Annotated in this window: 52 protein-coding genes (1 of these 52 running past the window's edge); 27 read left to right on the top strand and 25 right to left on the bottom strand. The window is 73.0% G+C overall.

The window, feature by feature from the left end; genetic code table 11:
- A protein-coding gene (locus tag ACFO4E_RS18285) for an ABC transporter ATP-binding protein (RefSeq protein WP_378576406.1) crosses the window boundary here: on the bottom strand, positions 1–66 show its 5' portion. The gene continues 819 nt to the left of window position 1, outside the view; only the first 66 of its 885 coding nucleotides appear in the window; it begins with the start codon at positions 64–66; its stop codon lies beyond the left edge, outside the window.
- Between the two features lie 247 nt (positions 67–313).
- On the opposite strand from ACFO4E_RS18285, the gene ACFO4E_RS18280 reads away from it, so the two are divergent.
- Together ACFO4E_RS18280 and ACFO4E_RS18275 are read left to right on the top strand one after the other, a co-directional pair.
- Positions 314–1435 (top strand): sensor histidine kinase, encoded by a 1122-nt coding sequence (locus tag ACFO4E_RS18280; protein WP_378576404.1) that lies wholly within the window; start codon positions 314–316, stop codon positions 1433–1435.
- Positions 1436–1454: 19 nt separating this feature from the next.
- Positions 1455–2057, top strand: coding sequence for a response regulator transcription factor (locus ACFO4E_RS18275; protein WP_378576402.1), 603 nt, complete (start codon positions 1455–1457; stop codon positions 2055–2057).
- A gap of 57 nt (positions 2058–2114) precedes the next feature.
- On the opposite strand, the gene ACFO4E_RS18270 is transcribed toward ACFO4E_RS18275, so the two are convergent.
- Positions 2115–3191, bottom strand: coding sequence for a GntR family transcriptional regulator (locus tag ACFO4E_RS18270; protein ID WP_378576400.1), 1077 nt, complete (start codon positions 3189–3191; stop codon positions 2115–2117).
- A 124-nt stretch (positions 3192–3315) separates the two neighbouring features.
- Between ACFO4E_RS18270 and ACFO4E_RS18265 the strand changes: the two genes are divergently transcribed.
- Both ACFO4E_RS18265 and ACFO4E_RS18260 read left to right on the top strand, forming a co-directional pair.
- Entirely contained in the window at positions 3316–3933 is a 618-nt protein-coding gene (locus ACFO4E_RS18265) for a GNAT family N-acetyltransferase (RefSeq protein ID WP_378576398.1), read from the top strand.
- Between the two features lie 56 nt (positions 3934–3989).
- Positions 3990–4892, top strand: coding sequence for an alpha/beta hydrolase (locus tag ACFO4E_RS18260; RefSeq protein ID WP_378576396.1), 903 nt, complete (start codon positions 3990–3992; stop codon positions 4890–4892).
- A gap of 207 nt (positions 4893–5099) precedes the next feature.
- Here ACFO4E_RS18260 and ACFO4E_RS18255 read toward each other — a convergent pair whose 3' ends face one another.
- Both ACFO4E_RS18255 and ACFO4E_RS18250 read right to left on the bottom strand, forming a co-directional pair.
- Complete coding sequence (locus tag ACFO4E_RS18255; protein ID WP_378576394.1) at positions 5100–5597, bottom strand: SMI1/KNR4 family protein; 498 nt, start codon at positions 5595–5597, stop codon at positions 5100–5102.
- A 119-nt stretch (positions 5598–5716) separates the two neighbouring features.
- Complete coding sequence (locus ACFO4E_RS18250; RefSeq protein ID WP_378576392.1) at positions 5717–6667, bottom strand: DUF1177 domain-containing protein; 951 nt, start codon at positions 6665–6667, stop codon at positions 5717–5719.
- Between the two features lie 240 nt (positions 6668–6907).
- On the opposite strand from ACFO4E_RS18250, the gene ACFO4E_RS18245 reads away from it, so the two are divergent.
- The gene (locus ACFO4E_RS18245) at positions 6908–8110 is read left to right on the top strand and encodes an IS110 family RNA-guided transposase (protein WP_378576390.1); all 1203 of its coding nucleotides are present in this window, start codon (positions 6908–6910) and stop codon (positions 8108–8110) included.
- A gap of 74 nt (positions 8111–8184) precedes the next feature.
- Here the strand turns inward: ACFO4E_RS18245 and ACFO4E_RS18240 are convergent, their stop codons facing one another.
- From ACFO4E_RS18240 to ACFO4E_RS18230, 3 genes are read right to left on the bottom strand one after another with little or no spacing between them, the layout of a single operon-like run.
- Positions 8185–8826 (bottom strand): aspartate/glutamate racemase family protein, encoded by a 642-nt coding sequence (locus ACFO4E_RS18240; RefSeq protein WP_378576388.1) that lies wholly within the window; start codon positions 8824–8826, stop codon positions 8185–8187.
- A complete protein-coding gene (locus ACFO4E_RS18235; RefSeq protein WP_378576386.1) occupies positions 8823–9530 on the bottom strand; it encodes an AroM family protein in 708 nt (235 codons plus the stop codon). The genes ACFO4E_RS18240 and ACFO4E_RS18235 overlap by 4 nt, the downstream gene beginning before the upstream one ends.
- Positions 9531–9549: 19 nt before the next feature.
- Positions 9550–11199, bottom strand: coding sequence for an OPT/YSL family transporter (locus tag ACFO4E_RS18230; protein ID WP_378576385.1), 1650 nt, complete (start codon positions 11197–11199; stop codon positions 9550–9552).
- Between the two features lie 215 nt (positions 11200–11414).
- Between ACFO4E_RS18230 and ACFO4E_RS18225 the strand changes: the two genes are divergently transcribed.
- Positions 11415–12266, top strand: a complete 852-nt coding sequence (locus ACFO4E_RS18225) for an IclR family transcriptional regulator (protein WP_378576383.1) — start codon at positions 11415–11417, stop codon at positions 12264–12266.
- 7 nt (positions 12267–12273) lie between these two features.
- On the top strand, positions 12274–13035 hold the full coding sequence (gene pepE, locus ACFO4E_RS18220; RefSeq protein WP_378576382.1) for a dipeptidase PepE: 762 nt from the start codon (positions 12274–12276) through the stop codon (positions 13033–13035).
- On the opposite strand, the gene ACFO4E_RS18215 is transcribed toward pepE, so the two are convergent.
- A complete protein-coding gene (locus ACFO4E_RS18215; protein WP_378576380.1) occupies positions 13028–14509 on the bottom strand; it encodes an MFS transporter in 1482 nt (493 codons plus the stop codon). The two genes, pepE and ACFO4E_RS18215, sit on opposite strands and share 8 nt — an antisense overlap.
- A 130-nt stretch (positions 14510–14639) precedes the next feature.
- Between ACFO4E_RS18215 and ACFO4E_RS18210 the strand changes: the two genes are divergently transcribed.
- From ACFO4E_RS18210 to ACFO4E_RS18185, 6 genes are all read left to right on the top strand, one after another.
- Positions 14640–15875 carry a cytochrome P450 gene (locus ACFO4E_RS18210; protein WP_378576378.1) on the top strand — a complete coding sequence of 412 codons (1236 nt, stop codon included), beginning with the start codon at positions 14640–14642 and terminating at the stop codon, positions 15873–15875.
- Positions 15872–16594, top strand: a complete 723-nt coding sequence (locus ACFO4E_RS18205; protein ID WP_378576376.1) for a TetR/AcrR family transcriptional regulator — start codon at positions 15872–15874, stop codon at positions 16592–16594. The genes ACFO4E_RS18210 and ACFO4E_RS18205 overlap by 4 nt, the downstream gene beginning before the upstream one ends.
- A complete protein-coding gene (locus tag ACFO4E_RS18200) occupies positions 16591–16791 on the top strand; it encodes a ferredoxin (protein ID WP_378576375.1) in 201 nt (66 codons plus the stop codon). The genes ACFO4E_RS18205 and ACFO4E_RS18200 overlap by 4 nt, the downstream gene beginning before the upstream one ends.
- Entirely contained in the window at positions 16788–18017 is a 1230-nt protein-coding gene (locus tag ACFO4E_RS18195) for an NAD(P)/FAD-dependent oxidoreductase (RefSeq protein WP_378576373.1), read from the top strand. The genes ACFO4E_RS18200 and ACFO4E_RS18195 overlap by 4 nt, the downstream gene beginning before the upstream one ends.
- A gap of 82 nt (positions 18018–18099) precedes the next feature.
- Positions 18100–19311, top strand: a complete 1212-nt coding sequence (locus ACFO4E_RS18190; RefSeq protein ID WP_417618514.1) for a cytochrome P450 — start codon at positions 18100–18102, stop codon at positions 19309–19311.
- A 59-nt stretch (positions 19312–19370) separates the two neighbouring features.
- Complete coding sequence (locus ACFO4E_RS18185; protein ID WP_378576371.1) at positions 19371–19565, top strand: ferredoxin; 195 nt, start codon at positions 19371–19373, stop codon at positions 19563–19565.
- A 148-nt stretch (positions 19566–19713) separates the two neighbouring features.
- Here ACFO4E_RS18185 and ACFO4E_RS18180 read toward each other — a convergent pair whose 3' ends face one another.
- The gene (locus ACFO4E_RS18180; RefSeq protein WP_378576369.1) at positions 19714–21036 is read right to left on the bottom strand and encodes a sensor histidine kinase; all 1323 of its coding nucleotides are present in this window, start codon (positions 21034–21036) and stop codon (positions 19714–19716) included.
- Between the two features lie 76 nt (positions 21037–21112).
- Positions 21113–21769, bottom strand: a complete 657-nt coding sequence (locus tag ACFO4E_RS18175; RefSeq protein ID WP_378576367.1) for a response regulator transcription factor — start codon at positions 21767–21769, stop codon at positions 21113–21115.
- Positions 21770–22050: 281 nt separating this feature from the next.
- Between ACFO4E_RS18175 and ACFO4E_RS18170 the strand changes: the two genes are divergently transcribed.
- From ACFO4E_RS18170 to ACFO4E_RS18150, 5 genes are all read left to right on the top strand, one after another.
- Positions 22051–22554, top strand: coding sequence for a hypothetical protein (locus ACFO4E_RS18170; protein WP_378576365.1), 504 nt, complete (start codon positions 22051–22053; stop codon positions 22552–22554).
- Positions 22551–23690 carry an efflux RND transporter periplasmic adaptor subunit gene (locus tag ACFO4E_RS18165; protein WP_378576364.1) on the top strand — a complete coding sequence of 380 codons (1140 nt, stop codon included), beginning with the start codon at positions 22551–22553 and terminating at the stop codon, positions 23688–23690. The genes ACFO4E_RS18170 and ACFO4E_RS18165 overlap by 4 nt, the downstream gene beginning before the upstream one ends.
- Complete coding sequence (locus ACFO4E_RS18160; RefSeq protein WP_378576362.1) at positions 23687–23974, top strand: hypothetical protein; 288 nt, start codon at positions 23687–23689, stop codon at positions 23972–23974. Before ACFO4E_RS18165 ends, ACFO4E_RS18160 begins: the two co-directional genes overlap by 4 nt.
- Entirely contained in the window at positions 23971–24738 is a 768-nt protein-coding gene (locus ACFO4E_RS18155; RefSeq protein ID WP_378576360.1) for an ABC transporter ATP-binding protein, read from the top strand. Before ACFO4E_RS18160 ends, ACFO4E_RS18155 begins: the two co-directional genes overlap by 4 nt.
- 113 nt (positions 24739–24851) lie before the next feature.
- Positions 24852–26027, top strand: coding sequence for an ABC transporter permease (locus ACFO4E_RS18150; RefSeq protein WP_378576358.1), 1176 nt, complete (start codon positions 24852–24854; stop codon positions 26025–26027).
- 190 nt (positions 26028–26217) lie between these two features.
- Here ACFO4E_RS18150 and ACFO4E_RS18145 read toward each other — a convergent pair whose 3' ends face one another.
- On the bottom strand, positions 26218–27432 hold the full coding sequence (locus tag ACFO4E_RS18145) for a styrene monooxygenase/indole monooxygenase family protein (protein WP_378576356.1): 1215 nt from the start codon (positions 27430–27432) through the stop codon (positions 26218–26220).
- 305 nt (positions 27433–27737) lie between these two features.
- Positions 27738–28034: a hypothetical protein gene (locus ACFO4E_RS18140; RefSeq protein ID WP_378576355.1), complete on the bottom strand. Its 297-nt coding sequence runs from the start codon at positions 28032–28034 to the stop codon at positions 27738–27740.
- 331 nt (positions 28035–28365) lie between these two features.
- Between ACFO4E_RS18140 and ACFO4E_RS18135 the strand changes: the two genes are divergently transcribed.
- Entirely contained in the window at positions 28366–28728 is a 363-nt protein-coding gene (locus ACFO4E_RS18135; protein ID WP_378576353.1) for an effector-associated constant component EACC1, read from the top strand.
- On the top strand, positions 28725–30719 hold the full coding sequence (locus ACFO4E_RS18130; RefSeq protein ID WP_378576351.1) for a caspase, EACC1-associated type: 1995 nt from the start codon (positions 28725–28727) through the stop codon (positions 30717–30719). The genes ACFO4E_RS18135 and ACFO4E_RS18130 overlap by 4 nt, the downstream gene beginning before the upstream one ends.
- Before the next feature lie 24 nt (positions 30720–30743).
- Here ACFO4E_RS18130 and ACFO4E_RS18125 read toward each other — a convergent pair whose 3' ends face one another.
- From ACFO4E_RS18125 to ACFO4E_RS18110, 4 genes are all read right to left on the bottom strand, one after another.
- Entirely contained in the window at positions 30744–31700 is a 957-nt protein-coding gene (locus ACFO4E_RS18125; RefSeq protein WP_378576349.1) for a carbohydrate ABC transporter permease, read from the bottom strand.
- Positions 31697–32827 carry a carbohydrate ABC transporter permease gene (locus tag ACFO4E_RS18120; protein WP_378576348.1) on the bottom strand — a complete coding sequence of 377 codons (1131 nt, stop codon included), beginning with the start codon at positions 32825–32827 and terminating at the stop codon, positions 31697–31699. Before ACFO4E_RS18120 ends, ACFO4E_RS18125 begins: the two co-directional genes overlap by 4 nt.
- Before the next feature lie 188 nt (positions 32828–33015).
- Positions 33016–34254, bottom strand: coding sequence for an extracellular solute-binding protein (locus ACFO4E_RS18115; protein ID WP_378576346.1), 1239 nt, complete (start codon positions 34252–34254; stop codon positions 33016–33018).
- On the bottom strand, positions 34251–35321 hold the full coding sequence (locus tag ACFO4E_RS18110; protein ID WP_378576344.1) for a LacI family DNA-binding transcriptional regulator: 1071 nt from the start codon (positions 35319–35321) through the stop codon (positions 34251–34253). The genes ACFO4E_RS18115 and ACFO4E_RS18110 overlap by 4 nt, the downstream gene beginning before the upstream one ends.
- Positions 35322–35473: 152 nt before the next feature.
- Between ACFO4E_RS18110 and ACFO4E_RS18105 the strand changes: the two genes are divergently transcribed.
- Both ACFO4E_RS18105 and ACFO4E_RS18100 read left to right on the top strand, forming a co-directional pair.
- Positions 35474–37603 carry an amylo-alpha-1,6-glucosidase gene (locus ACFO4E_RS18105; RefSeq protein ID WP_378576343.1) on the top strand — a complete coding sequence of 710 codons (2130 nt, stop codon included), beginning with the start codon at positions 35474–35476 and terminating at the stop codon, positions 37601–37603.
- A gap of 211 nt (positions 37604–37814) precedes the next feature.
- On the top strand, positions 37815–38576 hold the full coding sequence (locus ACFO4E_RS18100; protein ID WP_378576341.1) for a MerR family transcriptional regulator: 762 nt from the start codon (positions 37815–37817) through the stop codon (positions 38574–38576).
- Between the two features lie 36 nt (positions 38577–38612).
- Here the strand turns inward: ACFO4E_RS18100 and ACFO4E_RS18095 are convergent, their stop codons facing one another.
- On the bottom strand, positions 38613–39161 hold the full coding sequence (locus ACFO4E_RS18095; RefSeq protein WP_378576339.1) for an Lrp/AsnC family transcriptional regulator: 549 nt from the start codon (positions 39159–39161) through the stop codon (positions 38613–38615).
- A 114-nt stretch (positions 39162–39275) separates the two neighbouring features.
- On the opposite strand from ACFO4E_RS18095, the gene ACFO4E_RS18090 reads away from it, so the two are divergent.
- A complete protein-coding gene (locus ACFO4E_RS18090; RefSeq protein WP_378576337.1) occupies positions 39276–39746 on the top strand; it encodes an SRPBCC family protein in 471 nt (156 codons plus the stop codon).
- A gap of 278 nt (positions 39747–40024) precedes the next feature.
- Complete coding sequence (locus ACFO4E_RS18085; protein WP_378576335.1) at positions 40025–41197, top strand: ADP-ribosylglycohydrolase family protein; 1173 nt, start codon at positions 40025–40027, stop codon at positions 41195–41197.
- Positions 41198–41221: 24 nt separating this feature from the next.
- Here the strand turns inward: ACFO4E_RS18085 and ACFO4E_RS18080 are convergent, their stop codons facing one another.
- A complete protein-coding gene (locus tag ACFO4E_RS18080; protein ID WP_378576333.1) occupies positions 41222–41680 on the bottom strand; it encodes a MarR family winged helix-turn-helix transcriptional regulator in 459 nt (152 codons plus the stop codon).
- A gap of 159 nt (positions 41681–41839) precedes the next feature.
- On the opposite strand from ACFO4E_RS18080, the gene ACFO4E_RS18075 reads away from it, so the two are divergent.
- Positions 41840–43039, top strand: a complete 1200-nt coding sequence (locus tag ACFO4E_RS18075; protein ID WP_378576331.1) for an MFS transporter — start codon at positions 41840–41842, stop codon at positions 43037–43039.
- Positions 43040–43061: 22 nt separating this feature from the next.
- On the opposite strand, the gene ACFO4E_RS18070 is transcribed toward ACFO4E_RS18075, so the two are convergent.
- From ACFO4E_RS18070 to ACFO4E_RS18055, 4 genes are read right to left on the bottom strand one after another with little or no spacing between them, the layout of a single operon-like run.
- Positions 43062–43340, bottom strand: coding sequence for an acyl carrier protein (locus ACFO4E_RS18070; RefSeq protein ID WP_378576329.1), 279 nt, complete (start codon positions 43338–43340; stop codon positions 43062–43064).
- The gene (locus tag ACFO4E_RS18065) at positions 43337–45076 is read right to left on the bottom strand and encodes a fatty acyl-AMP ligase (RefSeq protein ID WP_378576327.1); all 1740 of its coding nucleotides are present in this window, start codon (positions 45074–45076) and stop codon (positions 43337–43339) included. Before ACFO4E_RS18065 ends, ACFO4E_RS18070 begins: the two co-directional genes overlap by 4 nt.
- Positions 45077–45087: 11 nt before the next feature.
- The gene (locus ACFO4E_RS18060) at positions 45088–45591 is read right to left on the bottom strand and encodes a hypothetical protein (protein WP_378576325.1); all 504 of its coding nucleotides are present in this window, start codon (positions 45589–45591) and stop codon (positions 45088–45090) included.
- Positions 45588–46481 (bottom strand): hypothetical protein, encoded by an 894-nt coding sequence (locus ACFO4E_RS18055; protein ID WP_378576323.1) that lies wholly within the window; start codon positions 46479–46481, stop codon positions 45588–45590. The genes ACFO4E_RS18060 and ACFO4E_RS18055 overlap by 4 nt, the downstream gene beginning before the upstream one ends.
- Positions 46482–47619: 1138 nt before the next feature.
- On the opposite strand from ACFO4E_RS18055, the gene ACFO4E_RS18050 reads away from it, so the two are divergent.
- Entirely contained in the window at positions 47620–50457 is a 2838-nt protein-coding gene (locus tag ACFO4E_RS18050) for a helix-turn-helix transcriptional regulator (RefSeq protein ID WP_378576321.1), read from the top strand.
- Positions 50458–50469: 12 nt separating this feature from the next.
- On the opposite strand, the gene ACFO4E_RS18045 is transcribed toward ACFO4E_RS18050, so the two are convergent.
- On the bottom strand, positions 50470–51312 hold the full coding sequence (locus tag ACFO4E_RS18045; RefSeq protein WP_378576319.1) for a class I SAM-dependent methyltransferase: 843 nt from the start codon (positions 51310–51312) through the stop codon (positions 50470–50472).
- A 231-nt stretch (positions 51313–51543) separates the two neighbouring features.
- Positions 51544–53109 carry an MFS transporter gene (locus ACFO4E_RS18040; RefSeq protein WP_378576317.1) on the bottom strand — a complete coding sequence of 522 codons (1566 nt, stop codon included), beginning with the start codon at positions 53107–53109 and terminating at the stop codon, positions 51544–51546.
- Positions 53110–53373: 264 nt separating this feature from the next.
- Here ACFO4E_RS18040 and ACFO4E_RS18035 point away from each other — a divergent pair, with 264 nt between their 5' ends.
- A complete protein-coding gene (locus ACFO4E_RS18035) occupies positions 53374–54333 on the top strand; it encodes a TetR/AcrR family transcriptional regulator C-terminal domain-containing protein (protein WP_378576315.1) in 960 nt (319 codons plus the stop codon).
- A 54-nt stretch (positions 54334–54387) separates the two neighbouring features.
- Here ACFO4E_RS18035 and ACFO4E_RS18030 read toward each other — a convergent pair.
- A partial coding sequence (locus ACFO4E_RS18030; RefSeq protein ID WP_378576313.1) for a thioesterase domain-containing protein occupies positions 54388–55835 on the bottom strand: 1448 nt, incomplete at its 5' end.

Genomic DNA, 55835 nt, shown 5'->3' with positions numbered 1-55835 from the left:
CACGGCGTGGAAGTCGCCGTAGGTGAGGTTCAGACGTTCGACGTCGATGACCGGTGTGGAGGACATGCCCCCATTCCAGCCGCCGGCGCGCGCGTCCGGCAGTGGGGCCACGTCACCACTCGACCGTGACGTTCCTGCGGGTAGGGGCATGACGCGGTGTCACTGGTGGCACCGCGGAGCAGGCACAATACTGGGGCGGACTCCTTTGCCCGATCTCCCAGAGCCTGTCCGCACACCCGGTCCCCGCGTACGCCGCCGACCGTCGACACGGCCGCCTCCCCTGCCGGTGCGGCCGACCCGGAAAGGGGCCCGCATGACGTCCGAGAACGCCGAGGCGACACCGGGGCAATTGCGCGTGGTCAACCGCGGCATCGTGCACGCGTCGATCACCGCCGTGGGGTCGCTCCTGGTGGTCAACGATGCCCACAACTGGTGGCAGGGCGTCATCCTGGCCCTGGGTGTGGTGGCGGCGCTGGTGGCGGTCTCGTGGTGGGCGACCGAACGCTTCTGGCACGCCATCCTGCCGTGCCTGGTGGTCACCGCGGCCGTGTGGGTGGCCGGCGTGCTGGTGGCGAGCAGCCCGACCGCGGTCTTCGGCTACGCCGTCGTGGTCACCGTCATCCACTACCAGTCGCCGCGCCACCGGACGGCGGCGATCCTGGGCACGGCCGCCCTCGTCGCGGCGGTGGTCGCGGCCAAGCTCGTGGTGTCGGACGACGGCGTCCTCGAGGTGCTGCGCCAGTACGTCATCGTCTCCGGGGGCAACGCCGTGGCGGCGGTCGTGTTCACCTCGCTCTACAAGGTGGTCTCCGGCCTCACCACGGAGCTGGAGGAGTCGCGGGAGCGCGAAGCGGAGCTGGCCGTCGCCCAGGAGCGCATCCGCTTCGCCAGCGACCTGCACGACATCCAGGGGCACACGCTGCACGTGGTGAAGCTGAAGATCACGCTGGCCGAGAAGCTGCTGCGCAGCGACATCGGGCGCGTGGAGGAGGAGCTGCGGGAGGTGCGCGACCTCGTCGGCGACACCATCACCCAGACCAGGGAACTCGCCTACGCACAGCGGCGGCTCAACCTGTCCGCGGAGCTGGAGAACGCCAAGAACCTCTTCAGGGCCGCGGGCATCCGGGTGCGCGTCGTCCGCGAGGCCGAGGTCGACTCCCGCGCGGGCGAGCTGCTCGGCCAGGTCCTGCGCGAGACCACGACCAACATCCTGCGGCACGCCGAAGCCGAGCAGGTGCGGATCACCCTCTCCGAATCGGGCATCTCCATCGTCAACGACGGCGCGCGCGGTGATGCGCTGCCCGATCTCCGAGGGCTCTCCACCCTCAGGGAACGTGTGGCGGGCGAGGGGGGCGAACTGACGGTGGAGCAGGAGGACGGGCGGTTCCTGACGGCCGCGGCGTTCCCGCGCCTGGGCTCCGACACCAGCATCTGACAACGCGGAAGGACGACCGATGACCACCGTGGTGCTCGCCGACGACGAGGTCCTGCTCCGCAAGGCGCTGGCCGCGCTGCTCCCCCTCGAAGGGGAGATCACCGTGCTCGCCGAAGCCGAGGACGGCGCGGCGGCCACCGAGGCCACGCTGCGCCACCGGCCCGACGTGCTCGTCATCGACCTGGAGATGCCCGGCGTGGACGGGCTCGGCGCCGTCACGGCGATCCGCAAGGAGCTGCCGCAGCAGGTGATCCTCATGCTGACCCGCCACGCCCGGCCCGGGGTGCTCCGCAAGGCCCTGAAACTCGGGGTCCAGGGCTTCGTCAGCAAGTCGGCGGAGCCGGCGCACATCGCCTCGGTCGTCGCGGCCCTGCACGCGGGCAAGCGGTGGATCGACCCGGACGTCTCCGCGCTCGCCGTCATCGACGACTGCCCGCTCACCGACCGCGAGATCGACGTGCTGCGCGCGACCGGCGGCGGGTACTCCGTCGCCGACATCGCCGGCCAGCTCCACCTGGCGGAGGGCACGGTACGCAACTACCTCTCCAACGCGATGCAGAAGACCCAGACCCGCACCCGCCACGAGGCGGCGCGCTACGCGCGCGAACACGACTGGCTGTAGGGGCGGGCGGCCACCGCGATCTCCGCGCCCGCGGTCGGCCGCTCCGGCGGGACGCCCTCAGGAGCCGGGGCCGGACCGGCGGTCCAGGAGGGCGGCGAAGCCGTCGAGGTGGCGGGCCAGGGTGTAGTCGAAGAGGCCGTCCAGGTCCGCCACCGTCTCCGCGGGGACCGTCGCCAGCAGGGGGAACCGTCCGCCGTCGAGGAGGGCGGCGGTCCGCTCCCGCTGGGCGAGCAGCCAGCGGTCGAGCGGCACACCGGTCTCCTGCTCGGCTTCGGCCTCGTCCGCCATGGACAGGGCGACGGAGACGACCAGCCCGTGCAGCGCGAGCGCCTCCCGGACCCGGGTGGACATGGGCAGGCCGAGCCCGTCGAGGGCGCGCAGGGTCCACTCGGTGTGCTCCGCCAGGTTGGGCACGAGCAACGGGCGGGTGAACGAGATGGCCCTGGGCAGCCAGAGGTGCCGTCGGCACAGCTCCCACTGCCGGCGGGAGATCAGTTCGAGCTTGGCCCGCCACCCCTCCGGCCCCGGGGTGGGCGGCGCCGCCTCGCCGAACGCCTCGTCGACCATCTGCGTCACGAGTTCGTCCTTGTTCGCCACGTGCCGGTACAGCGACATCGGGCCGGCGCCGAGTTCGGCCGCGAGCCGGCGCATGGACACGGCGTCGAGCCCTTCGACGTCGGCGATCGCGATGGCGGTCCGCAGGACCTGCCGCCGGTTCAGCGCCTGCTTGGCGGTGCCGGCCTGCCGTGTGCGGGGTGCCGCGGGCGGCGCCAAGGGGCCGATCCGGCTCCGGCCGGTCGCGCGGGCGTCGGCGGCCTGGCCGGGGCCGGCCCGGCGGGAGCCGGACGGGCCGGGGGCGGCCGGGCCGGAGCCGGACGGGGCCTCGCCGGCCGGGCCGGTCGCGCGGGCGCTGACGACCGTTCCCGAGCCGACCTTCGCCTCGACCAGGCCCTCGTCACGGAGGGCCGCCACGACCTTGGTCGCGGTCGCCACCGCGACCCCCCAGCGCTGGGCGATCTGCCGGACGGACGGCATCCGGTCGCCGGGGCGCAGGCCGCCGCTCAGGATGCGGGCGCGGATCTCCGCGACGATCCGCAGGTAGGGCGGATCGGGTCGCTGCGTCGACGGCGGCATGGGGGTCTCCGATCTCCCGGTACGGCCACGTACCCTAGTGTACTAGTTCACTTCTGCACGCACCCTAGTACACTTATTCTCCGCATTTAGCGTTTAAGACGCGCTTTTTGAGTACTCTGTACGCATGACAACGAATACACCGTACGCGCTCCTTCGGGCGGCGGGCGGCGCCGACGAGCAGGCCGTGGTGGACGTCCTCATCGAGGCGTTCGCCGACGACCCCCTCGTCCACTGGCTCTTCCGCGAGGCGGGCGAGCGCGGACGCCTCCAGTCGCACTTCTACCGCTCCCTGATCACCCATCCCGCCGGCGAGGCGTACCTGGCCGGCCGCCGCGAGGGCGCGTCGGTCTGGCTGACGCTGGCCGCGGGCCAGGCGCCGCCCGAGGATCCCCCGGACGCACCAGGCGCGGAGCCGGACCCCGATCCGGTCTTCGGTGCAAGCGGCGCGCGCCTTCGGGACCTGGGCCGAGTGCTGGCCCGGCGGCACCCCGGCCGCGAAGCGCACCTCTACCTCCCGTGCATGGGGGTGGTCGGCGGCCGGCAGGGCGCCGGGATCGGCTCGGCGATGCTGCGGCACCGCCTGGAGCGCGCCGACGCCGACGGGCTCGCCGCCTACCTGGAGGCGAGCTCGCCCCGGAGCCGCGCCTTCTACACGCGCCACGGCTTCGAGGACCTCGGCGAACCGGTCCGCCTGGCCGACGGCCCGCCCCTCTGGCCGATGTGGCGCCGGCCGCGCGGTTGAGCACTCCCCCACCCCGCAGGACACCACCCCACAGGACGATGAGAAGGACGACGCCGATGACGACGAACCATGAAGCACCGACCCCCGCCGCCGGCCACGACGGCGACCGCCGACCGCCCACCCTGGTCTTCGTGCACGGCACGAACTCCTCGTCGTACTCGTGGTCGGGGCTGATCAACGAGCTCGCGCTGCGCGGGCACCGCGGCGTGGCCGTCGACCTGCCGGGCCACGGCGACGAAGGGTTCTTCCCCCGGGCCTACCAGGCGCCGCAGGACCTCGAAGCGCTCGCCGCCGAGCCGTCCCCGCTCGCCGGGACGACCCTCGACGACTACGTCGAGCGCGTCGTATCGGTGGTGCGCCGCGCCCACCGCCGCGGGCCCGTGATCCTGGTGGGTGCCAGCCAGGGGGGCGTCACCGTGAGCCGGGTCGGCAACGCGGTGCCCGACCTGCTCTCCCGGGTCGTCTACGTCGCGGCGTTCTGCTGCGTGGACCTGCCGAACATGAGCGCCTACTTCGCGGCGCCGGAGAACGCCGGCAGCCTGGTCGGCAATGTGACCGCGGCGCAGGTCGGCGACCCCGCGGTCCTGGGGGTCAACCGGATCAACTGGCGCTCGGCCGACCCGGCGGTGATCACGGGCATCAAGGAGTGCCTCGCCGGCGACTTCCCCGACGACCGGGCGACCTGGCTGCTCAACATGCTGGAGCCGGACGAGCCCGCGGGCATCCCCGTGAGCGAGGCCCGGGGCGAGGCGGAGACCTGGGGCCGGATCCCCCGGACCTACGTGCGCTTCACCCGCGACCGGCTGATCCCGCCGGCGCTGCAGGACCGGTTCATCAGCGAGGCCGACCGCCTCACCCCGGACAACCCGACCGACGTGCGCAGCGTCGAGGCGCCCCATGTCGGGCCGTTCTTCCGGCCCGAGATCGTGGAGATCTTCGCGGAGCTCGCCGGCCGCTGACCGGCCGCACGGTGGACCGGCCGGACGCGGCGGCGGCCGCCGCGTCCGGCCCCCTCCCGCGTCGCGGCACGGGGGCGGCCGCCGGTTCCGGGAATGAGCGGACCCCTCGCACGTCCTATGTCGACCGACATAGGTCACCGATCGGTACGTCCACCGGACGCGTGGCGCGGGCGGGGGGCGCGGCGGGTGAAGGGCTCGGTCCCGCGGCTACCCGTAGTTGTCGTGCCACAGGTCGGAGAACGAACCGGCCTTGTCGAAATCCCCGTACTTGGGCTTGAACACGTAGGCGGCCCACTCCCCGTCGGCGTCGACCTCGCGCGGGTCCAGCAGCCACAGGTCCTCGCCGTCGTTGACCGTCAGCGCCGCCGCCAAGAGCGGCCCGTACTCCTCGTCGTCCTCGTAGAGGTCCGCCAGGTACGGGTGGAGGTCGGCCGCCCACTGGATCTCCTGTGCCGGGAGGGCGCGCCCGCACCAGTTACCGAGTTCGTCCCAGCCGTTGGTGGTGGTCAGGAAGGCGCGGTAGCTGGGCGGCAGCGGCGTGCGCGGCTCCAGGCGGCGCTCGGCCTCATCGACCTGCTCGTGGGTGGCGGGCTCGTGGCCGCACCCTTCGCAGGTGACCGCGGCGAAGTCGACGCCCAGGAACTCGCGCCACTGGTCAGGGGTTGTCAGCCGCGGACGGAGCGGCCCGACGCGGTCCTCGTTCACGAGAGGGCCTTTCCGTTGGTGGAGGGGGCGCCAGGCTAGCCCCGACCACCGACAGGCCCGTCCGCCGACCGGGCGCGCCGTCCGCCGCGTGTCCGGGCGCGGACCCGCCCGGCCCGGAGTCAGGACGCGGGCGCCGCCGCCGCGCCGCGCAGGCGCGACATGCTCCCGTAGAGCTCCTTCAGGCGCCCGGCCTCGGCCGGGTCGGTGAAGGCCGCGATCCCGCGGCCGTAGTCCTTGGCCGTCTCGATCACGAAGCGCACCGCGGACTCCACGGTGTGCAGGTCGGTGGCGCCCGTGGCCGACCCGGCCACCGCGGCCTCGGTGACGATGGCGACGCCGACGACCGGCGCGGCGGTGGCCGTGGACGGCTGGAGGATCGAGTTCACGTGGTAGACGCCGTTGCCGTACGGGGTGATGTCCTGCATGGTCAGCGGCATGACGACCGGTGGCAGGCCGGTGGTGCGCGCCAGGATGTCCAGCAGCGCGTCGGGAACGCGCAGGATCCAGCCGTCGGCCACCGCGGGGGTGATCGCGATGCCGCGGTGGTTGCAGATGCGGTTCCCCTTCGTGGTGTCGACGGAGAGGATCGCGTCCATGGCCGGCAGGACCTCGTGCGCGTTGCTGACGTCCTGGTCGACCACCGAGCCCATGAACGGGACGGGGTCGTGGGGCTGGGTGGGCGCGTCGGGGTCGATGTGGGTGGCGACCACGACGTCGCCATCGAGCACGTCACCTCTCCGGCGCATGTCGAGGATCTTCGCCCCCGCGGCGACCGCGGTCAGGGCGCCGTCGCCGTCGCTGACGAACCCGATCTGCTCCGGCCGGGCCCCGAGCCCGCCGAGGCGGCCGAGGATGCCGAGCGTGGGGGCGTCGCCGCCGCGCGTCGCGCCGTTCGAACCGGGAACGGTCAGGCGGACGAAGTCGGTCGCGCCCCCGTTGCCGGTGACCGTCTCGACCACGACCTCGCCGTCGGCCGCGCCGTGCGCGCGCCAGTGGTCGGCCACGGCCGCTCCACTGGCCGCGGGGGTGTCGAGCAGGTCGAAGGCGCTGATGACATGGCTCCAGGACATGGTTCCTTACCTTTCTTCATGGGGTTCGTTCCTGACCGTCTGTAGGGTCGGGAGGACCCCAGGGACGCCAGGTATGGCTTGCATGGTTCAGCCGCAGTCAAGGCTTCGGAGGATTGGCCGCCCGGCGTCCCGCGACGACCCGGCCGCTGATTGGGATGCGCGAACAGATCGCTGTGTAAGGACACGACGGCGCGGTCGTCTGCTGGGACCCCCACACGAACTGCGATGACGGAGGAGCCGATGCCCCAGCTCTGGGCCGGTGTGGACGCGGGCAAGACCCACCACCACTGCACGGTGATCGACACCGACGGCCAACGGCTGCTGTCGAAGAAGACCGCCAACGACGAGGCCGAACTCCTCGGCCTCATCGCGGAGGTCACCGCCCTGGACGAAGACGTCCTGTGGGCGATCGACCTCAACAGCGGCGGCGGAGCCCTGCTCATCACCCTGCTGCTCGACCACGGCCAGCAACTCGTCCACATCCCCGGGCGCACCGTCCACCACGCCTCCGGCTCCTACCGCGGCGACGGCAAGACCGACGCCAAGGACGCCTTCGTCATCGCCGACCAGGCCCGCATGCGCCGCGACCTGCACCCCCTGGCCGCCTTCGACGAGATCGCCCCCGACCTGCGCATTTTCACCGCCCGGCGCACCGACCTGGGAGCCGACCGCACCCGGGCCATCAACCGGCTCCGCGACCAACTGCTGGGCTACTTCCCCGCCCTGGAACGCGCCTTCGACTACAGCGCCTCCAAGGCCGCCCTGGTCCTGCTGACCGGCTACCAGACCCCCGCCGGACTGCGGAAGACCGGCCAAGCCCGCCTGGAGACGTGGCTGCGCGCCCGCAAGGCCCGCAATGCCACCCGCGTGGCCCAGACCGCCATCGAAGCAGCCCAGGCCCAGCACACCACCGTGCGGGGCGAGAAGACCGCCGCCGCGGTGGTCGAGCGCCTGGCCGAGGAGGTGATCGCCCTCGATGCCGAACTCGCCGAGACCAACGCGGCCATCGAGGCCCGGTTTCGCGAGCACGAACACGCCGCGGTGATCACCGGCCTGCCCGGCATCGGCACCCTGCTCGGGGCGGAGTTCATCGCCGCCACCGGCGGCGACATGGCCGCCTTCGCCGGCCCGGACCGGCTGGCCGGCGTCGCCGGCCTGGCCCCGGTCCCCCGCGACTCGGGCAGGATCAGCGGCAACCTGCACCGCCCCCGGCGCTACAGTCGTCGGCTGATGCGGGTGTTCTACATGTCTTCCCTGGTCAGCGTCCGTTGCTGCCCGGCCTCGAGGGCGTTCTACGAACGCAAGCGGGCCGAGGGCAAGCGGCATACCCAGGCGGTGATCGCGCCGGCCCGACGCCGGGTCAACGTGCTGTGGGCGATGCTTCGCGACGGGCGACCCTACGTGGCGGCACCTCCCATGAGGCTGACCGTGGCGGCGGCCTGAGGATCTCACGATCCGTCACCGCCCCGGCTTGACAACTTCATTGGGAATCCTCCAGTCGGGACGGGTGGGTGGTCTCAGCCGCGGGCCGCGGCCGCGGCTGCCGCGCCGCCGGCGCGGACGGCGTCGACGATGGGCACGTCGACGCGGGTTCGGAGCAGGGCGGCCAGCCCGATGGTCGTCATTCCGGTGCAGGCGAACATGATGGTGTCGGCGCCCGATGCGATGAGCCGTTCGGCCGCGCGGACCGAGGCGGCCTGCCCGCTCTCGGTGCGCAGGTGGTGGGTCTGGGTGACCCCGTCGGGCACGATGGCGGCGACGCGGTGTCCGCCCAGCACCGAGGTGACCGACAGCGGGGTCTCGGCGGTGAGGTCGAGGACCCCGACCCGGTCGCCGAGTTCCAGGGCGCGGGCCGCCGCGGCCGATCCGGCGCCGATCACCGGGATCCGGACGCGGCCGCGGGCCGGGTCCAGTCCGGGGTCGGCGGCGCAGCTGATCAGCAGCGCGTCGACGGCGTCGTCGCGCTCCATCCGGACGGCGAGGTCGGCGACCTTCTCCGCCGCCGCCGCGAAGCTCGGCGCGTCGTGGACGCCCCGGGGCTGATCGGGGATGCAGCGCGACACGGTGGCCACGCCCTGCTCGGCCTCGATCACGCGGCCGTGGGAGTTCAGGTAGTCGTCGTCGGTGGTGGTGACGACGCGGATGACGCCGATCCTCATGCGGCGCCCTCCGTCCAGGCGCGGCTGGAGTCCAGGGCCTCCGCGGCGATCCTGGCGGAGACGGAGCGGGCCAGGACGACGGGCAGCCCCGTGGCGGCGGCGGCCCGCGCCCGCATCTGCTCGGTGTAGCCGATGCAGTCGAGGGCGAGGACGCCGGCGCCCCGGGCGGCGAGCCCGCGTGCGGCGTCGGCGAGTTCGCCGGGCGTCCCCGTATACGGGGAGCAGACGCCGGTGAGGACCCGCGCGCCGGCGGACAGGTACCGGGAGAACTTGCGGACCGTGTCCTGCCGCTGCTCCTCCAGCGGGCAGATGACGCCGACTGTCCCGGCGTCGCCGGAGAGCGCGGCGGCGCCCAGGGCGATCATGCGGTCCGGGACGAACAGCGGCTTGGTGTGCTCCAGAGCGGGGAAGCCGCCGGTGCAGCCCAGCAGGACCGCGTCGACCTCGGGCTCCAGCCCGGCGATGACCCCGGGCAGGCGGGTCAGCACGAAGGACTCCCCGATCACGACGGACGAGCCGTCGGCGAGCCGGGTCGTGAGCGCGTGGTCCCCGGCCGCGGGCGGGTGCGCGGCGATCTCGTCGGCGGTGAGCCCGTCGAGCACGCCGCGCTCGACGATGTCGACGCCGGGCAGCAGGGCGGCGACCTCGGGGGTGAGGTCCGGGCGCGGTGCCTGGCCGATGGTGATGATGCCGAGCCGTGTCATCAGTGCCTCTCTCCCGGGATCAGCGGCCGAAGATGGTGCCGACGGAGTAGATCGAGTCGCCGGCGATGAGCCCCGCGCCGACGAGCCCGGTCTCCTGTTCGCCCTGCGCACCCCGGTAGCGCCGCCACAGGATGCGGACCGCGAGGGCGGCGAGGACGAGCCAGCCGGCGTTGGGGGTGGCGATGAGCAGGCCGGTGGCCAGGAGGACCCCCATCTGGCGCCCGGCGCCGCCGAGCAGCTGGATCACGGCCCCGGGGATCGCCCACAGGACGAGCTGGACGAGCACGGCGGGATCGGTGAGCCCGGCCTTGATCGTGTCGGCGTAGACGACGGCGGTGGGCGGGATGCTGCCGCCCTCGAACAGGCCGCGCCACAGGAGCGCGACCATGCCGATGGCGACGGCGAAGCCGATCATGGACGACAGCAGCTGCTGCCGGCGGCCGTCGAGTTCGAACGCGGTGTAGGGGCGGCGGTCGCGGCGCAGGATCCAGCCGGCCTTGAAGTCGTAGCCCATGTCGGCGAACGCCGGGCCGGTGGCGGCGCAGTAGCCGACCAGGAGGGCGAGCGGGATCGCGGGGATGCCGAGCGCCAGCCCGATGATGAGGAAGATCAGGGTGACGGCGAAGGCGGGGAACCATCCGGCGTGCATGGCCGCCAGGCCCACGATGAGCTCGTGGACGAGGGCGGCGACCCCGGCGAAGAGGACGAAGCCGACGACGCCCCACCAGGGCAGGTCCGCCCACACCCCGCCGGTGATCGCGAGGACGACCGCGCCGAGGACGAAGAAGGCGTAGCCCGATCCGAGGACCTTGCCCAACTGGCTCCTCGAGACGGTGTAGGCGAGCGAGGGGTCGTCCTGGGCCGCGACCGCGCGGGCGGCTTCGCGCTCGGCCTCCCGCTTGCTCTGGCGCCCGGCGAGGATGACGACGATCTGGGCGAGGGCGACCAGGCCCGCGCCGATCATGACGCCGTGCGGCACGTAGTGCTCGCTGAGGTCGATGTCGAACAGGGCCGGCGCGTACTGCGAGACCAGCAGGCCGATGCCGAACATCAGCAGCGACCAGATGTTGCCGATCATCGCGACGCCCGCAGCGGACATCGGCAGGCCGAGGAACGACGCCCCGACCCCCACGACCCCGCCGCCGACCAGGAGGGCGGCCTGGCGTCCGCCGCGGTCGCCGGCCTTGATGGTCTCGGCGGCGGCGACGCCGGGCGGCCACGCGGCGTCGGCGGGCAGGAACCGGGAGCCGAACGCCTTGTAGAGGACGAGCGCGTCGATCACCAGGCCGATGGACGCGCCCACCAGCATGGGCCACACGAGCTCGGGCCGGCCGAACAGGTACGGGATCGCGATCGGGGTGAGCAGGGCGTTGGCCGCGGCGAACGTCGCGCCGGAGATCGACGTCTGGATGAGGTTCTGGCGGTTGGTGTCCCGCATCGAGCGGAGCCCGAGGAACCCGGCCCTGCCGATGAGCATGGCGATGACGGCGCCGATGACGCTGGTGTTCGGGGAGACCCCGAGCGTCGTGATCATGTGGATGCCGATGGCGGCACCGAGGATGCTCACGAGGACGGTGACGGCGACGACGACGGGTTCGAGCGCTCTCGGGTGGCGCGCGGCCCCGGGGTCGCGTTCCGCGGACGCGGAACCGGTGGCGGGTGTTTCCATGGTCAACCTCAGGGGACGGGCCGCGTCCACGGGGACGGAGCGATCCTGTGGGAGCGCGCCGGGAAACACCAGGTCACAGGCTTCCTACGGCACAGTGACAGGCTGCCTCCCCATTCGGCCCGGCGGCAAATGTTTCCCACTATCTGGGAGTTAAAATCATGTTTCGGGAGCCGGGACCGTCATATGAACACTCGGGTGCGTCGTAGGGTGAGCGCATGACAGTCGGCCCCACCGGCGAGCGCGGTCCCCTTCAGACCGTCGACCGAGCGCTCGACATCCTGCTCAGCTTCGACGAGTTCCGCTCCAGTTGGGGGGTGCTCGAACTCGCCGAGGAGTTCGGCCTGTCCAAGTCGACGGCGCAGCGGCTGCTCGCGTCCCTGGCCGGGAAGGGGTTCCTGCGCGCCGACCCCGACACCCGGCGCTACAGCATCGGCCCCGCCGTCTGGCGGACGGCCGCGCTCTGGGAGCGGTCCGGCGGCCTCTCGGCGCTGGCCGAGCCGATGCTCGCCGACCTCGCGCGCGGGACCGGCCGCACGGCCCTGTTCTGCGTGCCCGACGGTGTGCACGTGCGCTGCATCGCCGCCGTCAGCGGCAGGGAGGGGCCGCGGCGGTCCCACCCGTTCATCGACGAGCTCTACCCGGCGCACGCCGGGGCGACGTCGCGCGCGTACTTCGCCTTCCTCGAACCCGCGGACCGCCGCTCGCTCCTCATCGGGCGACCCTCGGCCCGGTTCTCCGAGCTCACCCGGGTCGACGAGGCGGGGGTGGAGGCGCTCTTCGACGAGACGGTCACGGCCGGGTACGCCCTGTCGCAGGGCGAGTACGACTCCTCGTCGCGGGCGCTCGCCGCCCCGGTGTTCGGCGGCGTGCGGCCCGTGGGGTCGCTCACCCTGGTCGAGAACAAGCTGTCCGCGCACGGCGACGAACTACTCGACCACCTCCCCGAGCTCCTGGCGGCGGCCGACGAGCTCACCGGGCTCCTGTCGAACCGCCGCCCCGAACCCCCGAGGCGCGACTGGCGGCGGGGGCACGGCGCCCGCTCCCCGCGCCTTCAGCCCGACTCCTAGGAGGACCATGCCCGAGCTGCTGCTCTTCTCGAACTCGGTCAACCACGGCCGCGGCTTCCTCGACCACGGCTGGGAGGCGGTGGCGGAGTTCCTCGACGGGCGCGACGAGGTCACCTTCGTCCCGTTCGCGGGCGGCGACCGGCCGGCCTACACCCGGCGGGTGGCCGACGCGTTCGCCACGCAGGGGCTGCGCGTGCGCGGGCTCCCCGCAACAGACGAGGCGCACGCGGTCCTGGCCGACTCCCAGGCGGTGTTCGTCGGCGGCGGCAACACCTTCCGCCTGGTCGACACCTTGCAGCGGCTGGACCTGATGACCGCGCTGCGCGGGGCGGTCGGAGCGGGCCTGCGCTACATGGGCTCCAGCGCCGGGACCAACATCGCGGCGCCGACCCTGCGCACGACCAACGACATGCCCATTGTCGAGCCGCCCTCGTTCGACACGCTGGGGCTGCTCCCGTTCCAGATCAACCCGCACTACCTGGACGCCGACCCCGCTTCGACGCACCAGGGGGAGACGCGGGAGACCCGGCTCGGCGAGTTCCTGGAGGTCGACGACGTGGACGTCCTCGGCCTGCGCGAGGGGACCTACCTGCGTGTCAGCGGGGGCGGCGACGGCCCCGCCCCGCACGCGCGCATCGGCGGCTCGGCGGTCCAGCCCGGTGCGCCGGGCCCGGCCGTCGTCTTCCGCCGCGGCGTGCGCCCGTTCGAGGTGTCCGGCGACGTGACCGGCCTCTTCTCCGGCAGGGACGGCATCGGCCCCGCTACCTGACGCCCGCGCCGCCGGGCACCGCGTTCGCCGGTGCCCGATGTCCCAGGGCGGGGTCCGGTGCGGACGGGCGCAGGCCCGGGAGGAAGAACGCGAACACTAGGGCGACGAGGGCCGCGCCCGCGCCGATCGCCATGATCACCCGGAAGCCGTCCACGGAGGGGACCGCGACGGACCCGAGCGTGACGGTCATCTGGGCCAGGACGACCCCCGCCACCGCGCTGGAGACCGAGGTGCCGATGGAGCGCATCAGCGTGTTGAGGCTGTTGGCGGCGGCGGTCTCCGACACCGGCACGGCCGCCATCACCAGCGCGGGCATGGCGCCGTAGGCGAGGCCGATGCCGGCCCCGATCACGCTGGAGACGATGACGAGCTGCCAGACGGCGGACATCAGCGCGACGCCCAAGCCGTAGCCCGCGGCGACGACCACGGCGCCGAGCATCAGGGTGACCTTGGGCCCCCTGGCCTTCGAGATGCGCGCGGACACCGGTGCCATGGCCATCATCACCAGGCCCGACGGCGCCATCACCAGGCCCACGACCATCATCGTCTGCCCGAGGCCGTAGCCGGTGGCCACCGGCAGCTGGAGCAGCTGCGGCAGGACCAGGGACATCGCGAACATCGCGAACCCGAACACGGCCGACGCCAGGTTGGTGAAGAGCACTTGGCGGCGGGCGGTGGTGCGCAGGTCCACCAGCGGCCGCGCGGTCCGCAGCTCCCACCATCCCCACAGCGCCAGGACCGCGGCCGCCGCTGCGAACAGGCCGAGGGTGAGAGCGCTGGTCCAGCCCCAGTCGGCGCCCTTGGAGATCCCCAGCAGCAGGCAGATCAGCCCGGCCGACAGCCCCGCCGCCCCCACCAGGTCGAAGCGCCCTCCCGTGCGCACCGCGGACTCCGGCACCAGGGCCAGCACGAGCACGGTGACGACGGCGCCGAGGACCGCGGCGGTCCAGAACAGGACGTGCCAGTCGGTCTGCTCGGCGAGGAAGGCGGCGGCGGGCAGGCCGAGTGCGCCGCCCACGCCCAGGGAGGCGCTCATCAGCGCGGTCGCCGAGCCGAGCCGGTCGGCCGGCAGTTCGTCGCGCATGATGCTGATCCCCAGGGGGATGACGCCGGCGGCCAGGCCCTGGAGCACCCGCCCGATGAGCATGGGCACGAGGGTGTTGCTGAGGCCCCCGATGGCCGAGCCCACGACGAGCAGCACCAGGCTGACCACGAGCATGCGCCGCTTGCCGTACATGTCCCCCAGCCGCCCCACCACCGGCGTGGCGACGGCGGCGGCGAGCAGTGTGGCGGTGATCACCCAGGAGGCGTCGGCCGTCGAGGTGCCCAGGAGCTCGGGCAGCCGCGGGACCAGCGGGATCACCAGGGTCTGCATCAGCGAGACGGTGATGCCGCCGAAGGCCAGGACCGGCACGAGCGCGTTGGCCCGCGGCGGCCGGGACGCCTTGTCGGATAAGGCGTGAGCGGTGGGCATGGGAGGGGCCTTTCGTCTCGACGTGCGCGGCACTGCCGCTTATCCGGATTTTATTTAAGTCAGTCGCTTGACTTACATTATGCGATCGGGTTGGCTGACCACGAATCGCACACCGATCAAAGGACGCCGCATGGTGGATCAGATGGTGGGTCAGGGTGACAGCGGGCCGGCGTTGAGCTACCCCATCCCCAGCGAGGCGGCGCTGGAGCCGCCGGCGGAATGGGAGCGGCTGCGGCGGCAGTGCCCCGTGGCGCGGGTGAGGCTCCCCAGCGGGGACGAGGCGTCGCTGGTCACGCGCTACGAGGACGTCAAGAAGGTCCTGGCCGATCCGCGGTTCGGCCGGCGGCTGGACGCCGACGGAGCCGCCCGGCTCTCCGACACCGAGTCCGGCGGTCTGTTCAACAGCGACATGGCGTCCTCGCTCCCCGAATCCGGTGAGGCCCACCTGAAGTGGCGGCGGATGGTGGGCAAGTGGTTCACCGCCAAGCGCATGTCCGCCCTGCGCCCCGGGATCGAGGCGATGGCCGAGCGGCTCATCGACGACATGGTGGCCAACGGCCACCCCGCGGACCTCACGGCGAACCTGGGCTTCCCACTGCCGGTGTGGGTCATCTGCGACATGCTCGGGGTCCCCGAGTCCGACCGCGACGAGTTCTCCTTCTGGTCCGACACCCTGCTCAACCTGACCAGGTACTCCGAGGCCGAGATCGGCGCGGCCCAGGCCGAGTTCGCGGCGTACATGACGGCCCACATCACCGCCAAGCGCGCGCGACCGGGTGACGACCTGCTCAGCGAGCTCATCGTCGCCACCGACTCCGCGGGCGAGCGGATGCCCGACGCCGCGCTGATCGCCACCGGCATGGGGCTGCTGGTCGCCGGGCACGAGACCACCTCGAACATGATCGGGAAGATGGCCGCGATGCTGCTGTCCGACCGGCGGCGCTGGGAGCGCCTGCTGGCGGACCCGTCGCTGGTCCGCACGGCCGTGGAGGAGGCGCTGCGGTTCGACGCCAACGGCGGCTTCGGGCTGCCGCGCTACATCACCAAGGACGTCGAGATCGGCGGCACGGTCGTCGCGAACGGCACCACCGTGATCTGCAACATGGCGGCGGCCAACCGCGACGAGAGCGCCTTCGACGGCGCCGGCGGCATGGTTCTGGACCGCAGCCCCAACCCCCACCTGGCCTTCGGCTCCGGCGCCCACTCCTGCCTCGGGCAGGCGCTGGCCCGCACCGAGCTCCAGGCCGTGCTCGACGTCCTGCTGCGCCGGCTGCCCACCCTCGAACTCGCGGTCGACGCAACGGACCTCCGCCGCCGCGAGGGCCTGGTCGTCGGCGGCCTCGACGAGGTCCCGGTGCGGTGGTGACCACCACCGGGAAGAGCGCGCGCGCCGAGCGGGCCGAGGAGACCCGGGAGGCGATCCTGTCGGCCGCCGAACGGCTGTTCGCCGAGCACGGCGTGCGCGCGGTGTCCAACCGCCAGGTGAGCGAGGCGGCGGGGCAGGGCAACAACTTCGCCGTCGGCTACCACTTCGGCGGCAAGGAGGAGCTGGTGCGGGCCATCGCGCGCAAGCACTCCCTGCACACCGAACGGCTGCGCGAGCGCATGGTGGCCGAGCTCGGCGGCTCCGACGATCTGCGGGACTGGGTCGCCTGCCTGGTGCGCCCGGTCACCCGGCACCTGGCCGCCACGGGCAGCCCCACGTGGTTCGCGCGGTTCGGCGCCCAGGTGATGGCCGACCCCGGTCTCGCCTCGATCATGGTCGACGAGGCCCTCAGCGTCCCGTCGCTACAGCGGATCGTCGGCGAGCTCGACCGGTGCCTGCCCGAGATGCCGGCGGAGGTCCGCAGCGAGCGCAACGACATGACCTCGTTCCTGATCATGACCACGTGTGCCCGGCGGGAGCGCGCCCTCGCCAACGGCACCCCCACGCACCGGCCCACCTGGGACGACGCGGCGACCGGGCTGATCGACGCGATCACCGGCCTGTGGCTGGCGCCGGTCACGCCCGTACAGGCGACCCGAGAGCCACCGGGGCCCGTCGCGGCCCCGTCCGATGAGCGGCCCGAGGAGGACCAGCGGTGAAGGTCAGTGTGGACGAGGACAAGTGCTGCGGCGCCGGCCAGTGCGTGCTGCTCGCTCCCGCGGTGTTCGACCAGCGCGACGAGGACGGCATCGTGGTCCTGCTCGACGCGCTGCCGGACGAGGCGGAGCACGCGGCGGTCCGCGAGGCGGCCGACGTGTGCCCCGCCGCCGCGATCGCGCTGGACGAGAACGCATGACGGCCCCGTCGGGCGTCCTCGTGGTCGGCGCCTCCGCTGCCGGGCTGGCCACGGCCGAGGCGCTGCGCCGCAAGGGCTACGAGGGGGCGCTGACCCTGCTCGGCGCCGAATCACACCCGCCCTATGACCGGCCGCCGCTGTCCAAACAGGTGCTCTCGGGCGCCTGGGAACCCGAGCGGACCCGGCTGCGGCCGCAGGAGCTCTTGGACCGCCTCGACGCCGAGTTCATCCTCGGCGACCCGGCCACCGGCCTGGACGCGGCGGAGCGCACCGTCCGCACCGCGTCCGGCCGCGAGCTGCGGGCCGACGCCGTCGTCGTGGCCACCGGGCTGCGGCCCCGCACGCTTCCGGGGCAGGACGGCCTGGCCGGCGTGCACGTGCTGCGCACACTCGACGACGCGGCGGCCCTGCGCCGGGACCTGTTGGCGTCCGAACGGGTCGTGGTCGTCGGCGACGGCGTTCTCGGCGCCGAGGCCGCCGCCACCGCGCGGCAGATGGGCCTGGCGGTCACCCTGGCCGGCCCTCAGCCGGCCCCGCTGGCCCTCCAGTTCGGCCCCCTGGCCTCGGAGCTGCTCGCCGGGCTGCACACCGAGCGCGGGGTCGCCCTGCGGCTCGGCGCCGCGGTCAGCGGGCCCACCGAGCGCGACGGGCGGGTCGCCGGCGTGCGCCTGGACACCGGGGAGGTGCTGCCCGCCGACACGGTGGTGGTCGCGCTCGGCGCCGCGCCCGCCACGGACTGGCTCGCGGGCAGCGGCCTGCGGGTCGACAACGGGCTGGTGTGCGACTCCCGCTGCCGGGCGGCGGAGGGGGTCTACGCGGTGGGCGACGTGGCCCGCTGGCACCACGAGCGGCTCGGCACACTGATCCGGCTGGAGAACCGCACCAACGCCACCGAGCAGGCCGCCGCCGTCGCGGGCGCCGTCCTCGGCGACGACCGGCCCTACGCCCCCGTGCCCTACTTCTGGACCGACCAGTTCGACGCCAAGATCCACGTCCACGGCGTGCTGTCCGCCGACGCCGAGGCCACGGTCGTGGACGGCGACGTCGCCGACCGGCGCTTCGTCGCCCTCTACCGCCGCGCCGGCGCGGTCACCGGGGTCCTGGGCTGGAACATGCCCAAGCAGGCCCGGATGCTGCGCCAGCGGCTCGCCGACGCGTTCTGGGACCCCGCCGAACCGGACCGGGCGCCGGCGCCCGCGTCCACCGGCTCCCCTGCGGGCCGGTGACCCCGCAGTCCACCGTAGGAGCTCCGCCGCCGCGCGGCCGGCCGCGCGCAGCGGGGCGCACATCCGATGCTGGAGGAAGACCATGACCACCATGTCCGACCCCGTCGCCGAGATTCCGGAGTTCCCGATGGAGCGGGCCGCGGGATGCCCGTTCGATCCGCCGCCGACCCTGCGGGCCCGGCAGGAGGAGGGGCCGCTCTCCCGGGTCCGGCTCTGGGACGGCAGCACGCCGTGGGTGGTGACCCGTTACGCCGAACAGCGGGCGCTGCTGGCCGACCCGCGGGTCAGCGCCGACATCAGCCGGCCCGGGTACCCGAGTTCGGCCCCCGTCCACGGCGGGAAGATCGGCTTCATCCTGATGGACGACCCGGAGCACGCGCGGCTGCGCCGGATGGTGACCGCGCCCTTCACGATCAAGCGCGTGGAGGCGATGCGCCCGGCCGTGCAGAAGATCGTCGACGACCTGATCGACGCCATGCTGGCCGGCCCCAAGCCGGTGGACCTGATGCAGGCGTTCGCCCTGCCGGTGCCCTCGCTCGTGATCTGCGAACTGCTCGGCGTGCCCTACGACGACCACGACTTCTTCCAGGAGAACAGCAAGCGGCTCATCAGCCGCGAGGCGGCGCCGGAGGAGCGTGCGGCCGCGCACGGCCGCCTCAGCGCGTACCTCGACGGCCTCATGGGCGAGAAGCTCGCCGCCCCCGGCGCGGACCTGCTGTCCGGCCTGGCCGGCCGGGTCACGGCCGGGGAGCTGGAGCGCGAGGAGGCCGCGTCCATGGGGGTGCTGCTCCTGCTGGCGGGGCACGAGACCACCGCGAACATGATCGCGCTGGGCACCCTGGCCCTGCTCGACAACCCCGGCCAGCTGGCCGCCCTGCGCGCATCGGACGATCCGAAACTGGTGGCCGGGGCCGTCGAGGAACTCCTGCGCTACCTGAACATCACGCACAACGGGCGGCGCCGGGTGGCGCTGGAGGACATCGAGATCGGTGGCCTGACCATCCGCGCCGGCGAGGGCGTGATCATGGCCAACGACATCGGCAACCGCGACCCCGAGGTCTTCCCCGAGCCCGACCGGCTGGACATCCACCGCGACGCCCGCCGCCACGTGGCGTTCGGCTTCGGGGTCCACCAGTGCCTGGGCCAGCCGCTGGCCCGGATGGAGTTGCAGGTCGTCTACAGCACGCTCTACCGGCGCATCCCCACCCTGCGGGCGGCCGCGGCGCTGGAGGAGCTGCCGTTCAAGCACGACGGGTCGGTGTACGGGGTCCACGAACTCCCCGTGACCTGGTGACCTGGTGACCTGCGCCGGCGCGGAGCGCGGCCGGCGGTGACGACGACAAGGGGGATCCCATGAAGGTGACCATCGAACAGGACAAATGCGTCGCCTCCGGGCAGTGCGTGACGGCCGCCATGGAGGTGTTCGACCAGCGGGACGAGGACGGCATCGTGGTGCTGCTGAACGCGGAGCCGCCCGCGGACCAGGCCGAGGACGTCCGGCAGGCCGCGGCCGTGTGCCCGGCGCTGGCCATCGCCGTGGAGGAGTGACGGCGGCGGACCGGTAGCGGGCGGTGGAACCGGGTTCCCGCAGGAGCGGGGACCCGGTGTGTCCGCCGCACCGCCCCGGGTCGCCCGGCGCGCGGACGCCCGGTCGGCGGCCGTCGAACCTGCCGGGGCCGGGCGGCCCGCGACCCGGTCACCCCTCCGCGGGCGACCCGTCCGCCCCCGCCGCGGCGGGCACGCGCTGCGCGCGCGGGCCGGCCGCGGGCAGGCGGACGGTGACCTCCAGGCCGCCGCCCTCGCGCGGGGCGGCCGTCACCTCGCCGCCGTGCGCGGTCACCACCGAACGGACGATCGACAGGCCCAGGCCGCTCCCGCCGCCCGCCCGGTGGGTGCGGGCGTAGCCGCCCCGGTGGAACGGCTCGAAGAGCACATCGGCGTCGGCGACCTCCGGCCCGGTGTTCGCCACCCGCAGCACGGCGCCCCCGTCGTACGGGGCCGCCCCGATGGTGACCTCGCCATCCGCGCGGTTGTAGCGGATCGCGTTGTCGACCAGGTTGCGCACCAGGTGCTCCAGCAGCACCGGGTCGCCCCGCACCTCGACCGCCTCCGTCTCGGGTCGCAGCGTGACGCCCGCGGCCGACGCGTCCGCGGTGAGCAGCCGCACCACCCGGCCGACGGCATCCGGCAGGTCGACCGGCTCGGTCTCGTCGATGCCGCGGTCGGAGCGGGCGAGCAGCAGCAGCCCGGCGATCAGCCGCTCGCTGCGCTCCACCGAATCGAGCACCCGGTTCAGCGCGGGCTTCAGGTCCTCGGGCACCCGGCCCTGCTCCAAGGGCACCTCCACCGCCGCGCGCTGCACCGCAAGGGGGGTACGCAGCTCATGGGACGCGTTGGCGACGAACCGGCGCTGGCTCTCGAACGCCGCTTGCAGCCGTTCCAGCATGCCGTCGAAGGTGTCGCCGAGATCCCGGAACTCGTCCGCCGGGCCGGTCAGGGCGAGCCGGCTGTCGAGATCGTGTTCGGACAGCCTCCGCGCGGTCTCGGTGACCTTGTGCAGCCTGCGCAGCGGACGCCCGACGATCAGCCACCCGGCCCCCGCCGCCAGCACCGTGATGGCCGCGAGGGCCAGCGCCGAGCGCAGGAGGAGATCGGAGAGCACGCCCTCCTGGTAGGCGTCGACCGACGTCGCGAGGTCGAGCGTCTCGGATTCCGCCGCGCCGCCGGTCTCCCCGCCCTCAAGGGGCTGCGCCGGGCCTGCGGTCTCCCCACCATTGGAGGGGCCCGTGGCCGGGGCCGAGGGGGGGACAACGGGGGCCGGGGCCGTCGGGCTCCAGTCCGTCGCCTCCGGTTCCGGCTGAGCGGGCGCGATCGCGTCGCTCGTGAGGATCATGGCGCGGCTCACGAGGCTCGACGAGACGATCGAATAGTTGAGGCCCACCAGGAGCGCACCGCCGATGAGGAACGCGGCGGTGTAGATGAGGGTGAGCTTCGCACGCACGGTGACGCGCGCCCACACGGGAGGCGTGTCCGGCGCGTCCGGGGCGCCGGGCGCCGGTTCCGGACGCGGGCCGGGGGTCGAGGGGGCGGGCACGTCAGATCCGGTACCCGTGGCCGGCGACGGTCTCGATCACCGGGGGAGCGCCGAGTTTGCGGCGCAGGCCGTGCACGGCCACCTTCAGCACCCCGCTGAACGGATCGAGGTTGGCGTCCCACACCTTCTCGATCAGCCGCGTCGCGGACACCGGGGCGCCGTCGGCCCGCAGGAGCTCCTCCAGGATGCCCAGCTCCTTCGGCGACAGGGCGACCGGCCGCCCGTCGCGCGCCGCCGTACGCCGGTGGGTGTCGACCTCGAGGCCCCTGCGCCGCAGCACCGGGGGCGCGGCGGGCCGGGCGCGCCGGCCGAGCGCGCGGACCCGCGCCACCAGCTCGCGGTAGGCGAAGGGCTTGGCGAGGTAGTCGTCGGCGCCCAGGACCAGCCCGTCCACGCGGTCGTCGAGGCCGCCGGCCGCCGTGAGCATCAGGACCCGGGCATCGACGCCGGCGTCGGCCACCACCCGGCGGCACACCTCGTCGCCGTGCACGAGCGGCAGGTCGCGGTCCAGGACGATCACGTCGTAGCCGTGGACGGACGCCATCTCCAGCCCGGAGTCGCCGTCGAGGGCGATGTCCACGGCCATCCCCTCACCGCGCAGCCCCTCGGCGACCGTCTCCGCCAGGGACGGTTCGTCCTCGACGACCAGTACCCGCATCGGTTCTCCCCGCATAAGTCCGTCGACCGCCCCCGCGCCGGGGCGGGATCGCACCGCACGGGCCCGCCGGCCGCGGCCCCGCGTGCTCGTCCGCCCAGGAATAGTCCCACGGCGGTTAGGGCGCGGTTAGCACCCGCCTACCCCCGCTGAGCGCCGCCGGAGGAAGCCGTCCCCGCTAACCGGCGGCTAACCCGGGGTCCGGTGACATTGCTGCCGTCGCCCGGAGGCTCGGCGCCACCGGGACGACGAGATGGCGAGCCGACGGAACGGATGGGACGAACATGAAGGCGATCACCGCGTACGCCGCCGCAACGGTCTTTGCGGGACTGCTGCTGACCGGGTGCGGCGCAACGGGCGGGTCCGAGGAGGGGTCCGGCGGGTCGGCCGGCGGGGTGACCGGCGCGAGCTCGGCCGACCGGGAAGAGGCGCTGCTGGAGTACACGGAGTGCATGCGCGACAACGGCGTGGACATGCCCGACCCCGACCCCGATGGCGGGGCGCTTGAGGCGCTCGAGATGAACGAGACCACCGAGGCCGCGCTGGAGGAGTGCGAGGACCTCATGCCCGTCAACCCGGACGCTCCCTCCGAGGAGGAGCAGCACGAGCGGGCCCTCGCACTCGCGGAATGCATGCGGGAGAACGGGATCGACGTCCCGGACCCCCAGCCCGGCCAGGGGCTGCAGCTGACCCAGGGCGACGGGTCCGATGAGCAGCGCGAGGCCTCGGCGGAGTGCATCGAGACCCACCTGCAGATCGACCCGTCCGAAGGGCCGGCGGGCCAGTGAGCGACGACCGCTCCGCGCCCGTCCCGCCGCCGTCGGAGGGTGACGCCGGTCCGCGCCCGCGCCGCCGGGGGGCGCCCATCGCCGTGTCCGCCGGCGCGGCCCTCGCGGTGCTCGCCGTCGCCGCGGGCGCGGTCCTGTGGGTCCGGCCCTGGGAGGACCCGGGCCCACAGATCCCGGACGCCGGCCCCACCGCCGAGGTGGAGCGCACCACTCTGGTCCAGAGCGAGACCCTGGAGGGCACGCTCGGGTTCGCGGGGAACGCGACCGTCTTCTCTCTCGGCGAGGGGGTGGTCACGTCGCTGCCCTCGACGGGCGCGACGCTGGAGCCCGGGGATCACCTCTACGAGGTCGACGGGGAGCCCACTGTCCTGCTGCGGGGCGACACCCCCGCCTACCGCCTGCTCGAACCCGGGATCACCGGAGAGGACGTCCGCCAGTTCGAGCAGGCACTGGCCGAACTGGGCTACGGCGGGTTCACCGTCGACAACGAGTACACGGCCCTCACCGCCGAGGCGGTGCGGCGGTGGCAGGACGACACGGCCGGAATGGAGGTGACGGGCACGGTCGATCCGGCACACGTGTGGTTCGCGCCGGGCAGCGTGCGCGTCGCGGGGCGCGAGCTGTCGGTGGGTGAACGGGCCGGCGTCGCCGCGCCCGTCCTCACCACCAGCTCCGACGATCACGTCGTCCGGGTCGATCTGGAGGTCACCGACCGGGACCTGGTGGACGAGGGCGACGAGGTCACGGTGTCCCTCCCCGAAGGCGGCACCGCGACGGGCGAGGTGTCCTCCATCGGATCGGTCGCCGAGGCGGGCGAGGAGTCCGAGGACCCCGGCGGCCAGGAGGGCGACCCGACCGTCGAGGTCGTCGTCACCTTCACCGGCGAGGAACCCGAGGACCTGCTGGACCAGGCGCCCGTGGACGTCCAGGTGGAGAGCGACGCGAAGGAGGACGTCCTCGCGGTCCCGGTGGGCGCCCTCATCGCGCTGCCCGGCAGCGGCCACGGAGTCACCGCGGTGAACGACAAGGGCGCGATGCGCGACATCCCGGTCGAGACGGGCTGGTTCGCCGACGGAATGGTCGAGATCAGCGGAGACGGCATCGACGAGGGCCTGAAGGTGGTGGTGCCCAAATGAGGCGGACGATCAAGGCCGGAGCAGTGTCCCGGAGCGCCGGGTGCGGGCCCGCGGACCGGACCGCCGAGAGCGTCGCCGCGTCCGGCGGCGCGGCGCCGAAGGCTCCGCGGAACCGGGCCGCCCGCATACCGATGGGCATCCTCATCGCGCTGACCTTGGGCGACTTCGGGGACGGCGAGACCGCGCCGCGCGACGGCCGGGACGAGACGGACCGGTTCGCCGGCGGAGAGTTCGAGATCGGCGGCGGCATCGACGAGGGCCTGAAGGCGGTGGGGGGCACATGACCGGGGTGATCGAGACGGCCGCGCCCGCGCCGGCCGGCCGGGGGAAGGGGGCGGCCGGCGCGGCGACCGCCCCGGTCGCGGAACTCACCGGGGTCTCCCGGAGCTACCCGGGCGGGGTCCGCGCCCTCGACGGGGTGGACCTGCGGATCGGCGCCGGCGAACTGGTCGCCATCGTCGGACCGTCGGGATCGGGCAAGTCCACGCTGCTCAACCTGCTGGGGACGCTCGACCGCGCGACCGCCGGGACCGTCCGGCTGTTCGGGCACGACATGGACGCGCTCGGCGACGACGGCACCTCGGCCCTGCGCGCGCAGCGCATCGGGTTCGTCTTCCAGCAGTTCCACCTCGCACCCAATGTCACCGCCGTGGACAACGTCGCCGACGGCCTGCTCTACGCGGGGGTCCCGGCACGCCGGCGCCGGGAGCGGGCGGAGGCCGCGCTGGCCCGCGTGGGCCTGGCCGACCGGTGCCACCACCGGCCGCACGAGCTCTCCGGCGGACAGAAGCAGCGTGTGGCGATCGCCCGCGCCGTGGTGGGGGAACCGGAGCTGGTGCTGGCCGACGAGCCCACCGGCGCGCTCGACACCGCCTCGGGGGCGGCGGTGCTGGACCTGCTGCGCGATCTCAACGCGGGGGGCGCGACCGTCGTGATCATCACGCACGACCGCGACCTGGCGGCGGGCCTGCCGCGGCGCGTCGAGGTGCGCGACGGCCGCATCGTGACCGGCGCGGGCGACGGCTCCTGGGCGGGGGCCGCGCGATGACCGGGCACGGTGACGGCGGCCGTCGCGCGCGGGGGCGCCGGTTCCGGCGCCGTCCGCGCGCCCGGGCCGGCGGAGGAGGCCCGCCCGGGCCGCCTCCGCCGGTGCCCGCGCGGATGGCCGTGCCCGATGTCCTGCGCACCGGTGCGGGCGGCCTGCGCGCCCGCCCCACGCGGGTGGTGCTGTCGGCCCTGGGGATCGCCATCGGGATCGCCGCGATGATCGCGGTGGTCGGGATCTCCGCGTCGAGCCGGGCCGAGTTCGACGCCCGGCTCGAGCACCTGGGCACCAACCTCATCACCGCGGCCCCCGGAGAGGACTTCTTCGGGGGGCAGGCCGAGCTGCCGCCGGAGGCGCCGGACCGGGCGGAGCGCATCGACGGCGTGCAGGATGTCACGCAGGTCGCGCAGGTGAAGGACGTGAACGTGTACCGCAGCGACCTGATCCCCGAGGCGGAATCGGGCGGGATCGGGGTCTATGCCGCCGATCTGGGGCTGGTGGACGTGCTGCGCGCGCAGGTGCGGCTCGGCGAATGGCTGAACGGGTCGACGGCCGAGTACCCGGCGGTCGTCCTGGGGCACACCGCCGCAGAACAGCTCGGGATCAACCGCATCGGACCGGACACGCGGGTGCTCGTCGGAGACGAGTACTACAGCGTGGTGGGCGTGCTCGACCCCGTGACGCTGGCCCCCGAGCTCGACTCCGGTGTGCTGCTGGGCTGGGAGGCCGCCGCCGACCGTCTCGGCATGAACGGCCACCCCACGACGCTGTACGTCCGCGCCGACCCCGACCGCGTGGACGAGGTGCGCGAGCTGCTCGCCCCGTCCGCCAACCCCGAAGCCCCGAACGAGGTATCGGTGTCCCTGCCCTCGGACGCGCTGGAGGCGCAGCAGGCCGCGGACCAGGCGTTCAACGGGCTGCTCATCGGGCTGGGCGGGGTCGCGCTCCTCGTCGGCGGGATCGGGGTCGCCAACACCATGGTCATCGCCGTGCTGGAGCGCCGGGGCGAGATCGGGCTGCGCCGGGCCCTGGGCGCCACCCGCGGCCGGATCCGCACCCAGTTCCTGGTGGAGGCGATGGCGCTGTCGGCGCTCGGCGGAGCGGCGGGCACCGCTCTGGGTGCGGCGGCGACCGCCGCCTACGCGCTCTCGCGCGGCTGGCCGGTGGCGGTGCCGTGGTGGGCCGCCGTCGGCGGGATCGTCGCGACGGTCCTCATCGGAGCGGTGGCGGGCCTGGTCCCCGCGCTGCGCGCCGCCGCCCAGTCGCCCACCGCGGCGCTGAGCGGCGGCTGAGCCCGGGGGACCGGGGACCGGAGGGGGACCGGTTGCGGTCCCCTCGTGGCCGGCCACAGGTGTGGCCGGCCACGAGGGGCCGCGTGCACCCGGGGCTGATGGGCGCGCGGAGGTGCCGTGCCGTCGGGGCTCTCCCGGTGGACCGGCCGGGAAACGGTCCCGGACCGGCGGGGGTCGGCCCCGGGTTCGCCTACACCCCGTCCAGGTAGGCGCGGGCGGTCTCCTCTGTGGAGAGCCACGACGCGAAGTCCGCCGGATCCTCGAACCCGCGGACGATCCTGTCGGCGACGGCCTGGTGGGTGTCGCCCTTCAGGTAGGCGTCGAGGGCGAAGGGGGCGGCGTGGTGCAGGACCCGTCCGAGGTCACCGCAGAAGTGCCGCGCGTGGTCGTAGTACGACTCGAACGCCTTCTGCATGAAGTCCTCGTCGAAGGGCCGGTCTCCGTTGTCCAGGATCGCCTCGAGGTAGCGGTCCGCGCTGACGGAGGCGTTGTCCGCTTCCTGTTGCAGCGCTGTGGAGACCGTGATCAGCGTGTCGCCCATGCCGAGGACCCTGCCGCCGGAGGGGAGCTCGGCGACCGGGCGGCGGACGAGGGGGGTGGCGTGGTCGAACGTGGCGGCCTTCTCATCCGCCAGCCCGGCCTCGGCGTAGGTCTCGTACACGTGCGGCACCTCGTCGCGCAGCAGCCCGAGCATGCGGTCCCAGTGCTCTTCCGGGGTGATGCGCCTCGGCCAGTCCAGCGCACCGCTGACCCCTCCGTGGAGGTACAGGAGCCGGCACGGGCCGTTGGCGGAGTACGAGGGGACCGAGACGAAATGGGAGCCGCCGGGCAGGAATTCGGCGACGATGTTCTCGCGGTCCGGCCCCTCGATCACGTCGTCGACGTAGGCGATCGCGGTGGGGATCTCCCCTGTGTCCGTCGGCGAGCGGTCCGGGTCGACCGGGAACATCTGTGCCAGGCCGGAGTGGCCGGCGGCGACGATGGTGAGGTCGAACATCGGGACGAGGCCGTCGAGGTCGTCGCTGGTCACGGCGTGGATGATGAGCTTTCCGCCCTTTTCCTCGAAATGGCTCATCCACACGGACATCTTGAGGCGTTCGTCGATGGACTGCGCGGGCGCGGCGAACGACCCCGTCCAGTCGAATGACGGGATCCCCGGTCCGCCGCCGGAGCGCAGGGTGAACCCTTTGATCGGGGGGGCGGTGTCGTCCCAGAGGTTGAGGCCGAGCTCGCGTTCGGCGTGCAGCCGGTTGTCGTGCATGATCTGGACGGATACCGCCCGGCCGTAGTACAGCTCCTCAGCGGTCCGCGCCGTCATGAGCGTGACGTCGTAGTCGTGGTGGAGCAGGGAGAGCGCGAGCTGCAGGCCCGCTTGTCCGCCCCCGACGATCAGAATCTTACTCATTGCCTCTCATTCGCGAATTATTTGGCGGTGTGTCACGGTTGCTCGATATTGATCATCGGCCGGTTTCGCTCATCCGATCGAAATAGTTCGATGGACGACCGCACCCCGACCGTCCGGCACCGCACTTGCCGACCGGCTTCCGCGCACGCGAATACCCCCTCCGGCGAGTGGTCCCTCCCCGCTGATTTACGGGTTTGTCACAATTACAGCATTCGCCGCACTGTTGTCCATATAAGGACTTGCGTCACCACCGTCGCCGCCCGGGGAGGGGCGCGCTCCGGGCCGGCCGGCGGGGAGCGGGAGGGTCAGCCGCGCCCCTCGGACCGGCCGCCCTCCGGGGCGTCGTCGCGGCCACCGCCCGGGGCATCGTCATCGCCGGACACCGGCCCAGGAAGGCGATCGCCCTGTTCCCGCGTATCCCCCGGTTCCCGCTCTTCTTCCCGCTCTTTCCGCGCAGCGCGGTCGCGCTCGGCCTTCTCGCGCTCGGCCGACCGGACACCGTAGGTCAGGATTCCCACGATGAGCAGGATCAGCAGAACCGGAACGGCCACCCCCGCCAGAATCGCCACCAGCCAGTCAAGGGCGGTTCCGCCTCCGTCCACGCCGGCCCCCTTTCCCCCGGATCCGGCCCCGGGAGCGAACGGCCACCGCGCCACCCGGGACCGGTATCCGCTACCCGCCGGCCGCGAGAACACGCGCGGCCCGAGCGCTCGGCGGTCGCCACGTGCGCACTCCCCTTCCCTGTGACCAGGGCGGAAGCGTGATCCGGCCGCCCACCGCGGCCCCGGGACGGGCCCGCCCCGGGGCCGCGGCCGCCTTCACAGGGAATGAGGCCCGTTCCGGCCAATGGCCGACGTACCGCTCGCCGATCGGCGACAATACCGTTGCTTGAGAGGGAAGGCCGAGGCGAATTCCTTTCCGCGGGGGTGGGTATTGGAGATCCGATTCGAGCTGACCGGCCCGGACGGCGATCGCGACACCGCGTCGCTCTACGACTGGCTGCGCGGCGACCGCGCGCTCCGCCGCGACGTCGACGTCCAGGCGGCACGGCGACGAGCACTGCCCGGCGAGATGGGCGTGGACATCGAAGCCGTGCTCGCGACCGTCTCCACGGCCGCCGCGCTCGCCCAGCTCCCGTTCTCCTACGCGGCCTGGCGCGCCGGCCTCAGGCCCACGTCCGAGACCACGATCCATGTCCATACGACGACGTCCGTGGAGATCGAGGTCGTCCAGGCGGCGTTCCCCGACGTCCCGGTGCGCCCTGCTGAAAGCGACCCCACGGCGGAAGGGCCATGAGCGCGGTCCCGGAGAACGGCGCTTCCGGGGACACGGCGGCCAAGGCGATCGACCCGGCCCACTCGGCGTGCGTCCTCATCGGAGTCGACTCCTATGACGCCTTGGAGCCGCTCCCCAGCGTGCGGCACAACCTCGCCGAACTGACGTCCGCGCTGTCGGACCCCGAGATCTGGGGTCTGCCGGCCGAACGGATCATCACGGTCGAGAACCCCGAAACGGCCGCCGCCCTGGTCGGGCCCATCCGCGAGGCGGCGGCGCTCGCGACCGACACGCTGATCATCTACTACGCGGGTCACGGGCTCCTGCACCGCGGCAGAGCGGACCAGCTCCACCTCACGCTGCCCGACTCCGTCGTGGACCGGCCGGAGACGACCGTCGCCGACGAACTCGTGCGCGACGCCATCCGCGACGGCTCCGCTGACCGCCGCGTCCTGCTCCTCGACTGCTGCTACAGCGGGAGGGTCCTCAAAGGCGAGATGTCGGTCGCCGACCAAGGGGTCCGTGCCTCGGGCAGGGCGCTGAAGGGGGTGACCGGCGCCTACGTCATGACCTCCACCTCCGCCGATCGCACGTCCCATGCCCCTGACCCCAAGCGCTGCACGGCCTTCACGGGGGAGTTCGTGGACGTGCTGCGCACCGGTGTGGCGGACGGGCCGGAGATGCTCGGCCTGCACACGATCTACCGGGCGGTCCGGGAACGCATGGAGCGCCTGAACCTGCCGCGGCCGCAGGAGCCCATGGACCGGGACGACGGCGGGGTCGGGTCGCTGCCCTTCGCCCGCAACGTGGCGGTGCTGCCTCCCCTCCGGCCGCCCGTCCCGGACGGCCCGCCCTCTGCCGCCACGGGCGGCAGGGCCCGCTCGGCGATGTTCGCCGGCGGGCTCGCGCTGGGGCTCGCCGCCGGCCTGGCGGTACCGCCGGTGTGGAGCCAGTGGCGGGAGTTCAGCCCGCAGGCGGCGGGCGGCCCCTGTTCCGAGCGCGCGACGCTGCTCGACTACAGCGACGCGCTCGACAAGACGAACCCCTCGGGCGAGCGGCTCAGGAACCTGTCGGCGCTCGCCCTCATGGATTCCGGCAGGGCCCTGGCGGTCACCGACAACGAAACCGCCCGCGTCTTCCCGATCGACCTCGGCTCCGCGGAGGACCTCGGCTCCGGGGAGGAGGACTTCCGCCCTGAGGCGGATCGGGCCACGACGCTGCGGACCCCGCCCGGCGGCGTCCCCTCCGAGTGGTTCGACGCGGAGGGGCTCGTGGTCGAGCAGGGCGGAGAGACGGTCCTGGTCGCCTCGGAAACGGGCCCGTCCATCCGCCGGTTCCGCCTGGACACCGGCGAGCAGGTCGGCGACCCCTTGCCCGTCCCGCCCGAGTTCCACGCCGCCCCCCGCGGCTATGCGCAGGCGGGGCGCACGCTCGAATCCCTGGCGGCGTCCCCTGACGGGCGCCACCTCTACACGGCGCTGGAGGGCCCGCTCGCCATCGACGGCGATACGGGCGGCCGCCACCTGCTGCGCATCCTGCGCTACAGCGGCGAGCCCGGCGGCCACTACGAGGTGGACCGGCAGTACGCGTACCAGACGAGCGAGGGGATGCTGCTGTCGGAGCTGGCCGTCGTCGGCGACGACCGGCTGCTCGCGCTGGAGCGGCAGTACGTGGCGGGCCTCGGCAACGCGATACGCGTCCACGACGTCTCCCTCGGCGGCGCCCGGCCCATCGACGACGGGAACGCCCTCTACGACGAGCCCGTCGACGTCTTCACGGAGAACACGCTCCTCTTCGACCTCGCGGAATGCCCCTCGGGGACGCCGGGTGCCGTCCCGTCGTCGCCGGACCAGTCCAACCCGCTCCTGCAGAACGTGGAGGGCATGGCGCTCGGCGAAGCCTGGACATCGGGCCCGGAGGAGGGGCGCCGCCCGCTGTACCTGATAGCCGACGACAACAACAACGACAACCAGATCACCCGGCTCTACGCCTTGAGCGTCGATGTCTCCTAGCCCGTCCGGCCGGCCGCGACGCGGCTACTCCTTGCCGCCCGCCGACATCTGGGAGCGGATGAAGTGGCGCTGGAAGACGATGTAGACGATGAGCACCGGCAGGGTCGACAGAGTGGCGAGGGCGAGCTTGAGGGGGAACTGCTGGGAACCCCCCAGCGGCCCGGCGGCGAGGCGGGCCAGGCCCAGGTTGAGGGTCTCGTAGGCGGGGTCGGACGTGGCGATCAGGAAGTGGGTGAACTCGTTCCAGGAGCCCTGGAACGACAGGATGCCGACCGTGATCAGCGCCGGGCGCACGAGCGGGAGCACCACCCGCCAGTAGGTGGTGAACACCCCGGCGCCGTCGATCCGCGCCGCCTCCTCCAGCTCGCGCGGCACCTGCTCGAACGCGGTCTTCATCAGGAGGATCCCGACCGCGTCGAAGAGCAGCGGCAGGATCATCCCCGCGTAGCTGTCGAAGATGCCGAGCTGCTTGAGCACCAGGAACTTGGGGATGAGCAGCACCACGCCCGGGACCGCCATCACCGCGATGACCAGCGCGTTGATCAGCGATCGCCCGGTGAACCGCAGCCGGGCCAGCGCGTAGCCGATGAGGCTGTCGATCAGCAGCCGCCCCAGGGTGATCGACACCGTGACGAGCACGGAGTTGCCGAGCCACCGCCCGATGGGCATCTCCAGCACCGTGTCCAGGCCGAACGCCTTGCGCCACGCCTGGAGCGTGGCCGGGTCGGGGATGAGGCCCAGCGGGTCCTGCGCGGCGCCGGGGTCGGTCTTGAACGACCCCGCGATCTGGATCAGGAAGGGCCCCAGGTACAGGACGGTGCCCAGCGCCAGGACGCCGTAGCCGACCGCCCGGACGCCCAGGCGTCCGCCGCCCCGCCGGCCGCCTCCCGGCCGCCTGCGGGGCCCGGTGCCGGTCGCCCCGGAGACGGGGGCCGCGGTGCGCGCCGGAGGGCGGCCGCCGCGGATCGCTTCGCGCGTCACTTCTTCTCCCTGCCGATCCACCGCTGGAGCGCGGTGAGCACCACGATGATCGCGAACAGCGCGAACGCGACCGCCGCGCCCGCGCCGAACTGGCCGTCGCCGAAGCTCCGGACATAGGACAGGTAGGCCGGCGTGATCGTGGTCTTCGCCGGCGCCCCCTGCGACATGATGTAGATCTGGTCGAAGACCTGCCAGGTGGCGATGAGGGCGAGCGTCATCACCAGCGTCACGCTGCGCCGCATCAGCGGGAGCGTCACGTGCTGGAACCGGCGCCACGACGACGCGCCGTCGACCACGGCGGCCTCCTCGACCGACCGCGGGATGTTCTGGAGACCGGCGAGGAAGAACAGCATGTAGATGCCCGAGGACTGCCATGCGGTGAGCGCGATGATCGCGCACAGCGCCACCGAGGGACCGGAGAGCCACTCCCACAGCGGCAGCCCGCCCACCTGCGCCGCGGCCCAGCCGGGCGTGCTCCCCTCCTCCACCAGCCCCAGTCCCGCGAACAGCACGTGCAGGACGCCGCGGGAGTCGGTGAACCAGTTGGGGCCGTCGACCCCGGCCAGGGCGAGCAGGGCGTTGACGGCTCCCGACCCCTGGAACAGGAAGAGGAAGGTGATGCTCACGGCGACCGAGCTGGTGACCGACGGGAAGTAGAAGACCGTCCGGAAGAACGACCGCCCCTTCAGCAGCCGCTGGTTGACGACCAGGGCCAGGCCGAAGGAGAGCGCGGTCACCAGCGGGACGTTGATGAGGACGTAGTAGAGGGTGTTGCGCACGCTGAGCATGAAGTCGCGGTGCAGCAGCGTGTCCTCGGCGAGCAGCCGCCGGTAGTTGCCGGTACCGACGAACTCCTGCCCCGGGGCCAGCGGGTTGGACTGGCCGTCCCAGTCCAGGAAGCTCACCCACAGCGCCATGAGGATCGGCGCGACCAGGAAGAGCAGCAGGCCCGCCACCGCGGGCGCCGCGAACAGCAGGCCCGCGCGGTTCTCCTGGGCGGCCGAGCTCCTGCTGCGCCACCGCGCCCGCGGCGCGGGGCCCGCGGCGGGTGGCGGCGGCCCGCCGGGGGCCGGCGCGGTCCCGGCACCGGCCCGGGCGGGGGCGCCCGTTGCGTTGCTGTTCGTCATGGTCGTGCGTCGTCCTACTCGCTACTCGCTACTCGTCGTGCCGGTGCTGGTGCCGGCGGCGCCGGGCTCCGATCCGTGCGGGCCCGCGCCGCGCGGTACGTGGCGGCACGCGGCTGTGACCCCGCGCGGGCGGCGGCGGCCGGCGCGGCCGCCGCGTACACGGCCCCGCGCCCGCCCCCGCCGGCTCCCTACTCCTGCGCCAGCGCCTCTTCGCCGTTCTTCTGGAGCTGTCCGAGGATCTGCTCGGGGGTCGCCGACCCGGCGGCCACGCCTTCGAGGCCGGTGGTGAACTCCGCGAGGACGGAGTCGAACCCGGGCACCGCCACCTGGCCGCGCGCGTAGACGACGCCGGCGTTGAAGGCGGCCTTCTCCGGGAACTCCTCGGCGGTCCAGTCGGCGAGGCTCTGCCGGGACGGCGCGGCGCCGAAGCCCTCGGCGAACCGCTGCTGCTGCTCGGCGCCTGCCAGGAAGGTCACCAGGTCGACCGCCGCGTCCTTGTCACCGCTGGCCTCGGCGATGCCCCAGCAGTTGCTGAAGACGGTCGTCCCCTGGCCGCCGGGGCCCTCGGGCATCTCGACCGCCTTCCACTCCAGGTCGGGGAAGTCGTTGTCGAACGCGCCGGTGACCCAGCCGCCGTCGACGATCATCGCCGCCTTCTCGCTGCCGAGCGCCTCCGAACCGGACTGGGCGTCGATGTCGTTGACGTAGGCGAAGTTCCCGGCGTCGAGGTTGCCGGCGATGTAGTCCAGCGCCTCCCTGTTCTCGGGGGTGTCCGCGGTGACCTCGGTACCGTCGTCGTCGAGGAACCAGCCGCCGGCCTCCTGCATGAAGGTGCCGGCGATGTTGTAGTCGCCGCCCATGGCCAGGCCCACGCGCCCGTCCTCGGTCAGCTCCGCCGCGGCGTCCTGGAGCTCCTCCCAGGTGGCGGGGGGCTCATCGGGGTCGAGCCCGGCGTCCTCCCACATGGCGGTGTTGATGACCAGGGCGTGGGCGCTCTGGTCCTTGGGCAGGCAGTAGAGCTCGTCCTCGTAGGTGTAGGAGGCGCGGAGGGCGGGGTAGAAGTCGTCGGCGTCCTCGATCCGCTCCCCGTAGGGGTAGAGCGAGCCGCCCTGGGCGTACTGCTGGAAGAGGTCGGGCGAGACGTAGAAGACGTCGGGCGGGTTGCCGCCCGCGAAGCCCTGGCGGAGCTGCTGCACGAGGTCCTGGGCGGGGATCCCGGTGGCCTCGGTGCCGGACTCGGCGGACCACGCTTCGAGCGCGGCCTGCACGGCGGCGGTCTCGGCCTCCCCTGAGGAGCCGAACATGACCGTCAGCTCGCCGTCGGACGCGGCTTCCTCGTCGTATCCGCCGCCGCAGGCGGTGAGCAGTCCCAGGGCGAGCGCCGCGGTGGCCGCGCCGGCCGCGGTGCCGGGCCGATTTCCGATCATCGTTCTTCCTCTTCCTGCGGTGTGGGTGCGGAGCTGGAGCGCGCGACCAGGGACGGGCGGAGCAGGATCTGCCGCGGGGAGGCGTCCACCGGCCGGGAGGCGCTCTCGGAGTCGAGCCGGTCGAGGACCAGGCGCACAACGGTGCGGCCGATCTCGTCGAGCGGCTGGCTCACGGTGGTGAGGTCGATGCCCGGCAGGGACGCGGCCGGGATGTCGTCGAAGCCGGCGACGGCGATGTCGCGGCCCGGTCGCAGCCCCCGCTCGGCGAGGACCCCGAGGGCGCCGATCGCCATGTGGTCGTTGGCGCAGACCAGGGCGGTGGGCGGCGCGGGCAGGTCCAGGAGCCGCCGGGCCGCGTCGGCGCCGCCGTGGACGGTGCCGGGGGCCTCGACGGAGGGCTGTTCGCCCAGGCCGATGTCCGCGGCGGCCCGGGCCCACCCGGCGCGGCGGTCGTCCCCGACCCCGGATCCGCGTTCCCAGCCGGCGAACGCGATCCGGCCGTGGCCGAGGGCGTGCAGGTGGGCGACCGCGTCGTAGACGCCGGAGGAGCCGTCGACGTCGACCCAGTCGCCGTGCTCGGGCTCGTCCCAGGAGCGGCCGAACGCGGCGAAGGGCACCTCGCGGTCGGCCAGCCACTTCTGGCGGACGTCGCCCTTGAAGGTGTCGGTGAGGACGAAGCCGTCGACGGTGCGCTGGGCGAGCAGGTCGTCGTAGACGGGCAGGCCGGCCTCACCGGTCGGGGCGGTGAACAGCACCAGGTGGTAGCCGCGCTCAGCGGCGGCGTCGGTGAGGGCGTGCAGGAACCGCGTGTGCACGACGTTGCCGTCCCCGCCCCGCAGGACGCAGTAGCCCAGCATGCGCGAGGCGCTCGTGCGCAGGGAGCGGGCCGACCGGTTGGGCTGGTAGCCGAGGTCGCGGATCGCGGCCTCGACGCGCTCGCGGGTCTGGGGCCGCACCCGGTGCGGGGCGTTGAGGACGTTGGAGACGGTCTGCCGCGACACCCCGGCGGCGGCGGCGACCCCCGTGATCGTGGCCGCGCCCGGGCTCTCCTCCGGCGGGTTGGGCACCTGCATACCCCCTGTAGCGGTTTCGTGACATTTGATCGTTCAAGTTTGCGGATCGATTAATGCCTTGCGTTTTTGATCGTTCAAATGAACACTGGATGAAACGAAGTGAACGACGTCACCCCACCGTCTGTCAACCCCTCGAAGGAGCGGCTTTGTCCGACCAGCCCCGAGTCCTCCAGCCGTACCTGCATCGGCTGACCAGCTGCGTCAGCGCGCCGAGCGTGGTGCTGTCCGGCCCCGGCGGGCAGATCCGGGAGGGCGCCGGCACGCAGGGCTGGCTGCGCGACGACGTGCGGCTGCTGTCGCGCCTGGAGGTCGCGCTCGACGGGACGGAGCCGGAGCCCGTCGGCTCGGCGCCCGCCGGAGCGGGCGGCGCGTCGTTCACGGCCGTCGCACGGCTGCTCGGCGATACCGGGGCCGACCCCACGGTGCGCGTGGAGCGCGAGCGCACCGCCCTGCCCGACGGGATGGACGAGCGCATCCGGCTCGCCAACGACGCCCGCGCACCGGTGGAGACCACGGTCTCGGTGCGCATCGGCGCCGACCTGGCCACCACCTCCGTGGTCAAGCACGGCGGCCGGCCGGCCCCCGCTCCCGTGTCCGCCGACGGCGCGGTGCTGTCCTGGGGAGCGGACGGCACCCGGGTCGAGGCACGGGCCGACCCCGAGCCCGACGACGTGCGCGTCGACGCCGAGGGCGCGGTGCTGACCTGGCGGGTGGCCGTCGACGCCCACGCGGCGTGGGACGCCGTGCTCCGGCTGCGCGCGTCGGGCGACGAGCCGGCCTTCCGGGCCCCCGGGACCGGCGCCGCGCGCTTCACCGCCCGCGTGCGCTCGGCGGACGGCGACCTCGACCGGCTGGTCGCGCGGAGCCTGGCCGACCTCGACGCCCTCCGGCTGGCCGACCCGCGCGACCCCGCCGACGTCTTCCTGGCGGCCGGGAGCCCGTGGTTCTTCACCCTCTTCGGCCGCGACTCCCTGTGGGCCGCCCGGATGCTGCTGCCGCTGGGGACCGCCACAGCGGCGGGCACCCTCCGCGTCCTCGCGCGCCGCCAGGGCACCGGCACCGACCGGGTGACCGCGGAGCAGCCCGGCCGGATCCTGCACGAGGTCCGCGGACGCGCGGCGATGAGCGACGGGCACGCGCTGCCGCCGCTGTACTTCGGGACCATCGACGCCACCCCGCTGTGGGTCCTCCTGCTGCACGAGGCGTGGCAGTGGGGCATGCCCGAGGCGGAGGTCCGGGCGCTGCTGCCGAACCTGCGCGCCGCACTCGACTGGATCACCGGCCCGGCCGACGACGACGGCGACGGCTTCCTCGACTACATCGACACCGACGGCACCGGGCTGGCCAACCAGGGGTGGAAGGACTCCGGCGACTCCATCCAGTGGCCGGACGGCCGCATCGCCGAGCCGCCCATCGGCCTCAGCGAGGCCCAGGGCTACGCCCACCAGGCGGCGCTCGCCGGAGCGGACCTGCTGGACCACTTCCACCCACACCCCGCCGGCGGGGCCCCCGCCGACGACGACCGCGCCCGCGATCTGCGCACCTGGGCCGCCGCGCTGCGCCACCGGTTCCGCGGCGCGTTCTGGGTGTCCGACGCCGAGGGGCCGTTCCCCGCCCTGGCGCTGGACGGCGACAAGCGACCGGTGGCCACGGCCACCTCCAACCTCGGACACCTGCTCGGAACCGGGCTGCTCGACGACCGCGAGACCGAACTCGTCGCCCGCCGCCTCGCAGGCCGCGACCTGGACTCCGGCTACGGCCTGCGCACCATGACCGCCACCGCGGCGGGCTTCAACCCGCTCGGCTACCACGCGGGGGCCATCTGGCCGCACGATACCGCCGTAGCGGTCCTGGGCCTGTCCGGCGCCGGTGCCGGCGACACCGCGGCGTCCCTCGCCGACGGCCTGCTCGCCGCCGCGCCCGCGTTCGACTACCGGTTGCCCGAGCTGTTCGGCGGCACCGACGCGCGGGCGGGCGAGCCGGTCCTCGCCTACCCGGCGTCGTGCCGGCCGCAGGCGTGGGCCGCGGCGGCGGTGATCCCGCTGCTCACCGCGGCGCTACGGCTGAGCGCCGACGTGCCGGCCGGTGTCCTGCGGGTCGACCCCGACCCGGCCTTCGCGCACTGGTTCCCGCTGAGCATCCGCGACCTGCGGATCGGCGGCCACCCCCTGCACATCGAGGTCGACGCCGCGGGAACCGCGACGGTCGAGACCACCGCACCCGTGCGCGTCGAAGGCGCCGCCATCCGGGCCGGCGCCACGGGCCGCCCGGCATAACGGCGGCGGTCCGGTGCCGTGTCCGGTCCGGTGCCACGGGACCGGACCGGACACGGCACCGGCGCCGTCCCGCGTCGCTTCGGCCGGCACCGCGTTCCAGTATGTTCGTTGGACCGTGCCGTCCGCCTCCTCACCGCCCCCTGCCGGAACGCCGGTGATCGCGGAGGGCCCGCACCATTCGAGGTGAATCCATCGCGGGGAGGGTCGGCCCATGAGCGGAGCGGACGAGCGGATCCGGCCCGTCGACCTGGCGCGGATGGTCGGCGTCTCCACCCAACAGATCCGCAACTACCTCGCCTCCGGCGTCCTGCCCCACGCCCCGCGCACGCCGGCCGGCTACCGGAGGCTCGACGCCCGCCACCGGCGCGCGCTGCTCGCCTATCGGGCGGCCGGTCAGGGGTACGGGTGGATCCAGGCACGGGAGATCATGCAGGCGGTCCACGACGGCGACCTCCCGCTGGCGCTCTCCCTGATCGACGCCTGCCACGCGGAGCTGCACCAGCAGCGGGCCTCGCTCAAGGCCACCGGCGAGGCCCTCGAAGCGGTCGCGGAGGAGGCGCCCGACCCGGCCGAGACGCCGCGGCCGGGCCTGCGGATCGGCGAGGTCGCCGCGTACCTGGGCGTACGCACGTCCGCGTTGCGCGTATGGGAGTCGGCCGGGCTCGTGGCCCCCAAGCGCGACCCCGCCACCGGGTATCGGACCTACGGCCCCGCCGATGTCCGCGACGCGCGCATGGTCCGCATGCTCCGGCAGAGCCGCTATCCGCTCCCCCAGATCCGTCCCGTGCTCGACGGCCTCCGCCGCACCGGCAGCAGCGACGCCCTCCGCGCCGCCATCACCCGCCGCCGCGAAGCCCTGACCCGGCAGGCCGGCGCCATGCTCGAAGCCTCCGCCCGCCTGCACGCCTACATCACGGACGCCGCGCCCCCCGGGCCCGCCGCGCCACCGGAGGCGCCGCCCGCCGGCGGGTGAGGCGGCGCCGCGCCGCGGCCCGTCCGCCCGGCGGGCCTACGGTGTGCGGCGGGTCGCCCGAGGGGGCGCCGGCGGCGGATCCTCCCTCTGCTCCCCCGGAGGCGTGTCCGCCAGGGCGGGCTCGGGACCGGGGGCGTCGGCCACGTGGCCGTCGCGTTCGAAGAGGGGGGACAGGACGAGTGCGGTCTTGGTGTGGGAGACGTAGGGCAGGGCGGTCAGGCGCTCCAGGACGTTCTCGAAGTGGCGGACGTCGGTCGCGCGGACGCGCAGGAGGGCGTCGGCGTCGCCGGTGATGGTGCACGCCGCGACGACCTCCGCGATGCGCTCCAGGTCGGCGGCGAGCAGATCGGGCCGGGGCTGGCCGCTGCAATGCAGTTCCACGTAGGCCTCGGTGCCCCATCCGAGGGCGGCGGGGGCGACCACCGCGGTGAACCCGGTGATGGCCCCGTTGGCGACGAGCCGCGCCACCCGCCGCTGGGTCGCGGGGGCCGACAGGCCGACCACCGCGCCGATGGCCGCGAAGCTGCGTCGGCCGTCCTGACGCAGGATCCGGATGATCTGTTCGTCGAGCGGGTCCAGGCGCATACCTCAAGTCTGACGCAGCGGGGCGTGGCCCGGGTGGGCGATCCGGCGTCCGGCCGCAGAATTGCTCACGCGGGCACCTGATGCCACGTGACCACGGACCACGAGGGACAGACCATGAGCGGACGATCCGTCACCCACTCCGCGTTCACCATCGAGCGCGATTACCCGGCCACGCCGCAGCGCGTGTTCGCCGCTTTCTCCGACCCGGCGACCAAGGCGCGCTGGTTCGCGGGTCCCGAGGAGTGGGGCAGCTCCGCGTTCGAGCTCGACTTCCGGGTCGGCGGGCGGGAGTTCAACCGCGGGGGTCCCAAGGAGGGCCCGGTGCACACGTTCGAGGCCGTGTTCCAGGACATCGTCCCCGACCAGCGGATCGTCTACAGCTACGACATGCGCGCCGACGACACCCGGCTGTCGGTCTCCCTGGCGACCCTCGAATTCCGCCCCGAGGGGACGGGGACGCGGCTCGTCCTGACCGAGCAGGGCGCCTACCTCGACGGGCACGAGGACCCCGGCCGGCGGGAGCAGGGCACCCGGCACCTGCTCGACGCGCTGGCGGCCGAGCTCGCCCGGCCCGACGGCTCTTGAGGCGCCGGGCCGGAGCCGCGTTCGCGCGCCCGTCCGCCGGCGGCCCCGTTCGCCCGTGCCCCGGCCCTCGGCGGCCTCTGGCGCCCCCGTCCCCGATGACGTCCGGCGCCCCGGGCCTCGGTGACTCTCGCGCCCCGGCGCTCGGCGTCCGCTCCGCACCGGCACCCCGACACCCCGCGCCCGGGCCCCTGGATCGGCGCCGCGCCCGGGGGCCGGCGGCGCTGCCACCGCCGGCGCCCGTACCGCCGGCCGCACGCGGCACTCGGTACGGTGCGGCGATGGAGCTCTTCCTGCCGCCTCTCGACCCCGACCGCCTGCTGGGCTGCCTGCTCGGGCTGGCCATCGGCGACGCGCTCGGGGCGCCCGTCGACGAGCTGTCCCTGGCGGGGATCCGCGAGCGCCACGGCCCCGAGGGCGTCCGGGACTTCGACGGGAACGGCGTCGCGGCGATCACCGCCAACACCCAGATGGCGCTGTGCACCGCGCGCGCCGCGCTGCGCGCCTCCGCCCGCGGTCGTGCCAAGGGCATCGGCGGGGCCGCCCTCGGACTCGTGCAGACGGAGTACCTGACCTGGCTGAGCGGCCAAGGCGAGACGGCGGCCGGCCCGAGCGGGCCGCCCGGCCCGGTGCCGCCCATGGACGACCCGCTGACCGCCCGCCGCGCACCGGGCGGGACCAGCCTCTCGGCGCTGCGCCGGGCGGCGGAGCGGGAGCGCCCGGGGTTGCCGCTCGGGACGGTCGACGAACCGATCAACGCTTCCAAGGGCTGCGGGGCCGTCGCCCGTGCCGCGCCGTGCGGTTTCGGAGCGGGGTCCATGGCCGCCGCCTTCGACTTCGGCAGCGGATCGGCGGCGCTCACCCACGGCGATCCCGGCGGATACCTCCCCGCGGGCATGCTGGCCGCCACCGTGTGGGCGCTGATCCGCGGCGCCCGGATGGACGACGCCGTCGCCCGGGCCCTCGGCATACTCCTCAACCGCCGGGGGCACGGGGACGTCTCCTCGGCCGTCCGGGCGGCGACGGAGCTCACGCGCGGCGGCCCTCCGGAACCCGAGGGCCTCGACGGCCTCGGCACCGAGCGGACCGGCGACCGCGCGCTGGCCGCCGCCGTGTGCGTCGCGCGGTGCGCCCCCGCGTTCGACGGCGAGCGTTCCATGGCGGGGATCCACGACCTGCGCCGCGGCCCGGACAAGGTCGGTCGGCGCGCCTTGGCCGCCGCCGTCAACCACTCGGGCGCCAGCGCCACGGTGGGCGCGATCTGCGGGGCCCTGGTCGGCGCCTGCTATGGGACCGCCGCGTTCCCGGGCCACTGGCAGGCGCTGGTCGAGGTCCGCCCCCACATCATCGGCCTGGCCGCCGACTGCGCGCTGGAGTTCGGCCCCAACCCGCCGACCGACCCCCGGCACGGCGGGCCATCCTTCGGCTGGCCCTCCGGGCTGCCCGAGGGCTGACGCCGGCGGCGGGCGCGGGGGCGTTCACACCCCGCTGCGGTGCCGGCGGAGCGCGTCGACCAAGGGGGCCAGTTCCGGGTCGCGTCCGGCCGTGTCCAGCACCTCGGCGAGGGACGCCTCGTTGGTGGGCCGGGCTTCGGCCAGCAGCCGGTGTCCGGCCTCGGTGACCGCGGTGTAGATCCCCCGCCGGTCGGTGTCGCACAGGACCCGGCCGAGCAGCCCGCGGTCCTCCAGGCGGTTGACCAGCCGCGTGGTGGCGCTCTGGCTGAGCACCACCGCCTCGGCGAGCTCACTCATGCGCATCTTCGCCTCGGGCCGGTCGCTCAGTGCCGCGAGGACGGAGAACTCGCGGACGCTGAGACCGTGCGCGGCCTGGAGGTCCCGTTCCACGTGCGCCTCGATGGTGCCGTGCAGCACGGACAGTGCGCACCACCCCTGCGCGAGGACGTACCGGGGTCGGTCGTCGACGTCTGTGCCGGTCATGGCGAACCTCCTGCACGCGCTCCGGGTTCAGCGCCGCCCCGCCTCAGGCGGCCCGGGCCTCTCAGCGTATCCGGAGTAAAAAATAAGGCGCTTGCAACTACCCGCGTGTGCATATATTGTCCTTCGATGTAACAGGCGTCGACAAGGACACGGATCCCTATGCCACTCGCACTGTGGGCACTGGCCATCGGGGCCTTCGCCATCGGAACCACGGAGTTCGTCGTCGCCGGCGTCCTCCCCGAAGTCGCGGACGGCTTCGGGGTCTCCCTCTCGGCCGCCGGCCACATGGCCACCGTCTACGCGATGGGCGTGTTCATCGGCGCCCCGCTGATGACCGTCCTGGGCGCACGCGTCGAGCGCAAGCGCATGCTCGCGGCGCTGATGGCGCTCTTCGTCATCGGCAATACGATCACCGCCGCCGCACCCGCCTACTCCCTGCTGCTCACCGGGCGGGTCGTGGCCTCGTTCACCCACGGCGCGTTCTTCGGGATCGGCGCCGTCGTCGCCGCCGGCCTGGTCGCACCGCACAGGAGGGCGGGCGCGATCGCGTTCATGTTCACCGGACTGACCCTGGCCAATGTCGTCGGGGTCCCCGTGGGCACCCTGCTCGGCCAGCACATGGGCTGGCGCGCGACCTTCGCCGCCGTCGCCGTACTCGGCGCGATCGGCCTGGCCGGCGTCCTCGCCCTCGTCCCCCGGGGCCCCAAGCCGGAGCAGGCGAGCATCCGGCCGGAACTCGCGGCGCTGCGCAACCCGCAGGTGCTGCTCGCGATGGCGATGACCGTCCTCGGATTCGGCGGCCTCTTCGTCTCCATCACCTATGTCGCCCCGATGATGACGGACATCGCCGGATTCGGCACGTCGGCCGTGACCTGGCTGCTGGTGCTGCTCGGCCTGGGCATGGTCGTCGGCAACGCCCTGGGCGGCAGGCTCACCGACACGGCCCCCGTTGCCACGCTCTACGTCTCCCTGGGCGCGCTGTCCCTCACTCTGCTGGCCTTCACCTGGGGCGCGCACAGCATGGTCGCGTCGGCCGTCCTGCTGTTCCTCATCGGCGCATCCGCGTTCGCGACCGTGGCACCGCTGCAGATACGCGTCATGAACAAGGCCGCCGCGGCCCCGACCCTCGCCTCCGCCCTCAACATCGGGTTCTTCAACCTGGGCAACGCCATCGGCGCCTGGCTCGGCGGACTCGCGATCTCCCTCGGATGGGGCCTGACCTCCCCCAACTGGATCGGCGCCCTCCTCCCCGCCGGCGCCCTGCTCCTCGCCGTCGTCGCCACCTCCCTCGACCGCCGCGGCACCGGCGCCACCGCCCCGGGCCACCGCGCCGAGCCCGCCCCGGCGGCGCAGGGCTGAGGCCCGTGCGCCGCCGCGCGGGTCACGTGGCCGGGCGCCCCTGAACCGCCGCCACGGCGGCCTCGGCGAGTTCGGCCACGGAGGGGCGGTCGAAGACGATCGCGGCGTCGATCGGGGCGCCGGACCAGTCCTCCAGAACGGCCACGAGGGATACGGCGCTCTGCGAGTCCAGCCCGTAGGCGGTCAGTGGCAGGTCCGGGTCGATCTCGTCGGGCTCCATCACGAGGAGCTCCGCGAGGTGGCGGCGGATCACCGCCACGACCGCGTCGACGGTGACCCCGTCCGGCTGCGCCCCGCTCACCGGCTCGACCAGCTTTCCAGGACGGCGAGGGATCCCGAACGCGCCCGCGCGGCGCACTCCCTGCGCTGGATCTTGCCGCTGGTGGTCCGCGGGACCGCGCCCTTGCGCACGGCCAGCACCGTCACCGGGGCGGGCACGACGCGGGCGACGGCGATGCCCGCTGCGCGGACCGCCGTGCGCAGCGCCTCGGGGTCCCGCTCCGCGGTCCCCAGGACCACGACCACCGCCGGGTCGTCCTCGGCCGGCGTCCAGGCCGCGGCCGGCTGGTCGGTGAAGGCGGGGTGCGCGGCCGCCGCGACGGCCTCGGCGTCCTGCGGGTAGTAGTTGATGCCCCCGATGATCAGGATGTCCTTGATGCGCCCCGTCACGAAGAGCTCCCCTTCGGAGAGGAACCCGAGGTCTCCGGTGCGGACATAGGGCCCGTCGCCCTCCCCCGGCAGGCCCGGGGTTGCGCCGGGGCCGGCGCCGTCCGTCCCCGCCAGGCGCGCGCCGAAGGTTTCGGCGGACGCCTCCGGGCGCCGCCAGTACCCGTGGCCGTTGCTCGGTGAGCGCACCCAGATCTCGCCGACCACGCGGTCGTGGACCGCGACGCCGGTCAGCGGGTCGACGATGCGCAGCGTGGTCCCCTCGGTCGCGGTGCCGTTGCCGACGAGCGCGACGGCGGCGCCGGGGTCGCCGGCCTCCGCGGCCTCACCTTCGGCGAGCCGGGCCCGGTCCACCCGCAGGACCGGGGCCGAGGCACCCGAGGCACCGATCGTCACCACGAGGGTGGTCTCGGCCATGCCGTAGCCGGGACGGAAGGCGTCCCTGCGGAACCCCGCCGGGGCGAACGCCTCGGCGAACCGGTCGAGGGTCTGCGCCCGGACCGGTTCCGACCCGTTGCCGGCCAGCCGCCACGGCGACAGGTCGAGCGACGCGCGCTCGGCCTCGCTCGTGCGGCCGACGCAGAGGTTGTAGGCGAAGTCGGGCGCCGCGCTGAAGACGTCCTCCTGCGCGGAGATCGCCCGCAGCCACGCCAGCGGGTCGCGCACGAACGCCGTCGGCTCCATGCGGACCAGGTCGGCGCCCGAGACCAATGGCAGCACGAGGCCGGTGCACAGTCCCATGTCGTGGAAGAGCGGCAGCCAGCTCACCACCGTGGTCCGCCGGGTCACGCCGAGCCGGTCGGCCATGGCCGCCTGGTTGGCGACCAGGTTGCCGTGGCTGATCACCACGCCGCGCGGGTCGCCGGTGGATCCGGAGGTGTACTGGAGCAGGGCCGTGGTCTCCGGGGCGAAGGCCGCCGGGTCCGGCTCGGCCGGGGCCGCACCGTCGTCCGCGGTCACCGGGACCACGGGCACGCCGGGCAGGATGTCGGGACCGGCCCCGGCGAGCACGGCCGCACGCGGGGCGCAGTCGCGGTGGATCGACTCCAGCCGGCCCGCCGCCGCACCGGCGCGCATCTCCGGCACCGGTACCGCGATCATGCCCGCGTACAGGCACGCCAGGAAGCCGGTGTGGAAGGCGAGACCGGGCGCCGCGGGCAGCAGCACGCGGTCGCCCCGCCCGCCGTGCGCGCGCAGCCGCGACGCCACGGTCCGGGCCCGCAGGTCCAGTTCGGCGGCCGTCAGCCGCTCGGCGCCGCCGTCGAGGGCGGTCATCAGGGTCCGGTCCGCGTCGGGACCGGACGCGGCGGAGTTCAGCGCGGCGATGATCGTCGCCGCGCGCTCCCGGGTGGGCCCGGTCACACTGGTCATGGTCTCCCCCTTCATGCGCGTCCGCCGTCGTCGGCCAGCCAGCGCGCGAACGCGTCCTCGTCGGGCAGGACGACGCTGGAGCACGCCAGCACGGCGAGGTTCTGGCGCATCGGCGTGATCGCCACCACCGTCCGCCCCGCGCGGTGGGCGCTGAACATCTCCGCGGCCGTGCCCATGCTGGCCTGGTGGCCGGGGAGCCAGGCCACGCACACGTCGCTGGCCGCGGCGAGATCGGTGAGCCGGTGGAAGACGCCCACCAGCTCGGTGAGCCCGTCGCCGAGGTCCTCGCGGCGCACGACCGTCCGCCGCGCCAGCTCCCCGTGGGCGGCGCGGATCGCCGCGGTGCGCTCGCCCAGCCAGGCGTCCATGAGCTCGCCGGGGTCGTTGATCACCGCGTCGGGGTGGCGGCGCCGGATCAGGGTGCCCAGCCTGCCGCGATAGCCCTGGTCGGCCATTTCGGCGCCGCTCCGCGATCCCTGCATCACCCCCGCCAGGAAGAAGGAGCGTGGGCTCACTCGTCCACCGCCGCGTACTCGGGCATGGCGGGGCCGTCCGCGGGCGCGACCCGGGCGTGGATCGCGGCGGCGTCGAGCAGCATGTCGACCACGCCCGACGGAGCCTCCCCGACCGCCTCCGCGACCAGGGCGAGGTCGGTGTCGAACCCGGGCGCCCCGGGACGGCTCACCACCCCCTGGTCGTCCTTCGTCAGCAGCCCGCCGGCGGAGGGGGCGGCGGCGCCCGGCCGCCCGGTGAGCGGGAACACCACCTCACGCAGGCGGAGGTCGCCGGGGTGGACCACCCGGATGGAGACGTTGTTCTGCTCCGGGTGCGTCAGCAGCGGCCGGACCTCCTCCGCGGGCGGCGGCACGGTGCCGAGCGCGCTGTCGCGGCGCAGCGTGAAGGCCCGGGACACGGCGTTGTGCCCGCGCCGGGGGCTGAACCGGACGTACTCCAGCACGATCTCGTCCCGATCGGGCCACCAGGTCGCCCGGACCCGCGAGGGCGCCGGGCTGCCGTCGGCGCGCACGCGCAACGGGAAGGCGTCGGCCACGACGCGCACCACGCCGTCGACGGCGTCGGCCCTGTCCAGGAGCAGGGGCACGCGGTGCAGCAGGTAGGGGTCGAGGACGGTGATCCGTGTTTCCCCCGCCCCCTCGAAGTAGACGGCCGCGACGTGGCGGCCGTCGGCGAGAAAGTGCGCCGGCGCCCCGCCGGCGTCGGCGACCAGCCGCCCGACCTCGAACGACTGGAATGCGCACGACGCGCCGAGGCGCGGCGGAAGCGCACCGCCGCCGAAGTACTCGTGGAATTGGGCCGCGCTGTTGTACGGGACCTCCACCAGCACCTGTTCGAGCGCCCCCGCTCGGATCCGATCGGACGTCGTCAATTCCGTCAGCGACGTCACCGCGGCGCCTCGCCGTCAATACCGTGTTCACACTGATAGTGGTCAGCTGATAACACCGACTGCCCCCGTTGTATTCGCAGCATTCCTGCCAGGGACGCTATGGCGAGGCGCGAGATCGGGGTACCCCTAAACGACCCCTATGGCCCGGAGCACGCCGCGGCCGCCGCTCCTGATCGGGGATCCGCGGCACCGCCGGGCTGCGCGCGCAGGGCGCCCTGCGACCGATCCAACGGGGTGAACAGCGGGAACGCCGCCTTCTCCCGATCCGTTCCGCGGTGTGATCCGGTGGATCCGGATTTCGGGTCTGCCCGATGCGGCCCTCCGGCGCTTATCGTGGGGCGTTGAAAACACCGTGAACATCAGCCGACGCACGTCACAACCGACAAAACCCGCGGACGCCCCGGGGAGGAGGGGGCCGACCATCCCGCATCGACTACCACCGGAAACCTGCCTAACTGAACCACATTCAACGATCTTCCCGACGGAGACACGGCGTTCGGCGATGCCCGAATCTTTCTTGATCCGTTATCCTATTTCCGAAACGCGATCATCTGAGTAAGGTTGACCTCATGAGTTAGATTCAGGTGATTGCGAGTCGAAAGATAACCGAAAGTAACCACTTCGTCTCACGTCTGGATGATGCCGTGACAACGTCGAGTCCGTGCAGGCGAACGCGGCCGCATACGGCCTCCGGGCATCCGTAGCACCGCCCATCCCCCACTACTGCGACTAACAGGGCGGCCGACGTGAATGCCGAGCACACCCCCTCCGGACCCCCACCCGGAGGACGAGGCCGAGCGGGGGCTCGCCGGCCTCCCGATGCCGCCCTGTGATAGGCCGGATCCCGCGATCCCGCCCTCCCGAGCGGACCTGCCGGGCGAAGTCAAAAAAGAATCAGGTCACCGTGTGGGTCCGCCATGGACCCACATTGGCGTGAAGAAGGAGTCCACATTATAAGGCAGGGAAGAGACCGACGGCGTGTGCCAATTATCCCGGACCCACGAGGTCCGTTTCGGATACCCGCCGCCAGCGCCTTCATCCCTGTCCGAGATAGATTTCGGGGACGACACGGGCTTGTTCTCCCCTGCCTGCTTCCTTGCAGAGCTTCCTCCACGGTCACAAAGGCGAAGGGAAGTCAATGCAGTTCGCCGAACGCGAATCCGAGATTAAGGTCCTCACCTCCATGCTCGCCACAAGTGAGCAGGGGCGAGGGGGGGCCGCGCTGATAACCGGGCCAGCGGGGTTTGGCAAGACACAGACGCTCCACTCCTTCGCCGGCGCGGCCACGAAATCAGGTGTCACCCACCTGAGTGCCACGTGCCTGCGAAACGAGCAGAACATCTCATTGGGGGTCGTCCATCAGATCCTGCAAGCGCTCGGGGGGGTGCTCGGTGAGATCCCGAGCACGCTGAAGATACTCCATGAGGCCGCATTCAGCGCCGCCCCCGACGGGATCAAGCCCGACGACCTCAACTGGATCGGAGTCACCCAGGGGCTGTGGGAACTCATCACGAACCGCGCCAGACAGGGCACCGTCCTCATCACGGTCGATGACGTCCATTACGCGGATTCAATATCATTTGAAATTCTCTTACATTTCATCAACCGAATCCACACCGAGAACATCCTGATGGTGTTCACGTCCAACGAAGGACCGAACGGGGTTCCATTCCGTATCCAGACGGATTTGATGTACCACCCGAATTGCCACCGCATGCGGATCACGCCGTATTCCCTGGACATGATCTCCGGGATCGCCCGGCGCCACCTCGGCATCGACACGGAGCCCCCGGTCGTCGAGGAGATCCACCGGGTCAGCGGCGGAAACGCGCTCCTCGCCCACTCCCTGATCGATGACCAGCGCAACGCCGCGGGCGCTCCCGGCGGGCTGGTGGCGGCCGACGGGTTCTCCGGCTCGATCCGGACGCTTCTCCGCCGCATCGGCCCGACCACATTGCGAATCGTTCACGCCACCGCGGTACTCGACACCTTCGCGTCGCCCGCGTTGCTGGCCGACATGCTCTACATCAAACAGGAAACGGTCACCGGCACCCTCGACTGGCTCACAGCGGTCGGCCTTTTCGGCCCGGACGGGTTCCGCCACCCCGCCGCGAAAGCCGCGGTCCTCGACTCCATCGAACCCGAACTCCACCGCGAACTGAACGGCCGCGCGGCACAGGTACTGCACGCGAGAGGCATACAGGCCACCGTGATCGCCGGGCACATCCTCGACGACGCCACGCTCAACGCCCCGTGGACCATGGACGTCCTGCGCGAGGCGGCCGACCAGGCGCTGAGCACGAGCGAATACGAGCTCGCGGTGCGCTACCTGCGGCACGCCGTCCTGCTCAGCTCGGGCGACGAGCGCGTCTCGCTCACCTTGGCACTGGCCAAAGCCGAATGGCGGATCAACCCGGCCTCCGCCGTCCCCTACACCCCCATGCTGCTCCAAGCCGCCCGCGACGGCCGGCTGCACGGCGGCGACATCCACTGGCTGCTCATGTGCATGCTCTGGCACGGCCAGAACGACGAGGCCATGGCCCTGCACGCCCTACTCCAGCAGGCCGAGGCCGAGCAGGAGAGCGAGGGCGGCGACGCCGCCGTGTGGCGGCTCGCCGCGGAGCACTGGCTGGCCGCCACCCACCCGCCGGTCCTGCACCGGCTGACCGGCAGCTACCGCCCGTCCCCCCTGGGCGACGGCAACGACTTCCTGCTGACCGGGCTGTACGGCAAAGCGGTCATGACGCTCACCACCACCCTCCAGAACACGGTGAACGAGGGAGCGCTGAAGACCGCCGAGAAAGTGCTGCACTCGGTCCAGCTCGAAGGCTGCAACATCGAACCGGTCGAAGCGGCCCTGTTCTGCCTCGTCTACTCCGACCGCACCGACCAGGCGGCGGACCTCGCCGAAGCGCTGTTCACGCTGGCGCAACGCCGCGGCTCCCCCACCTGGGTCAGCGCTCTGGCGGCCTTCCGCGCGCACATCGCCGAACGCAGGGGCACCCTGCTCGAGGCCGTCAAGTACGCGCGGATCGCGCTCGACACCCTTCCGCAGCGGAGCCTCGGGGTGCTCGCGGCCCTGCCGCTCGCCACCCTGATCGAAGCCCACACCGAGATGGGCGAGTTCGAGGAAGCCGAGCAGTACCTTCGGCATCCGCTGCCTGAGAGCGCTCTCCAAACGCGGTACGGCCTGCACTACCTTGCGGCGCGGGGGCGCTACCACGTCAGCGTCGGCCAGCCGCACACCGGGCTCGGCGACTTCATGAAGTGCGGATCGCTGATGCGGTCGTGGGAGGTCGACACCCCGCTGCTGGTCCCCTGGCGCCTGGGCGCGGCCGGGGTGTCGGTCGTCCTGAAGGAGGACACCCGGGCGCGCAAGCTCCTGGACATGCACTACGCCCACCCGCACAGCGACTCCCCCCGGATCCGCGGGTTCGCCCTCATGGTGCTCGCCTCCACCAAGGAGCTCCGGCACCGCCCGGCGCTGCTGCGCGAGGCGATCGACCTCTTCCAAGAGGGCGGCCACAGCCTGGAGTTGGCACACGCGCTGGCCCGCCTGAGCAATTCCCTCGCGACCCTGGGCGAGACCGTCAAGGCCCGGCTGATCGGCCAGCAGGCCGACAGCCTCAGCGAGCAGTTCCACGCCGAGCCGCTGCGCAAGGAGATCGCCGACGCGTTCGAGAAGGGGTTCGCGGCGCCGACGGGCCCCAACGCCCGGAGCACACTGAGCCCGGCCGAGTACCGGGTGGCGTCGATGGCGGCGCTCGGGTACACGAACCGGGAGATCTCCAAGAAGGCGCACATCACGGTGAGCACCGTGGAACAGCACCTCACCCGGATCTACCGCAAGCTCAACGTCAACGGCAGGGACGACCTCCCCCTGCTGTACTCGGCGAAAGAGCTCAGAGCGGCGAGCAAGGCGATCGCCGGCGGCGATCCGCGGCGGATCACCGGCTCGGCATCCGTGGCCGGCTGACCGGGGACGGGATCACGCGGTGGCGCCCGCGACCGTGTCCGCCCTGTGGGTGACGAAACTCGCCCAGCCGAACTCGCCGTTGTCGACCGCCGCCCGGACCGCGTCGCAGGAAGCTGCGAAACCCAGCATCGCGGTCCGGGCGGCATCGTTCCCGGTCTTCTCCGCGCGGTCCCGCGCCGCCTGCGCGTTCTCCTTGAACATCCGGGCCAGCCTGCCGTTCAGGCTGCGTACCAGGACGACCTCGAACCCGGCGCGCTCCAGGGCCGCGCGGTATTCGTCCAGCGAATAGCCGCCGTTCCAGCCGAGCCGGTCGTAGACGTTTCTCCGGGTGGATTCACTGATCTCCCCGTCGCCCTGGAAGAACTCGGTGAAGGCGAATACGCCCCCGGGCTTCAAGACCCGGTGGATCTCGGCGTGGCTGCGGCGGGTGTCGGGGACATTGTGCATCGCGTCGCGGCTGACCACGTGGGTGAAACTCTCCGACTCATAAGGCAGCCGCATCACCGATGCCTCGCGGAAATCGATGTTCAGCCGGTTCCTATGGTGGGTGTTCGCCTCTTGCGCGAACTTCACATATCCCCCATTGGTGAACACGGCCTCGCCGTGGCAGCCGAACCCCTTGGCGATGGTGGTGAGCAGGCTCCCACAGGAGCCGCCGACCTCGAGGATCCTCGACGCCCCGCAGATACTGGCCTCGGCGGCCAGCAGGACGGAGAGCTGCTCGTCATGGGTGGTGTAGTCGTCGTCGGCCGCGACCGCGTGTGCGGTCTTCAGCGCTTCGGCGGCCCGGCCGCCCCGTGCGATCACATCATCGGCCTGGACGCTCGCGACGGCTTGAAGGCTATTGTCGTGCATGTTTCCGACTTCCCTTCAGATCTTGAACGCGGAATCGACGCCGGATATCGGTACACGCGACATTTTTTCAGCCGCGGAGCCGGCGCGCGCCGTTTTCGGCGAACTTACCCTCGCGAGGTCCGAGGGCCCTATTACAGGTTCCCCCGGACCTCTTCATCCAGGCAATGGTGCGAAGCCCCTAACTAAGGGGGTGCCCATTCCACCCCTCTTAGGCGACCACTGGGCCGCGGGTCACTTCACCGGTTCCGGGGCGGACTCGGCGGAGCCGGCCGGCTCCTCCTCGATCCTCGCGTTGCGGAGGTGGATGAACGCCAGGACGCCCATGATCACCATGACGACGGCACCGGCGATGGCCGCGGTCTGCATCCCGCCGACATATGCCTCGCGTGCCGCAGTGGCCAGTGCCCCGCCGATCGGGCCGGGGAGGTCGGCCGCGATCGCGAGGGCCCCGCCGAGCGTCTCGTTCGCCGCGTCCGCCTGCTCGCCGGTCAGGCCGGACGGGAGGTCGCCGGCGAGCGTGAGGCGGAAGACGGCCACCCCGATGCTGCCGAGGATCGCCGCCCCCAGGGCCTGGCCGAACTCGGTGGAGGACTCGAACAGGCCGGAGGCCGAGCCCGCCTTCTCGGGCGGGGCCGCCGCGACCACCAGGTTCGACGCCAGGGCGTTGACCGAACCGATCCCCCACCCGAGCAGGAACAGCCCCAGGAACAGCAACGGGAGGTTGGCGGTGGTACCGAGCAGCGAGATCACACCGAAGCCGACGGCCCCGCTGATCATGCCGAATCCCATGATGTTGCCGGGCCGGAACCACCGGGTGAGGGCCGCGCCGAGGAGCGAGCCGGCCACCGAGCTCACGGCGGTCGGCAGGGTCATCAGGCCCGCCAGCAGCGGCCGCATGTCCAGCACCGACATCAGGTACTGGGTGATGAAGTAGAACGTCCCGACCAGGGCGAACACCGCCAGGGTCGCGGTGATCAGGGCGACGCTGAACGCGCGGTCGCGGAACAGCGCCAGATCGAGCATGGGGTCGGCCAGGCGCTTCTGCCTGCGCAGGAACAGCACCACGAAGACGATGCCGAGCACGGCGGCGATCCACATCGGCGCGGAGTAGTCCTGGGCCGCGCCCTGCTTCACGGCGAAGACGATGGGGAGGGCCGCCATGAGGATCAGCGCGGCGCTGAGGATGTCGAAGCCGCCGGGCTCGGGGTCGCGGTACTCCGGCAGCAGGAACGGGCCGAGCACCAGCAGCAGGACCATGATCGGCACGTTGATCAGGAAGACCGAACCCCACCAGAAGTATTCGAGCATCCAGCCGCCGATGATCGGCCCGATCACGCTGCCGACGGTGAACACCGCGGCCCACAGCGCGATGGCCATCTGCAGCTGCCGCGCGTTGGTGAACATGGCCCGGATGAGGGCGAGGGTGGGGGGCATCAGGGTCGCCGCCGCCGCGCCCTGGAGGCCGCGGGCGGCGATGAGCAGTTCGGCGTTGGGGGCGTAGGCCGCGACGCCGGAGGTGATCCCGAACGCCACCGCGCCCATGAGCAGCAGCCGCCGCCGTCCGATCCGGTCGCCGAGGTTGCCCATGGGGATCAGCAATCCGGCAAGCAGAAAAGCGTAGATGTCGACAATCCACAACTGCTGAGCGCCGCTCGGACTCAGCTCGGCGGTCAGCGACGGCAGCGCGAAGAACAGCACCGTCACCGTGATGGAGATCAGCAGGACGGGCAGCATCAGGACGGCGAGGCCGACCCATTCCTTCCAGCCCGCCTTGGCGTCGCTGGGGGCGACAGTCATCGGACACTTCCTCTCTCTTACTGTGTATTCGACTCACATCATTACACCATAAGAATCTTGTGACGATTGGCCGCACGAGCGGTGATCACACGACCACGTCGACCCGAAAATCCATGTCAGCTGCGAATTCTTCGAGTCGACACGCCCCAAAACTTCGACGAAGAAAAATTTCATCACGACCCACACACCCCCTGTTTCATCACACAACCGGCGTGTTAGTATTTCATCACAACCCGATGATCGTGATGAAAAGAGAGCCGTCGAATGCCGAAGTGCGTCCAGTGCGGAAGGGAGCTCACGATCCCGCCCCGCGGGCGAAGGCCCCGCTACTGCTCCCGCGCCTGCCAGGCCCGGGCCCATCGGGAACGCGTCCGGGCGCGCGCCGAGGCGGGGGGCTCGGGCGCACGGCAGGGCGGCGGACCGGTCGCCGCGGACACCGGCGCCGCGCCCCCGGAACAAGAGCCCGCCGAAGAGGGCTCCGCCGATTCCCCGCGGGCGGGCAGCACGCTGTCCCGCGAGGTGATCGTCCGCGCAGCGGTCCGCATCGCGGACACCGAGGGCCTGGAGGCGCTGTCCATGCGCCACATCGCACGCGAGCTCGACGCCAACGTGATGTCGCTGTACCACTACATCGACGGCAAGGACGAGCTGATCGACCTGATGGTCGAGACCGTGTTCAGCGAGGACACGGAGGGGGCGGAGGAGACCGCCCCCCGCAGCTGGCGGGCGGAGCTCGAAGCCTCGGCCCGCTGGGAGTGGTCCCTCTACTCGACCCATCCGTGGGTCCTGGAGGTGATCGCCACGGTGCAGCCCCCGCTCGTCCCCGGGGTGCTCGCCGGCGTCGAGCGGGGGCTGGGCGCGCTGGACGGCCTGGGGCTGGACCCCGCCACGGCGCACCGCGTGTACCTGAGCCTGAGCGGCCTGATCCAGGGGCTGGCGCTGCTGCGGGTGAGCGAGATCGCGACCGACCGCCGCGGCGGCGTCCCCCTGAGCCAGTGGCGCGCGGTCAAGGTCCCGGCGGTGCTGGAGGAGCTGGGGACCGAGAACTACCCGCGGCAGGCCGCGCTGCGCAACAACCCGGACGAGATCGCCGATCTCGAAGAGATCTTCGAGTTCGGCCTGCGGCGGCTCCTCGACGGGTTCGCGGTCTTCGTCGATGGCCGGGCGGCGCGCTCCCCCGACGAGCCGCCCCTGGGCGGGGCCCTCGGCCGCGACCGCTGGTGACCCGTCCCGGGGCGCGGCGCCGGCTCCCACGCCGCACCCCGGAAGGTTCTCAGGTCAGGCGCCCTCCGCGCGTTCGTCGAACGCCTTCAGCCAGGCTTCGATCGCGCCCGCCATGGACGCCGACTCCCCCTCCAGCATGGTGAGGTGGTCGCCCCGCACCTCCCCGAGCTCGTGGTCCCTATGCCAGGACGAACGCCAGTCACCGGTCCGCGACCTCGTGCCGTCCGGCCCGGGCAGGGGGGTGTCGGGCCGCAGGAAGAGCACCGGGGTCGTGATGTCGGCCACCTCGGTCTCCCGGAAGAGCCGGTAGTAGCGCCCCATGGCGCTCATCCTCGCGTCGCTGAAGGGCCCGAAGGTCTCCTCCCGCTCGAACATCCCGTCGAGCATCTGCCCGCCCAGCTCGCCGATGACGTCGCTGTCCGGCAGGAAGGTGTCGAGCAGGACCAGCCCTTCGGGGCGCACCCCCCGCCCTTCCAGGTAGGCGGCGGCGGCGTGCGCGAAGTTGCCTCCGCCGCAGTAGCCGAGCAGCACGAACGGGTCGGAGCCGGCCGCCTCGCGGATGGATTCCGCCCACATCCGCACGATGACGTCGACGGTCTCCGGCAGGGCGTCGTCCTGTGCGTAGCCGGGAACCTGGAGGGCGTAGAGGTCGCGCACCCCCTGGAAGTGCGTCGCGAGGCGGGCGAACTGGGCCGCGCCGCCCAGCGCCATCGGGGTGCTGAAGCAGAACAGCTTCGTTTCCGCGGGTCCACCGGCCAGGGTCAACGGCGGGTAGTCCGTGTGCACCTCTTCCAGCGCCGCGAAGGACGGCCGGAGCCTGGCCGCCGCCTCCAGCATCTCCAGCCCTTCGTACAGCTTGCCGGCGGGCGCGGCCTCGTGTACGAGCGCGGCGAGTGAGCCGCCCCCGCTCGACGCGGCGGCCCGGGACGGGGCGCCGCCCCCGGCTCCTGGGGACAGGGTGAGCTCGTCCGCTATGAATCGCGCGAGGGCGGCCGGGGTGCCCGAGTCGAAGACCGCGGTCGCCGGCATCCGCAGCCCCGTGGCCTTGTTCAGGACGTTGCGCAGCTCCATCGCGGTCAGTGAGTCGAAGCCGGTCTCCAGGAAGTTCTGGTCCGGCTGGACGGCGTCCGGATCGGAGTAGCCGATCACCCGCGCCGCGCTCCCCCGCACCATCGCCGTGAGCTCGGCCGCCTGCTCCGCCTCCGTCAGCCCCGCGAGGCGTTCTTCGAGGGCGGACCCGGTCGTGGCGGCGGCGGGCGTGCCCGCGACCGCGCGGCGCGCGGGAGCCACGAGCCCGCGCAATGGGGCGGGGACCCCGCCGACGGCGGCCAGGGCGCGGGCGTCGATGGGCAGGGGGAGGACGAAGGGTTCTGCTCCGGTGAGTGCGGCGTCGAGCATTCTCATGCCGTGGTCGTTGGTGATGCGGTGGTATCCGGAGCGTTGGATGCGGGAGATGTCGGCTGTGGTGAGGTGGGCGCTCATGCCGCTGGCCTGTTCCCACA

The sequence above is a fragment of the Nocardiopsis mangrovi genome (assembly GCF_042653925.1).
GTDB classification, from domain to species: Bacteria; Actinomycetota; Actinomycetes; order Streptosporangiales; family Streptosporangiaceae; genus Nocardiopsis_B; species Nocardiopsis_B mangrovi.
Note: the sequence above shows the minus strand (reverse complement) of the source record. Positions and strands in the feature narration are given on the sequence as shown.

What these genes read in the sequence shown, in the direction of transcription:
- ACFO4E_RS18170 (WP_378576365.1), top strand. Translation starts at nt 22,051, where the DNA reads ATGAAGGCGATCACCGCGTACGCCGCCGCAACGGTCTTTGCGGGACTG.
- ACFO4E_RS18210 (WP_378576378.1), top strand. Translation starts at nt 14,640, where the DNA reads ATGGTGGATCAGATGGTGGGTCAGGGTGACAGCGGGCCGGCGTTGAGC.
- ACFO4E_RS18235 (WP_378576386.1), bottom strand. Translation starts at nt 9,530, where the DNA reads ATGACACGGCTCGGCATCATCACCATCGGCCAGGCACCGCGCCCGGAC.
- ACFO4E_RS18065 (WP_378576327.1), bottom strand. Translation starts at nt 45,076, where the DNA reads ATGACCAGTGTGACCGGGCCCACCCGGGAGCGCGCGGCGACGATCATC.
- ACFO4E_RS18225 (WP_378576383.1), top strand. Translation starts at nt 11,415, where the DNA reads ATGACAGTCGGCCCCACCGGCGAGCGCGGTCCCCTTCAGACCGTCGAC.
- ACFO4E_RS18195 (WP_378576373.1), top strand. Translation starts at nt 16,788, where the DNA reads ATGACGGCCCCGTCGGGCGTCCTCGTGGTCGGCGCCTCCGCTGCCGGG.
- ACFO4E_RS18095 (WP_378576339.1), bottom strand. Translation starts at nt 39,161, where the DNA reads ATGCGCCTGGACCCGCTCGACGAACAGATCATCCGGATCCTGCGTCAG.
- ACFO4E_RS18275 (WP_378576402.1), top strand. Translation starts at nt 1,455, where the DNA reads ATGACCACCGTGGTGCTCGCCGACGACGAGGTCCTGCTCCGCAAGGCG.
- ACFO4E_RS18215 (WP_378576380.1), bottom strand. Translation starts at nt 14,509, where the DNA reads ATGCCCACCGCTCACGCCTTATCCGACAAGGCGTCCCGGCCGCCGCGG.
- ACFO4E_RS18145 (WP_378576356.1), bottom strand. Translation starts at nt 27,432, where the DNA reads ATGAGTAAGATTCTGATCGTCGGGGGCGGACAAGCGGGCCTGCAGCTC.
- ACFO4E_RS18040 (WP_378576317.1), bottom strand. Translation starts at nt 53,109, where the DNA reads ATGACTGTCGCCCCCAGCGACGCCAAGGCGGGCTGGAAGGAATGGGTC.
- ACFO4E_RS18270 (WP_378576400.1), bottom strand. Translation starts at nt 3,191, where the DNA reads ATGCCGCCGTCGACGCAGCGACCCGATCCGCCCTACCTGCGGATCGTC.
- ACFO4E_RS18130 (WP_378576351.1), top strand. Translation starts at nt 28,725, where the DNA reads ATGAGCGCGGTCCCGGAGAACGGCGCTTCCGGGGACACGGCGGCCAAG.
- ACFO4E_RS18150 (WP_378576358.1), top strand. Translation starts at nt 24,852, where the DNA reads ATGGCCGTGCCCGATGTCCTGCGCACCGGTGCGGGCGGCCTGCGCGCC.
- ACFO4E_RS18115 (WP_378576346.1), bottom strand. Translation starts at nt 34,254, where the DNA reads ATGATCGGAAATCGGCCCGGCACCGCGGCCGGCGCGGCCACCGCGGCG.
- ACFO4E_RS18050 (WP_378576321.1), top strand. Translation starts at nt 47,620, where the DNA reads ATGCAGTTCGCCGAACGCGAATCCGAGATTAAGGTCCTCACCTCCATG.
- ACFO4E_RS18185 (WP_378576371.1), top strand. Translation starts at nt 19,371, where the DNA reads ATGAAGGTGACCATCGAACAGGACAAATGCGTCGCCTCCGGGCAGTGC.
- ACFO4E_RS18190 (WP_417618514.1), top strand. Translation starts at nt 18,100, where the DNA reads ATGACCACCATGTCCGACCCCGTCGCCGAGATTCCGGAGTTCCCGATG.
- ACFO4E_RS18090 (WP_378576337.1), top strand. Translation starts at nt 39,276, where the DNA reads ATGAGCGGACGATCCGTCACCCACTCCGCGTTCACCATCGAGCGCGAT.
- ACFO4E_RS18075 (WP_378576331.1), top strand. Translation starts at nt 41,840, where the DNA reads ATGCCACTCGCACTGTGGGCACTGGCCATCGGGGCCTTCGCCATCGGA.
- ACFO4E_RS18265 (WP_378576398.1), top strand. Translation starts at nt 3,316, where the DNA reads ATGACAACGAATACACCGTACGCGCTCCTTCGGGCGGCGGGCGGCGCC.
- ACFO4E_RS18045 (WP_378576319.1), bottom strand. Translation starts at nt 51,312, where the DNA reads ATGCACGACAATAGCCTTCAAGCCGTCGCGAGCGTCCAGGCCGATGAT.
- pepE (WP_378576382.1), top strand. Translation starts at nt 12,274, where the DNA reads ATGCCCGAGCTGCTGCTCTTCTCGAACTCGGTCAACCACGGCCGCGGC.
- ACFO4E_RS18120 (WP_378576348.1), bottom strand. Translation starts at nt 32,827, where the DNA reads ATGACGAACAGCAACGCAACGGGCGCCCCCGCCCGGGCCGGTGCCGGG.
- ACFO4E_RS18160 (WP_378576362.1), top strand. Translation starts at nt 23,687, where the DNA reads ATGAGGCGGACGATCAAGGCCGGAGCAGTGTCCCGGAGCGCCGGGTGC.
- ACFO4E_RS18085 (WP_378576335.1), top strand. Translation starts at nt 40,025, where the DNA reads ATGGAGCTCTTCCTGCCGCCTCTCGACCCCGACCGCCTGCTGGGCTGC.
- ACFO4E_RS18260 (WP_378576396.1), top strand. Translation starts at nt 3,990, where the DNA reads ATGACGACGAACCATGAAGCACCGACCCCCGCCGCCGGCCACGACGGC.
- ACFO4E_RS18175 (WP_378576367.1), bottom strand. Translation starts at nt 21,769, where the DNA reads ATGCGGGTACTGGTCGTCGAGGACGAACCGTCCCTGGCGGAGACGGTC.
- ACFO4E_RS18250 (WP_378576392.1), bottom strand. Translation starts at nt 6,667, where the DNA reads ATGTCCTGGAGCCATGTCATCAGCGCCTTCGACCTGCTCGACACCCCC.
- ACFO4E_RS18230 (WP_378576385.1), bottom strand. Translation starts at nt 11,199, where the DNA reads ATGGAAACACCCGCCACCGGTTCCGCGTCCGCGGAACGCGACCCCGGG.
- ACFO4E_RS18080 (WP_378576333.1), bottom strand. Translation starts at nt 41,680, where the DNA reads ATGACCGGCACAGACGTCGACGACCGACCCCGGTACGTCCTCGCGCAG.
- ACFO4E_RS18155 (WP_378576360.1), top strand. Translation starts at nt 23,971, where the DNA reads ATGACCGGGGTGATCGAGACGGCCGCGCCCGCGCCGGCCGGCCGGGGG.
- ACFO4E_RS18280 (WP_378576404.1), top strand. Translation starts at nt 314, where the DNA reads ATGACGTCCGAGAACGCCGAGGCGACACCGGGGCAATTGCGCGTGGTC.
- ACFO4E_RS18240 (WP_378576388.1), bottom strand. Translation starts at nt 8,826, where the DNA reads ATGAGGATCGGCGTCATCCGCGTCGTCACCACCACCGACGACGACTAC.
- ACFO4E_RS18035 (WP_378576315.1), top strand. Translation starts at nt 53,374, where the DNA reads ATGCCGAAGTGCGTCCAGTGCGGAAGGGAGCTCACGATCCCGCCCCGC.
- ACFO4E_RS18245 (WP_378576390.1), top strand. Translation starts at nt 6,908, where the DNA reads ATGCCCCAGCTCTGGGCCGGTGTGGACGCGGGCAAGACCCACCACCAC.
- ACFO4E_RS18100 (WP_378576341.1), top strand. Translation starts at nt 37,815, where the DNA reads ATGAGCGGAGCGGACGAGCGGATCCGGCCCGTCGACCTGGCGCGGATG.